The sequence below is a fragment of the Mycolicibacterium neoaurum ATCC 25795 genome (assembly GCF_000691525.1).
Taxonomy (GTDB): domain Bacteria; phylum Actinomycetota; class Actinomycetes; order Mycobacteriales; family Mycobacteriaceae; genus Mycobacterium; species Mycobacterium neoaurum.
This window is the reverse complement of the sequence record NZ_JMDW01000010.1, coordinates 110,589-167,632: the sequence shown is the minus strand read 5'-3', so window position 1 is coordinate 167,632 and position 57,044 is coordinate 110,589. Positions and strand designations below refer to the sequence as shown.

At 65.9% G+C, this 57,044-nt stretch carries 54 protein-coding genes and 1 pseudogene; 26 read left to right on the top strand and 29 right to left on the bottom strand.

Features of this window, described 5'->3' with window-relative positions; translation table 11 throughout:
- Positions 1-38: 38 nt before the first annotated feature.
- On the bottom strand, positions 39-374 hold the full coding sequence (locus IC40_RS0114695; protein WP_030135466.1) for an RNA polymerase-binding protein RbpA: 336 nt from the start codon (positions 372-374) through the stop codon (positions 39-41).
- Positions 375-518: 144 nt separating this feature from the next.
- Between IC40_RS0114695 and IC40_RS0114685 the strand changes: the two genes are divergently transcribed.
- Positions 519-878, top strand: a complete 360-nt coding sequence (locus IC40_RS0114685; protein WP_042509716.1) for a hypothetical protein — start codon at positions 519-521, stop codon at positions 876-878.
- A 4-nt stretch (positions 879-882) separates the two neighbouring features.
- Here IC40_RS0114685 and IC40_RS0114680 read toward each other — a convergent pair whose 3' ends face one another.
- Positions 883-1,599 carry a hypothetical protein gene (locus IC40_RS0114680; protein ID WP_030135464.1) on the bottom strand — a complete coding sequence of 239 codons (717 nt, stop codon included), beginning with the start codon at positions 1,597-1,599 and terminating at the stop codon, positions 883-885.
- Between the two features lie 77 nt (positions 1,600-1,676).
- Here IC40_RS0114680 and IC40_RS0114675 point away from each other — a divergent pair, with 77 nt between their 5' ends.
- The 4 genes from IC40_RS0114675 (at position 1,677) to IC40_RS0114660 (ending at position 7,598) form a co-directional block, all read left to right on the top strand.
- A complete protein-coding gene (locus IC40_RS0114675; protein ID WP_030135463.1) occupies positions 1,677-3,188 on the top strand; it encodes a carboxylesterase/lipase family protein in 1,512 nt (503 codons plus the stop codon).
- A gap of 52 nt (positions 3,189-3,240) precedes the next feature.
- On the top strand, positions 3,241-5,154 hold the full coding sequence (locus IC40_RS0114670; RefSeq protein ID WP_030135462.1) for a primary-amine oxidase: 1,914 nt from the start codon (positions 3,241-3,243) through the stop codon (positions 5,152-5,154).
- Between the two features lie 42 nt (positions 5,155-5,196).
- On the top strand, positions 5,197-7,188 hold the full coding sequence (locus IC40_RS0114665; RefSeq protein ID WP_030135461.1) for a DUF7064 domain-containing protein: 1,992 nt from the start codon (positions 5,197-5,199) through the stop codon (positions 7,186-7,188).
- Between the two features lie 98 nt (positions 7,189-7,286).
- Complete coding sequence (locus tag IC40_RS0114660) at positions 7,287-7,598, top strand: YnfA family protein (RefSeq protein ID WP_030135460.1); 312 nt, start codon at positions 7,287-7,289, stop codon at positions 7,596-7,598.
- A gap of 10 nt (positions 7,599-7,608) precedes the next feature.
- On the opposite strand, the gene IC40_RS0114655 is transcribed toward IC40_RS0114660, so the two are convergent.
- Positions 7,609-8,481: an SCO6745 family protein gene (locus tag IC40_RS0114655; RefSeq protein ID WP_030135459.1), complete on the bottom strand. Its 873-nt coding sequence runs from the start codon at positions 8,479-8,481 to the stop codon at positions 7,609-7,611.
- Positions 8,482-8,490: 9 nt separating this feature from the next.
- A complete protein-coding gene (locus IC40_RS0114650; protein ID WP_030135458.1) occupies positions 8,491-9,204 on the bottom strand; it encodes a FadR/GntR family transcriptional regulator in 714 nt (237 codons plus the stop codon).
- A 124-nt stretch (positions 9,205-9,328) separates the two neighbouring features.
- Between IC40_RS0114650 and IC40_RS0114645 the strand changes: the two genes are divergently transcribed.
- Positions 9,329-9,829: a gluconokinase gene (locus tag IC40_RS0114645; RefSeq protein WP_030135457.1), complete on the top strand. Its 501-nt coding sequence runs from the start codon at positions 9,329-9,331 to the stop codon at positions 9,827-9,829.
- On the top strand, positions 9,829-11,217 hold the full coding sequence (locus IC40_RS0114640) for a GntP family permease (RefSeq protein WP_030135456.1): 1,389 nt from the start codon (positions 9,829-9,831) through the stop codon (positions 11,215-11,217). Before IC40_RS0114645 ends, IC40_RS0114640 begins: the two co-directional genes overlap by 1 nt.
- Positions 11,218-11,271: 54 nt before the next feature.
- Here the strand turns inward: IC40_RS0114640 and IC40_RS0114635 are convergent, their stop codons facing one another.
- On the bottom strand, positions 11,272-11,742 hold the full coding sequence (locus IC40_RS0114635; RefSeq protein ID WP_030135455.1) for an RDD family protein: 471 nt from the start codon (positions 11,740-11,742) through the stop codon (positions 11,272-11,274).
- Positions 11,743-11,857: 115 nt separating this feature from the next.
- Between IC40_RS0114635 and IC40_RS0114630 the strand changes: the two genes are divergently transcribed.
- Entirely contained in the window at positions 11,858-12,517 is a 660-nt protein-coding gene (locus IC40_RS0114630) for a nitroreductase family protein (RefSeq protein ID WP_030135454.1), read from the top strand.
- Between the two features lie 42 nt (positions 12,518-12,559).
- Complete coding sequence (locus IC40_RS0114625) at positions 12,560-13,372, top strand: acyl-CoA thioesterase domain-containing protein (protein ID WP_030135453.1); 813 nt, start codon at positions 12,560-12,562, stop codon at positions 13,370-13,372.
- A gap of 29 nt (positions 13,373-13,401) precedes the next feature.
- Here the strand turns inward: IC40_RS0114625 and IC40_RS0114620 are convergent, their stop codons facing one another.
- The 4 genes from IC40_RS0114620 to IC40_RS0114605 are packed head-to-tail and all read right to left on the bottom strand — an operon-like array spanning position 13,402 to position 17,504.
- A complete protein-coding gene (locus IC40_RS0114620) occupies positions 13,402-14,253 on the bottom strand; it encodes an ABC transporter permease (protein ID WP_030135452.1) in 852 nt (283 codons plus the stop codon).
- Positions 14,250-15,125: an ABC transporter permease gene (locus IC40_RS0114615; protein WP_030135451.1), complete on the bottom strand. Its 876-nt coding sequence runs from the start codon at positions 15,123-15,125 to the stop codon at positions 14,250-14,252. The genes IC40_RS0114620 and IC40_RS0114615 overlap by 4 nt, the downstream gene beginning before the upstream one ends.
- A 34-nt stretch (positions 15,126-15,159) precedes the next feature.
- The gene (locus IC40_RS0114610; protein ID WP_030135450.1) at positions 15,160-16,344 is read right to left on the bottom strand and encodes a polyamine ABC transporter substrate-binding protein; all 1,185 of its coding nucleotides are present in this window, start codon (positions 16,342-16,344) and stop codon (positions 15,160-15,162) included.
- A gap of 44 nt (positions 16,345-16,388) precedes the next feature.
- Complete coding sequence (locus IC40_RS0114605) at positions 16,389-17,504, bottom strand: ABC transporter ATP-binding protein (protein ID WP_030135449.1); 1,116 nt, start codon at positions 17,502-17,504, stop codon at positions 16,389-16,391.
- 308 nt (positions 17,505-17,812) lie between these two features.
- Between IC40_RS0114605 and IC40_RS0114600 the strand changes: the two genes are divergently transcribed.
- Positions 17,813-19,222 carry a purine-cytosine permease family protein gene (locus IC40_RS0114600; RefSeq protein ID WP_042509718.1) on the top strand — a complete coding sequence of 470 codons (1,410 nt, stop codon included), beginning with the start codon at positions 17,813-17,815 and terminating at the stop codon, positions 19,220-19,222.
- On the opposite strand, the gene IC40_RS0114595 is transcribed toward IC40_RS0114600, so the two are convergent.
- The gene (locus IC40_RS0114595) at positions 19,203-20,330 is read right to left on the bottom strand and encodes an epoxide hydrolase family protein (protein ID WP_036460893.1); all 1,128 of its coding nucleotides are present in this window, start codon (positions 20,328-20,330) and stop codon (positions 19,203-19,205) included. The two genes, IC40_RS0114600 and IC40_RS0114595, sit on opposite strands and share 20 nt — an antisense overlap.
- Positions 20,331-20,370: 40 nt before the next feature.
- Positions 20,371-20,976 (bottom strand): hypothetical protein, encoded by a 606-nt coding sequence (locus IC40_RS0114590; protein WP_234411586.1) that lies wholly within the window; start codon positions 20,974-20,976, stop codon positions 20,371-20,373.
- 77 nt (positions 20,977-21,053) lie between these two features.
- Here IC40_RS0114590 and IC40_RS0114585 point away from each other — a divergent pair, with 77 nt between their 5' ends.
- The gene (locus IC40_RS0114585; protein ID WP_030135445.1) at positions 21,054-22,505 is read left to right on the top strand and encodes an LLM class flavin-dependent oxidoreductase; all 1,452 of its coding nucleotides are present in this window, start codon (positions 21,054-21,056) and stop codon (positions 22,503-22,505) included.
- A gap of 33 nt (positions 22,506-22,538) precedes the next feature.
- Here the strand turns inward: IC40_RS0114585 and IC40_RS0114580 are convergent, their stop codons facing one another.
- Genes IC40_RS0114580 through IC40_RS0114570 form a run of 3 tightly spaced genes read right to left on the bottom strand, consistent with a single transcriptional unit; the run spans position 22,539 to position 24,836 of the window.
- Positions 22,539-23,090, bottom strand: coding sequence for a YaeQ family protein (locus IC40_RS0114580; RefSeq protein WP_030135444.1), 552 nt, complete (start codon positions 23,088-23,090; stop codon positions 22,539-22,541).
- A gap of 28 nt (positions 23,091-23,118) precedes the next feature.
- Positions 23,119-23,829: a methionine ABC transporter permease gene (locus IC40_RS0114575; RefSeq protein WP_030135443.1), complete on the bottom strand. Its 711-nt coding sequence runs from the start codon at positions 23,827-23,829 to the stop codon at positions 23,119-23,121.
- Positions 23,826-24,836: a methionine ABC transporter ATP-binding protein gene (locus IC40_RS0114570; protein WP_030135442.1), complete on the bottom strand. Its 1,011-nt coding sequence runs from the start codon at positions 24,834-24,836 to the stop codon at positions 23,826-23,828. The genes IC40_RS0114575 and IC40_RS0114570 overlap by 4 nt, the downstream gene beginning before the upstream one ends.
- A 138-nt stretch (positions 24,837-24,974) precedes the next feature.
- On the opposite strand from IC40_RS0114570, the gene IC40_RS0114565 reads away from it, so the two are divergent.
- The gene (locus IC40_RS0114565) at positions 24,975-25,889 is read left to right on the top strand and encodes a MetQ/NlpA family ABC transporter substrate-binding protein (protein WP_030135441.1); all 915 of its coding nucleotides are present in this window, start codon (positions 24,975-24,977) and stop codon (positions 25,887-25,889) included.
- Positions 25,886-27,247 (top strand): LLM class flavin-dependent oxidoreductase, encoded by a 1,362-nt coding sequence (locus IC40_RS0114560; protein WP_030135440.1) that lies wholly within the window; start codon positions 25,886-25,888, stop codon positions 27,245-27,247. The genes IC40_RS0114565 and IC40_RS0114560 overlap by 4 nt, the downstream gene beginning before the upstream one ends.
- Positions 27,248-27,266: 19 nt before the next feature.
- Here the strand turns inward: IC40_RS0114560 and IC40_RS0114555 are convergent, their stop codons facing one another.
- Positions 27,267-27,692 carry a tautomerase family protein gene (locus IC40_RS0114555; RefSeq protein WP_030135439.1) on the bottom strand — a complete coding sequence of 142 codons (426 nt, stop codon included), beginning with the start codon at positions 27,690-27,692 and terminating at the stop codon, positions 27,267-27,269.
- 42 nt (positions 27,693-27,734) lie between these two features.
- Entirely contained in the window at positions 27,735-28,436 is a 702-nt protein-coding gene (locus tag IC40_RS0114550) for an SDR family oxidoreductase (RefSeq protein ID WP_030135438.1), read from the bottom strand.
- A 95-nt stretch (positions 28,437-28,531) separates the two neighbouring features.
- Between IC40_RS0114550 and IC40_RS0114545 the strand changes: the two genes are divergently transcribed.
- Positions 28,532-29,008, top strand: a complete 477-nt coding sequence (locus IC40_RS0114545) for a winged helix-turn-helix transcriptional regulator (protein WP_036460894.1) — start codon at positions 28,532-28,534, stop codon at positions 29,006-29,008.
- A gap of 177 nt (positions 29,009-29,185) precedes the next feature.
- Positions 29,186-30,706 (top strand): hypothetical protein, encoded by a 1,521-nt coding sequence (locus tag IC40_RS0114540; protein WP_030135436.1) that lies wholly within the window; start codon positions 29,186-29,188, stop codon positions 30,704-30,706.
- Here the strand turns inward: IC40_RS0114540 and IC40_RS0114535 are convergent.
- The 9 genes from IC40_RS0114535 to IC40_RS0114495 form a co-directional block, all read right to left on the bottom strand.
- Entirely contained in the window at positions 30,691-31,602 is a 912-nt protein-coding gene (locus IC40_RS0114535) for a universal stress protein (protein WP_042509719.1), read from the bottom strand. The two genes, IC40_RS0114540 and IC40_RS0114535, sit on opposite strands and share 16 nt — an antisense overlap.
- Before the next feature lie 81 nt (positions 31,603-31,683).
- A complete protein-coding gene (locus IC40_RS0114530) occupies positions 31,684-33,432 on the bottom strand; it encodes a sensor histidine kinase (protein WP_030135434.1) in 1,749 nt (582 codons plus the stop codon).
- A gap of 32 nt (positions 33,433-33,464) precedes the next feature.
- Positions 33,465-33,857 (bottom strand): hypothetical protein, encoded by a 393-nt coding sequence (locus IC40_RS0114525; RefSeq protein ID WP_036470067.1) that lies wholly within the window; start codon positions 33,855-33,857, stop codon positions 33,465-33,467.
- An 8-nt stretch (positions 33,858-33,865) separates the two neighbouring features.
- Positions 33,866-34,912, bottom strand: a complete 1,047-nt coding sequence (locus tag IC40_RS0114520) for a nitronate monooxygenase (RefSeq protein WP_030135432.1) — start codon at positions 34,910-34,912, stop codon at positions 33,866-33,868.
- Between the two features lie 137 nt (positions 34,913-35,049).
- Positions 35,050-35,730: a cutinase family protein gene (locus IC40_RS0114515; RefSeq protein WP_030135431.1), complete on the bottom strand. Its 681-nt coding sequence runs from the start codon at positions 35,728-35,730 to the stop codon at positions 35,050-35,052.
- A gap of 174 nt (positions 35,731-35,904) precedes the next feature.
- Positions 35,905-37,545 carry an alkaline phosphatase D family protein gene (locus IC40_RS0114510; protein WP_030135430.1) on the bottom strand — a complete coding sequence of 547 codons (1,641 nt, stop codon included), beginning with the start codon at positions 37,543-37,545 and terminating at the stop codon, positions 35,905-35,907.
- A 62-nt stretch (positions 37,546-37,607) separates the two neighbouring features.
- Positions 37,608-38,705, bottom strand: coding sequence for a PrpF domain-containing protein (locus IC40_RS0114505; RefSeq protein ID WP_191293429.1), 1,098 nt, complete (start codon positions 38,703-38,705; stop codon positions 37,608-37,610).
- A gap of 225 nt (positions 38,706-38,930) precedes the next feature.
- Positions 38,931-40,295 (bottom strand): SLC13 family permease, encoded by a 1,365-nt coding sequence (locus IC40_RS0114500; RefSeq protein ID WP_030135428.1) that lies wholly within the window; start codon positions 40,293-40,295, stop codon positions 38,931-38,933.
- A gap of 198 nt (positions 40,296-40,493) precedes the next feature.
- A complete protein-coding gene (locus tag IC40_RS0114495) occupies positions 40,494-41,432 on the bottom strand; it encodes a LysR family transcriptional regulator (protein ID WP_030135427.1) in 939 nt (312 codons plus the stop codon).
- Between the two features lie 144 nt (positions 41,433-41,576).
- On the opposite strand from IC40_RS0114495, the gene IC40_RS0114490 reads away from it, so the two are divergent.
- From IC40_RS0114490 to IC40_RS0114460, 8 genes and pseudogenes are all read left to right on the top strand, one after another.
- A complete protein-coding gene (locus tag IC40_RS0114490; RefSeq protein WP_030135426.1) occupies positions 41,577-42,734 on the top strand; it encodes a PrpF domain-containing protein in 1,158 nt (385 codons plus the stop codon).
- A gap of 8 nt (positions 42,735-42,742) precedes the next feature.
- On the top strand, positions 42,743-43,858 hold the full coding sequence (locus IC40_RS0114485) for an ABC transporter ATP-binding protein (RefSeq protein WP_030135425.1): 1,116 nt from the start codon (positions 42,743-42,745) through the stop codon (positions 43,856-43,858).
- A complete protein-coding gene (locus IC40_RS0114480) occupies positions 43,855-45,621 on the top strand; it encodes an ABC transporter permease (RefSeq protein ID WP_036470065.1) in 1,767 nt (588 codons plus the stop codon). Before IC40_RS0114485 ends, IC40_RS0114480 begins: the two co-directional genes overlap by 4 nt.
- A complete protein-coding gene (locus IC40_RS26890) occupies positions 45,618-46,115 on the top strand; it encodes a type 2 periplasmic-binding domain-containing protein (protein ID WP_138158129.1) in 498 nt (165 codons plus the stop codon). The genes IC40_RS0114480 and IC40_RS26890 overlap by 4 nt, the downstream gene beginning before the upstream one ends.
- Positions 46,116-46,130: 15 nt before the next feature.
- Positions 46,131-46,727 (top strand): annotated as a pseudogene (locus tag IC40_RS26885) (ABC transporter substrate-binding protein); the annotation flags it as partial.
- A gap of 201 nt (positions 46,728-46,928) precedes the next feature.
- Positions 46,929-48,218 carry a sensor domain-containing phosphodiesterase gene (locus IC40_RS26540; RefSeq protein WP_042509720.1) on the top strand — a complete coding sequence of 430 codons (1,290 nt, stop codon included), beginning with the start codon at positions 46,929-46,931 and terminating at the stop codon, positions 48,216-48,218.
- On the top strand, positions 48,215-48,871 hold the full coding sequence (locus IC40_RS0114465) for a class II aldolase/adducin family protein (RefSeq protein ID WP_030135422.1): 657 nt from the start codon (positions 48,215-48,217) through the stop codon (positions 48,869-48,871). The genes IC40_RS26540 and IC40_RS0114465 overlap by 4 nt, the downstream gene beginning before the upstream one ends.
- Positions 48,868-49,854: a carbohydrate kinase family protein gene (locus tag IC40_RS0114460; RefSeq protein ID WP_042509721.1), complete on the top strand. Its 987-nt coding sequence runs from the start codon at positions 48,868-48,870 to the stop codon at positions 49,852-49,854. The genes IC40_RS0114465 and IC40_RS0114460 overlap by 4 nt, the downstream gene beginning before the upstream one ends.
- On the opposite strand, the gene allB is transcribed toward IC40_RS0114460, so the two are convergent.
- Positions 49,811-51,187 (bottom strand): allantoinase AllB, encoded by a 1,377-nt coding sequence (gene allB, locus IC40_RS0114455; protein ID WP_030135420.1) that lies wholly within the window; start codon positions 51,185-51,187, stop codon positions 49,811-49,813. The genes IC40_RS0114460 and allB overlap by 44 nt on opposite strands.
- A 239-nt stretch (positions 51,188-51,426) precedes the next feature.
- Between allB and IC40_RS0114450 the strand changes: the two genes are divergently transcribed.
- Positions 51,427-52,935, top strand: coding sequence for an NCS1 family nucleobase:cation symporter-1 (locus tag IC40_RS0114450; RefSeq protein WP_030135419.1), 1,509 nt, complete (start codon positions 51,427-51,429; stop codon positions 52,933-52,935).
- Positions 52,936-52,942: 7 nt separating this feature from the next.
- A complete protein-coding gene (locus IC40_RS0114445; protein WP_030135418.1) occupies positions 52,943-53,665 on the top strand; it encodes an aspartate/glutamate racemase family protein in 723 nt (240 codons plus the stop codon).
- Positions 53,666-53,719: 54 nt separating this feature from the next.
- On the opposite strand, the gene IC40_RS0114440 is transcribed toward IC40_RS0114445, so the two are convergent.
- Together IC40_RS0114440 and IC40_RS0114435 are read right to left on the bottom strand one after the other, a co-directional pair.
- Complete coding sequence (locus IC40_RS0114440; protein WP_030135417.1) at positions 53,720-54,535, bottom strand: bifunctional allantoicase/(S)-ureidoglycine aminohydrolase; 816 nt, start codon at positions 54,533-54,535, stop codon at positions 53,720-53,722.
- Positions 54,536-54,543: 8 nt separating this feature from the next.
- Positions 54,544-55,821 (bottom strand): DUF6986 family protein, encoded by a 1,278-nt coding sequence (locus IC40_RS0114435; protein ID WP_030135416.1) that lies wholly within the window; start codon positions 55,819-55,821, stop codon positions 54,544-54,546.
- 193 nt (positions 55,822-56,014) lie between these two features.
- Between IC40_RS0114435 and IC40_RS0114430 the strand changes: the two genes are divergently transcribed.
- The gene (locus tag IC40_RS0114430) at positions 56,015-56,776 is read left to right on the top strand and encodes an IclR family transcriptional regulator (RefSeq protein ID WP_030135415.1); all 762 of its coding nucleotides are present in this window, start codon (positions 56,015-56,017) and stop codon (positions 56,774-56,776) included.
- A 12-nt stretch (positions 56,777-56,788) separates the two neighbouring features.
- On the opposite strand, the gene IC40_RS0114425 is transcribed toward IC40_RS0114430, so the two are convergent.
- The gene (locus IC40_RS0114425) at positions 56,789-57,022 is read right to left on the bottom strand and encodes a hypothetical protein (RefSeq protein WP_030135414.1); all 234 of its coding nucleotides are present in this window, start codon (positions 57,020-57,022) and stop codon (positions 56,789-56,791) included.
- Between the last annotated feature and the right edge of the window lie 22 nt (positions 57,023-57,044).

The window sequence follows — 57,044 nt, the reverse complement described above, 5'->3', positions numbered from 1 at the left end:
GCGCAGTTCCAGGGGAACTGCGCCGGACCCGGTGGCTGTCAGCCGCGACGCTTGGTCTTGATGATGTCGAGGCGCTCCTTGAGCAGTTCCTCGAGTTCTTCGACCGACCGACGCTCGAGCAGCATGTCCCAGTGCGTACGGGGCGGCTTGACCTTCTTGGGCTCGGGAACGTCACCGTCGATCAGGGTGCCTTCCATGCCGTTCTTACACGGCCAGGTGCCCGGGATCTCCGCGTCATCGGCGAACGGAACCTCGAATTCCTCGCCGTTGTCGGTGCGGTAGCGCGCGACCTGACGCGGTGCCAGGTCGTGGTTGCGATCGGTTTCGTAGCTCACGGCACCGAGGCGGCTGCCCCGCAGGACTCGATCAGCCATCGTCAACTCTCCTTTGACACGCGCAATTGTTCCGGAGGATCAACGCAGCAGATACCCGATTGGTTCCCCGGCGTCCTCCGACTCGACTGATCAGGATACGGCAGATGCTGCGATCACCCGGCCGGGCCGTCTACAGTCGCCCCCGTGACTTCTGCTACGCCGGGCAGTTCGGCCACCCGCCGGCGGGCACGGCCGCAACCGTGCCGTTGGTGTGGCCGTGAGGTGCCCGACGCCGGGATGGGCCGACGCCGCCAGTACTGCAGGCAATCCTGTCGCCAGCGGGCCTATGAACAACGCGCGCAGGTCAAGGGCACCTCGGTGGCCCCGGACGCCGTGGTGCTGTCGGCAGAGGAAGCAGCTGACCTGTCCGATCGGCTTTATCAACTGCGCTGTGCCGCCGAGGATGTCACCACCGCGGTCGAGGAGGGCGCCACGGCCGCTGAGCTGTTGGTGCTGTGCCAGGACCTGCTCGGGGCGGCGAAGGCAGCCGACGGCTGGCGCTGACCGGTCAGCAGGACAATCGGATACCGATCCCCGGCTGCGGGCGGTCCCGGACAAGGCATCCGTATCCGGTGATGCCGTCGGCGCCCATCCGCACCGCCGAACGCTGCGCGTAGTTCACACATACCAGCGCCGCGGTGCCGGCACGACACCGCATATCGCCGAACGTCAACGATGCCCCGACGGGTAGGACGGCACCCGCGCCGTCCCGGAAGGGACCGGGGTCGCCGCGAACCGACCCGATCTCCACCGCCGAGCCGTCGAAGTCGACCCAATCGCCGCGCCACACCGTGATCGCGTCGGGTGGTCGTGGCGGCGGGTCGTCGAGGTCGACGAGGCACGCGAGGGTGCCTGCCCGATACCCGGAGGTGCTGACGCAGTTGGTGACCGCGGTGGTGAACGCCACCCCGCCGACGGCCGCGGTGACCCCGGCACGGGCCATCGTGGTGTATCGGTCGGCGGGTGCGGCGGTACCCGCTTCGACCCATGCGATGACCTCGGTGAGGTCGGCCCCGGCCGCTGGAACGCCCGGCTTCGTCGACGTGGTGGTCGTCGGCTTGGTCGTCGGCTTGGTCGTCGCCGATGTGGTGGTGCGCGGCGGGGATTGGGCGGATCCGGTGGTCTTCGGTGCGACTGTCAGCGGGGTTCGGCCGGTATCCGCACCATGACCCGCCGAACACCCCGCCACCAGCGCAGATGTCACCGCCAACAACACCCATCGCATGCGGTCAGGGTAGCTGGCGGCGTGGCGGGGGCCCGCAAGACGCGGCACGCACCAGGTTTTTCGATAACGTCGGCATCATGCACCAGCAGACGATCCGGGCCCGGATCAGCACGGGCACCGTCGAAGGGTTCACCAAAGACGGTGTGCACCGCTGGCGGTCCATCCCGTATGCCAAGGCCCCGGTGGGCCCGTTGCGATTCCGAGCACCCGTACCTGCCGACCCCTGGCCCGGGGTGCGGTACTGCCACGGGTTCACCTATTGCGCGCCGCAACAGAAGATGTACACCCTGCTCGGCGTCGGCAAGTACCAGCCGATGAGCGAGGATTGCCTGACGCTGAACGTGGTGGCACCCGAGCATCCGGACGGCGACGAACCGCTGCCGGTGATGTTCTTCATCCACGGCGGCGGCTACATCCTCGGCAGCTCGGCGACGCCGATCTACGACGGTGTCGCGCTGGCCAAACGGGGCTGCGTCTATGTCTCGGTGAACTACCGGCTCGGCCCGCTGGGGTGTCTGGATCTCTCGTCGCTGTCCACCCCGGAGCATCCCATCGACGACAATCTGTTCCTGCGCGATCTGGTGCTGGCCCTGCAATGGGTCCGGGACAACGCCGCGGTGTTCGGCGGCGATCCCGACAACGTGACGATCTTCGGTGAGAGTGCCGGCGCGCACGCCGTGGCAACGCTGATGGCCACACCGGCGGCCGCCGGACTGTTCCGGCAGGCCATCGCCGAGAGCCCCGCCAGCGGGATGGCCGGCAGCGCCGAGGTGGCTGCCAGGTTCGCCGACGATTACGCCGCCCTGCTCGGTGTCCGTCCCTCCGAGGGCGCGGCCGCGGTGATGGCGGCCAAGCCGGCGCGGCTGATCGAGGCCATGGATCGGCTGATGATCGACGGGATGAAGGCCATGCGGGGAGCGTTCCCGGTGGGTCCGACGTTCGGCACCGAGATGTTGCCGAAGGATCCGGTGGTGGCGATGCGCGACGGTGAGGCGCACCAGGTGCCGCTCATCGTGGGCACCAATGCCGACGAGGGCAAGCTGTTCACCCGCTTCCTGCAGTTGTTGCCGACCACCGAGCCGGCGATCGAGATGTTGCTCGCCGACAGTGATATCGAGGTGCGTGAGCGGATCACCAGCGCCTATCCCGGATACCCGAGCCCGTCGGCGTGTGTGCGGCTGGGCGGGGACTTCGCCTTCGGCACCGCGGCCTGGCAGATCGCCGAGGCGCACGGTGCACACAGCCCGACCTACGTCTACCGCTACGACTATGCACCGCGCACTTTTCGGTGGTCCGGTCTCGGCGCAACGCATGCGACCGAGCTGTTCGCCGTATTCGACATCTACCGAACGCGTTTCGGGTCGGTGTTGACCGCGGCCGGGGACCGTGCGTCGGCCGCCCGGGTGAGCCGAAACGTCCAGCGCCGGTGGGGCGAGTTCAGCCGCACCGGCACGCCGGGTGAGGGCTGGCCGCGGTACGACGAGGGTATGCGGGCGGTGCTGGTATTCGACCGACAGACCAGGCTCGAGTACGACCCGCACGCCGACCGCCGCCAGGCCTGGGAGGGTTTCACACTGGCCGCCAGGTAGCGATTGGCGGCAACTGCGTGCGCGGCGGGCCAGGGTGTGATTGCGTGTGCCGATGACACATCCGCTGGACCCGCTGGGCCACGACGAATTCAGTGCTGTCGCCGCGATCTTGGGACGCGTTCACGGTGTCGGGGAGGGTTGGCGATTCGCCTCGATCGAACTGCTCGAACCCGATAAGGCCGAGTTGCGGGATTTCGAGGCCGGGGGAGCACGACCCGCGCGTCGGGCGCAGGCGGTGTGCCTGAACCGGGCTGCCAACAGCACCCATCGGGCCATAGTGGCACTCGACGACGAGCGGGTGGAATCCTTCGAGCTCGTTCCCGGCGTGCAGCCGAACTTCACCGTCGACGAGTTCAACGAATGCGACGAGTTGCTGCGCACGAACCCCGAACTGCTCGCGGCGCTGGCCCGCCGGGGCATCCACGACATCGACCTGGTGTTCTTCGACACCTGGACCTACGGAGATGCCGTTGCCCCTTCGGAATTCGCGGACCGTAGGCTGGGCTGGTCGGACACCTGGCTCAAGGACGGGCCCGGCATGAATCCGTATGCCCACCTGATCAGCGGGCTGCACTGCGTGATCGACGTCAACGCGATGGAGGTGCTGCGCGTCGAGGACGGCGAGCACATCGAGATCCCGGTGGTGATGGGTGAGTACGCACCCAGGCACATCCCGGAACGTCTTCGCGCAGCACAGCATCGGGAACCGTTGACGCCCCTGCACATCACCCAACCCGACGGACCGTCCTTCAGCCTGGACGGGAACCTGTTGCGGTGGCAGAACTGGTCACTGCGCGTCGGGTTCAACTATCGCGAGGGCATGGTGCTGCATTCGGTGCGCTACCGCGACGGGGACCGTGATCGATCGGTGGCCCACCGGCTGTCCTTTGCCGAGATGGTGGTGCCCTACCGGGACCCCTCTGCCGATCACTACCGGCGCACGGCATTCGACATCGGTGAGTGGGGACTGGGTTTCATGACCACCTCGCTGACGCTGGGTTGTGACTGCCTCGGCGAGATCAGATACCTGGACGCGGTACTACACAACAGCAAGGGCGAGCCGTACACGATCGACAACGCGATCTGTATCCACGAGGAAGACAATGCGGTGCTGTGGAAGCATGTCGACCACCACGCCGGTGCCGAGGTACGCCGCATGCGCCGGCTGACGATCTCGTTCCACGTCACCGTCGCAAATTACGAGTACCTCGTGTATTGGCGGCTGTATCAGGACGGCAACATCGAATGTGAGGTGCGTGCCACCGGCATCATGGTGACCACACCGTTGCCCGCCGGCGCGGCGAGCCCCAACGGCACCCTCGTCGACGAGCGCACCTACGCGCCGTTCCACCAGCATTTCCTGGTGGCACGGCTCGACCTGGACGTCGACGGGCCGGACAACACGGTCTACATGTCCGAATCGTTCGCCGAACCCATCGGTCCGGCCAACCCGCACGGGTTGTCGCTGGTGACCCGAAATGTCGCGTTGCGCACCGAGGAGGAGGGCAAGCAGGACGTCGATTTCGGCACCCAGCGCGGCTGGAAGGTCGTGAACACCAATGTGCGCAATGGGCTGGGCACCCACCCCTCCTACAAGTTGGTGCCGACCGGGGCGATACCGGCGATGTTCGACCCGTCCGCCCCGGTGTTGCAGCGCGCCAACGTCATCGGGCACGCGTTGTGGGTGACACCCAATCGGGGCGAGGAACGCTGGCCGGCAGGTGAATTCGTCAACCAGTCGGCAACCGACACCGGGCTGGGTGAATGGACCAAGGCCAACCGGTCGATCGAGAACACCGACGTGGTGCTGTGGTACGTCTTCGGCATCCATCACATCACCCGGCCGGAGGACTGGCCGGTCATGCCGGTGGACGTGGTGTCGTTCTGGCTGAAGCCGTTCGGTTTCTTCGATCGCAATCCGGCCTTGGATGTGCCCCCGACGCCGACCGAATGCCATAAGAGTTGACACCTGTCATATGTGATCGGCGCCACTGCTAGGTTCAGCTGTGTGCAGAGTCAACTCATCGAGCGCCCGACAGATCTGACCGACGAATGGCTCACCGACGCCCTCGGTGTCGGCACCGTCACCGGGCATGAATTCGAGCGCATCGGCACCGGGCAGATGAGCGAGTGCTACCGCGTCACGTTGCACTATGCCGACGGTGTGCAGGGTCCGGACAGCGTGATACTCAAGGTCGCCGCGGCCGACCCGAACAGCAGGCAGACCGGGCTGGCGCTCGGCCTCTACGAGCGTGAGGTCCGGTTCTACGCGGAGATCGCGCCGGGTCTGACCGGGGATGGGACCGGCCCGTTCGCGCCGTGCCATCACCATGCCTACGACGCCGAAACCGGTGCCTTCGACCTGCTGTTGGGCGATGCGTCCCCGGCGACGGTGGGCGACGAGATCCGCGGCGCGACAGTGGAGCAGGCGATGCTCGCGCTCTCCGAGCTGGGCCGCGTGCACGGCCCGCTGCTCGGCGATGGCGGACTGGCCGGCGCCGAATGGCTCAACCGGGACGCGCCGGTGACGCAGGCGCTACTGGCCACGTTGTGGGCCGGATTCGCCGAACGGTTCGCCGACCGCATCGACCCGCAGCACCGGGTGGTGTGCGAACGCCTGGTCGCGGCGTTCGACGATTACCTCGCCGACGAGGCGTCGGTGCTGCAGGGCCTGGTGCACGGTGACTACCGGCTGGACAACATGCTCTTCGGCGGGCCGGGCTCCGAGCGTCCGCTGACGGTGGTGGACTGGCAGACCGTCACAAGAGGACCGGCGCAGACCGATGTGGCCTACTTCCTCGGCTGTGCGCTGCCCAATGACCAGCGCCGCGCACATTCCGACGAGCTGCTGAGCGCCTATCACGTGGCGTTGGGCGCCGACTCGGCGCTGTCGCTCGACGATGTCCGCGCGGGCGTTCGGCGGTCCAGCTTCTTCGGGGTGATGATGGCCATCGTCTCCTCGATGCTCGTCGAGCGCACCGAGCGCGGTGACGAGATGTTCATGACGATGCTCGATAGGCACTGCACCCATGTGCTGGACACCGGCGCGCTGGACCTGCTGCCCAGTGCGGAGCCGGCCGAACCGCTGCGCCCCGAGCCCGCCGACGAGGGGCCGCACCCTCCGGCGGAGGACGCGCTGTGGAGTGAGAGCTGGTACTTCGATTTCGTCGATGCCGCACAGGGATTGGGTGGCTGGGTGCGGTTGGGTCTGATACCGAATCAGCAGACCGCCTGGATCCAGGCGTTCCTCTGCGGACCGGGCCTGCCCACCATCGTGATCGACGACCAGGCCGCCGCGCTGCCCGCCGATCCCGGCTCGGTGCGCACCGATCAGGTGACGCTGGAGCTCACGGCGACCGAGCCGCTGCAGACCTATCGGCTCACCCTGCACGGACGGGCGCAGGCCTACGACGACCCGGCGGTGCTGTTGCAACCCGGGCACGGCCCCGGGCGTGCGGTGGACATCGCACTCGACCTGGAGTTCGAATCACTCAGCACGCCCTACCGGTACCGGATCACGCCGCGCTATGAGATCGCCTGCGCGGTATCGGGTTCGGTGTCCAGCGACGGCCGAACACATGACCTGACCGGTGTGCCCGGACAGCGGGATCACTCCTGGGGCGTACGGGACTGGTGGACGATGGACTGGGTATGGAGTGCGCTGCATCTCGACGACGGCACCCACATCCATGGGCTGGATCTGCGGGTACCCGGCATGGGACCGATCGGCATCGGGTACGTCCAGCGCGACGGGGAGCCGTTGATCGAACTCGGCGGTGTGGTCGCCACCGAGGAGTTCGGCGCGGACGATCTGCCGATCTCGACCGCGCTGGCGCTGTCGCCGACCGGCATCGACGCGGTGGCCACGATCGTGGGGCATGCACCGGTGCTGTTGACCGCCGCCGACGGTCGGGTCAGCAGGTTTCCGCGGGCCTGGGCGAGCGTGACAACCGCCGACGGCCGCACCGGTGTCGGCTGGTTGGAGTGGAACCGCAACTGAACCCGGCGAGCGTGCGTGTTTGCGGGGGACACGCCGCGTAGCTACCGCATTTCGCGCACGCTCGCGGCAGGGTGGTGGCCGTGCTTGTGCTCAAATCGATGGTGTTGTTCGTGCTCGCCGCGGTCCTGGAGATCGGTGGCGCGTGGTTGGTGTGGCAGGGAGTGCGCGAACATCGCGGCTGGCTGTTCGTCGGCGCGGGGGTGATCGCGCTGGGCGCCTACGGTTTTGTCGCGGCGTTCCAGCCCGACGCCAACTTCGGGCGGGTGCTGGCGGCCTACGGCGGGGTGTTCGTCGCGGGATCGTTGGTGTGGGGCATGGTCGCCGACGGTTTCCGGCCGGATCGCTGGGATATCTCGGGCGCGCTGGTGTGCCTGCTCGGGGTCGGCCTGATCATATACGCGCCGCGTTGACCGATCCCGCTCAGTAGGCGTCGTTGTCCAGGTCGGCACGGTCGAGTCCCATGGGCGTCGCCGTCGGAAGGTCGCCACCGGCGATCACGAGTCTGGTCAACGGGGTCAGGGTATGAAACAGCGTGTCGAGGTCGGTGTCGCTGAGGACGTCGAAGGCCGACAGCGCCAACCGGTCGGTGACGTCTTCGATTTCTGCCTTGAGATCACGCCCGGCGACCGTGAGTGCGCCCGTGGCGTCCAGCAGGCCGCGCTCGGCGAGGCGGTCGACCTGCTCCTGCCAGAGTGCATCGTCGTAATCGCGGCTGCGTTTGATCATGTCGGCCGGCACCCGGCCCGCCGCTGCGTGCAGCACGTTGGACTCGCGACCGCTGATGCCGAGCACCTGGAGCGCCGCCACGTGTCCGTCGCCGCGGTGTTCCCGCAGCAGGGTCGCGGCGTGCCACAACTGGGCCAGCGGTTCCTCCGGCCAGGGCAGCGCCAGGTTCGCCGCGAACAACGGTCGACCATCCGGAGCGGCGCTACGCGCCGCGGCACCCAGCAGCTCTGCGGCGGTGTCGATCCCGTCGGCGAGGCCATACCTGCGCAGCGCCGCGACCGCTGCCTCCTCCCGTGCGGCCAGGACGGCGTGCGGTGCGGCGATGTCCCAGGCCGCTGGCAGCGCCTTGGCCACCCGGTGCGCGGCGAAGTTGTAGAAGACCGCGGTGACGACCTCGGGCGGCACCGGTCCCAGCGGGGCCGAGCGCGCGGCGAAGTAACCGCTCCAGAATCCGTGGAAGCCCAGGGCGTCGAGCGCGGTGCGGGCCTCCGGCGCGAAGTAGGTGACCGCGTGCACGGGCTCGAGGCGGTCGAACAGCCTGCGGGCGAGGGTCGTTGATCTGCTCATCCCTAGGAGTCAATCACCGGCAGGTTCTTCGGCGACGGCCGCACTGGCTTCATCGATGATGGCGCGCATGGCGCGTTCGGCGCCGTCGGCGTCTCGCAATCGGATGGCGCGGGCGACCTCATCGTGCAGTGCGATGGCTTCGGGCTCGGGCGCTGCGGGCATCATGCCGTGGTGGGTGCGCCCGGTGAGGACCTCGGCCACCACCGCGTTCAGTGCCCGGAACATCTCGTTTCCACTGGCTTCCAGAAGTGTCCGGTGAAACACCTTGTCCGCCTGCAGGTATGACTCCAGGTCACCCGAACGGCCGTGCATCACCATGTCGGACACGGCGGCGGCCATGATGCGGCAGTGGTGCGGATCCGCGCGCTGGGCAGCCAGCGCGGCGGCGGCGGGTTCGAATCCGCGCCGCAGCTCCGACAACGACAACAGCTGTGCAGCTCGGTCGCCGGAATCCAATCGCCAGCGAATCAGCCTGGGGTCGAAGACATTCCAGTGTTCGGGAGCCTGGATGGTGATGCCCACACGGCGCCGGGAGGCGACCATTCCCATGGACTCGAGCACGCGGACGGCTTCACGCGCCACGCTGCGAGATACGGCATGTTCCGCGCTGACCCGTTCGAGGTTTATCACCTGCCCGGCGGGGTATGCGCCCGACACGACGGCGGTGCCGAGTGCGGTCAGCACGTTCTCGTGCAACGCGCTGACATTCGACCGGGTGACCACCGATACATCCTGTCATAGGCGTCTCGCAGGTCGTAAGAACAGATTCTTTCCGTGATCTGCTTGCAATAATCAGACTATTGATGCACGCTATGTGAGGCCAGACACAGCGAGATCGGTAGGGGACATGACGGCACCAATCGTGGTGATGGGGGTTTCAGGATCGGGCAAATCGACCGTCGGTGCCGCCCTTGCGCAGCGCCTGCGGGTCCCGTTCGCTGACGCAGACGACTTCCATCCGCCGGCCAACATCGCCAAGATGACCGCCGGTGAGCCCCTAGACGACACCGACCGGCACCCGTGGCTGGAGGCGATCGGGGACTGGCTGGAAGAGCGGTGCGGCACCGGTGGCGTGATGAGTTGCTCGGCGCTCAAACACCGTTACCGCGACCAGTTGCGCACCCACTGCCCGAGCGTGCGGTTCCTGCACCTCAGTGGCACCCCGGAGGTCATCGGGGCCCGGCAGGCCAGCCGACCAGGACACTTCATGCCGGCATCGCTGCTGGCGTCCCAGTTCGACACCCTGGAACCACTTGCCGCCGATGAGAACGGCGAGACCATCGACGTCGGTCAGAGCATCGATTCCATCGTCGACCAATACGTTTCCCGGACCGGACTGGAGGCCTGATGAACACCGTGCTCGCGGATGCGCCGAAACTCGTCGAACCCGTTGCCTCGACCCCGCACCTGATGCTGGCCTTCCTGGCCGGTATCGCGGTCATCGTCGTGCTGATCACGGTGGTGAAGCTGAACCCGTTCCTGGGATTGATCTTCGGTGCGGTGACGGTCGGGGTGGTGGCCGGCGAGGAATTCGCCACCGTGCTGACCTCGTTCTCCAACGGCTTCGGTAAGACCGCGGCCAGTGTCGGCATCCTCATCGCGCTCGGCGCCATGTTCGCCAAACTACTCGCCGACTCCGGTGGCGCCGATCAGATCGTCGACACCATCATCGGTCGATCGTCACCGCGGATGTTGCCCTGGGCCATGGCGTTGGTCGGCGCGATCATCGGTCTGCCGATGTTCTTCGAGATCGGCCTGGTGCTGCTGATGCCGGTCATCTACCTGGTGGCCCGCCGGTCGGGGCTGTCGCTGATCACCGTCGGAATCCCGGCGCTGGCCGGGCTGTCGGCCATGCACGGTTTCGTCCCGCCGCACCCGGGCCCGCTGGCGGCCATCGGTTACCTCGGCGCCGACCTCGGGCTGACCCTGGCTCTCGGCGTCGCGGTGGCCATCCCGACGATCGTCGTCGCGGGTCCGCTGTTCGGCAAGCTGGCAGGCAAGTGGGTCGTGGTCGGTGCCCCGGACACGTTCGACGCCGACGAGTCCGCCGATCGCGACCAGAGCCGCCGGCCGTCCTTCGCCATCACGCTGTTCAGCGTGCTGCTGCCGGTCGTGCTGATGCTGGGCAAGGCGCTGGTGGACATCTTCATCGCCGACGAAGGTCAGTGGTTCCGGCAGATCTTCGACACGCTCGGCACCCCGCTGATCGCACTGCTGATCGCGGTCATCGTCGGCATGGTGACGCTGGGTCGCGGTGGTGGGATGAGCCGGGCCGAGATCACCAGATGCGTCGAATCCGGGCTGCCACCGGTCGCAGGCATCATCCTCATCGTGGCCGCCGGTGGCGGCTTCAAGGAAGTGTTGGTCGATACCGGAATCGGTACCGCCCTGAAGAATCTCGCCGAGGGCACCAACATCTCGGTGGTGCTGTTGGCCTGGGGTCTGGCTGTCGCGATCAGACTGGCCACCGGATCGGCCACGGTCGCCACGATCACCGCATCGTCGTTGATGATCGGATTGATCGAGGGTATGAGCTCGGGCGAGGTATCGCTGGTCGTGCTGGCCGTCGGCGCGGGCTCGCTGTTCTTCTCCCACGTCAACGACGCCGGCTTCTGGTTGGTGAAGGAGTACTTCAAACTCAGCGTGGGACAGACGATCAAGTCCTGGTCGATCATGGAGACGGTGCTGTCGGTCTCCGGCCTTGTGGTGGTGTTGATCCTCGACCTTTTCATCTGACCCGGTACGACGAAAGCGCCCGAATCCACTCGGATTCGGGCGCTTTCATCGGTATCAGTTCTTGACGACCTGCGTGCCACCGGCGAGCTCGTCGTGCTTGCCCTGTTTGGTGGCGCTGCTGTTGATGGTCACCGCGATCACCAGGATGGCGATCACGCCGAGCAGTCCGCCGATCAGCGGGATGATCGGTAGCAATGTGAACGCGTTGCGGATGGCCGATTGCTGCAGGGTGGGCTTTCCGCCGGCACCTGCACCGTGCACGCTCAGGCCGAGCACCTTCTTGCCAGGCGTCCAGCCCTGGGTCACCTCGAAGGCGACGTAGTAGACGAAGGTCAGCAGCCCGGTGAACAGACCGGTCACCCAGATGCTCTCCAGCGAGTCGGTGGCGAAGGCCAACAGGAACGAGACGATGGCGATCAGGATGCCGTCGATGACGCGCGCGAGCCAGCGAGCGAGCAGACCGCCGGGCACGCGACCGGACGCGGCGTAATTGGTTGATTGCGGGTCGAATCCACCTGTGGTCATGTCGGTGAACCTACTCGGTTCCGCCGTTGCATGGGCCGTGCGGGCAGATCCGCCACGCCTGTGCGACCGACCAGACCCCGCCACCCGGTCGGCGGGCGCAGGCTAGGGTGCGCAGATGGCCACAGCGAGTAGTGACATCTGGGAGGTGCTGTCGACCGCGCGGACGATCCGCAGATTCACCGACGAACCGGTCGACGACACCACGCTGACCCGGTGCCTGGAGGCCGCCAGCTGGGCGCCGTCGGGGGCCAATGCCCAGGCCTGGCGGTTCATCGTGTTGCGCTCGCCCGAGCAGCGGGCGGTGGTGGCCGAGGCCGCGCGCCACGTTCTCGCGATCATCGAGCCGGTCTACGGGATGACCCGTCCCAGCGATCAGGAGACCGATCTGGTTGCCCGCAACAACAGGGCGACCTACGAGTTGCACGACCGCGCTGCGGAGTTCACATCGGTCTTATTCGCGCAGAAGCGTTTTCCGACCGCATCGGAATTGCTGCTCGGCGGATCGATCTTTCCGGCCATCCAGAACTTCCTGCTCGCGGCGCGGGCGCAGGGCCTGGGTGCCTGTCTGACCAGCTGGGCGTCCTACGGTGGCGAGAAGATCCTGCGGGATGCCGTCGGCGTTCCCGACGACTGGATGTTGGGTGGGCACATCGTGGTGGGTTGGCCGAAAGGCCGCCACGGCAGGTTGCGGCGACGTCCGCTGACGCACGCTGTCAACCTGGACCGTTGGGACGAACCGGCCGACGACATGCTGGCCGCGCGACCGCCCACCTGATCCGCTGGGTGGCCGTCGCGGTCCTCGTGCGACGATGCGAAAGTGACCGAACGACCGTTTCATTTCAGCAGGCGTGACCACGACGCCTTCGTGCCTACCAGGTATGCGCAGAGCCACTGGGGTGATGACCACCTGAACGGTCCTGCGCTGGTCGGGCTGGCGGCCGGCTGCTTGGAAACGCACTTCGGTGACCCGGATTTTCTGCCTGCCCGGCTGACGGTGGACTTGTTCAAGGCGGCCCGTGGGGTTCCGACGGTCGTCAAGGTGGCCATGGTGCGCGACGGCCGACGGGTGCGCAATTCCGAGTGCGAGCTGATCCAGGAGGGGGTCACGGTGGTGCACGCGATACTGGTCCAGTACCGCCGGTCCGAGCCGCCGCGCGGCGAGGAGTGGGTCGGCACGACCGATTTCGAGATGCCGGTCGTGCGCGACGAAGAACGGGGGATAGGGATCGGTAGCGATGCGTTGGGGTGGACCGGTGCGATCGCCGACCACCAGAACACCGCACGCAAGCGGATGCTGAACAGGCCGATCGACGTCGTCGAGGGCGTGCGCAATTCGCCGTTCGTGCGGGCCGCGATGGTCGCCGAAGGAACGAGCCTGGTCACCAACCTCGGCACCGCGGGTGTCGGCTATATCAACGGTGATCTCACCGTGGCGTTGGCACGGTTACCGCGCGATGAGTGGATCGGTGTGCAGGCCGATTCGCATTGGGCGGCCGACGGACTCGCGGTCGGTACCTCGACACTTTTCGACAGTCATGGCCCGATCGGCTCAGGTATGGTCACCGCCGTCAGCAATTCCGCGGCCCAGATCGACTTTCGCAACGACCGGTTCCCCGAGCGCACCCGCTGACCGTTGTCAGCGAACGGGCTCGTTGGTTCCTACACCTTGACCTTGCGCCGGTACAGCGTGCCGACGGCCAACAGGATCAGGCTGATCACCAGGATCGCGGTGGCCAGCACGTTGATCTGCGGTGGCACGGCGGCCTTCACAGCGGCATTGACGTACAGCGGGTAGGTGACCGTCGACCCGCTGACGAAGTAGGTGACGATGAAGTCGTCGAGCGACAGGGCGAACGACAACATGCCCGCCGCCACGATGCCGGGCACGATCAGCGGCAGGGTGACCTTGAAGAAGGTCCGCAAAGGACTGGCACCGAGGTCCAGTGACGCGTCTTCGAGCGTCCAGTCGAAGCCGCGGACCCGCGCGCGGACCGTCATCGCGATGAAACTCACCTCGAAAGCGACATGCGCGATCAGGATCGTCGTATAACCGGCCGCCCAGCCGAGGTCCAGGAAAAGAGTCAACAGCGATGCGCCCATCACCACCTCGGGGGCGGTCAGCGGCAATATCACGAAGGTGTCCACCGCCCGGTACCCGCGAAAACGTTGCCGCACCAGAGCGATCGCCAGCAGCGAACCCAGCACGAGGGCGATCAGGGTGGAGATGAGCGCGATCTCGAGGCTGAGCTTGAGCGCATCGGTGAGGGCGGGGTACTTGAACGGGTCGAGCCAGTTGTCCAGGGTGAAACCCTGCCAGGTGTAGTTGAACTTTCCTGCCGGCTTGTTGAACGAAAAGGCCACGATGACCGCGATCGGCAGGAAGAGATACAGCAGCACCAGTCCCGCAACGATCCGCAGTGAGTAGTCGCCCCACTTCGGGCGTGGCCGAACGGTTTTCGGCGAATGCCGATGACCGGTCTCGGGCGTCGAGGGCCGCTGCACGGCGGTCATACCAGATCCTCCGTTCCCAGTGCCCGCGTGTAGAGGATGACCCCGACCAGGATCAGGCCCATCAGGCCCAAGCTCAGCGCGGCCGCCGCCGGATAGTCCTTGACGACCAGGAACTGTTTCTGGATCACGTTGCCGATCATCGTGGTCTGGGTGCTGCCCAGATAATCGGCGTTGATGAAGTCACCGACCGCCGGAATGAACACCAGCATGCTGCCTGCCAGTACCCCCGGCAGTGACAGCGGCAGGATCACCTTCCGGAAGCTGCGTATGCCACCGGAATACAGGTCCCGGGAAGCCTCGAGCAGTCGCGGATCGATCTTCTCCAGACTCACGTACAACGGCAGGATCATGAAGATGATCCAGTTGTAGGTCAGGCCACCGATCACTGCCCAGCTCGTCGAGAGCAACCGCCCCTCATCCGGCAGCAGACCGATCGAACCCAGTGCGCTGACCACCCAACCCTCGTCGGCCAGGATCGTCTTCCAGGCGATGGTGCGGATCAGGAAGGTCACGAAGAACGGCAGGATGACCAAACCCAAGATCAGATTCTTGAACCGGCCCGCCTTGAACGCGATGACATAGGCCAGCGGAAAAGCGAGCAGCAGGCACAGCACCGTTGCCGTTGCCGCATAACCGAAAGACCGCAGGATCGGGTCCTTGTAGATCGTGAACGCATCGGCGAAGTTGCCGAAATTCCAGTCGAAGGTCAGCGTCGGCAGGTACACCGATCCACCGGACGATGACAACGAGGTGCGGGCCAGCGTCACGAACGGCACCACGAAAAAGATGGCCAGATAGGCCAGCGCGGGCAAGATCATCAAATAGGGGGCGATCTTGCTGCGCTGCCTACTGCTCGCGGCGACTCCTGCCATCTATGCTCCTCGCATCCGTCGTGCCGCCGGGTGATCAGCCACCGGTGACCGCGGCGTAGAGGGTGTTGAATTCCTGGGTCTGCTCGTCGGTCAGCGCGGCCCACGATTTCAGATTGGCCTGCACCTCCGATGACGGGTTGATCAACGGATTCTTCGCAGCCGCCGGATCGATCTTCGCCAGTTCGTCGGTCATGTCCGACAGTGCGGGCACGAACTGGGTGAAAGCCACCAGCTTCGCGTAGTTGGCCCGGTCGTAGACGTAGTCGATCCAGGCCTCGGCACCCTTCTGGTTCTGGGTGGTGTACGGAATGACCATGGTGTCGATGAACCAGTCGCCGCCAGACTCCGGGACGATGAACTGCAGGTCCGGATTGTCGGCCTGCAACTGCACGACGTCACCGGAATATGCTTGTGCCACGGCGATATTGCCGGCCGCGAGGTCATCGGCGTAGTCGTTGCCGGTGAAGCGGCGGATCTGTCCACGGTCCTTCTGCTCCCGGACCAGGTCGACGGCTTTGGTGATCGACTCGGTGCTGGGATTCTCCGGCGAGTTGCCTTGCGAGAGCATGATCATCCCGAGCCCGTCCTGCACATCGGAGAACAGGCTGACCCGACCCTTGAAGGCGGGGTCCCACAGGTCGTCGATCGAGCGGATGTCGCGGCCGGTTGCGGCCCGGTTGTAGGCCAGACCGACCATGCCGGTCATGTAGGGGGCGGTGAACTTTCGGCCCGGGTCGACCTTGGAGTCCAGCAGATCCTGACGCAGGTTCTTGCGGTTGGGTACGCCGGCGTCGCTGATCTCGTTGAGCCAGTTCAGCCCCTTGACCCGGGCGGCCATGAACTCGGTCGGCACCACCAGGTCCGCGCCGATGTCCTGTTTGCGCGACAACGGCTCCTTGACCTTGGCGAACCACTGCTCGTTGTCGTTGAAATCCTCTTTGTAGTCGACGGTCAGGCCGGAGGCGGTCTGGAAGGCCGCGATGAACCCGTCGGCCATGTACAAGGGCCAGTTCGAGATCCGCAGCGTATCGCTGGATGTCTCACCGGTATCCGATGATCCCGAGGACGAGCTGCCGCTGTCGGATCCGCACGCCGCCAGGAACGACGAGCCGAGGATCGCCGCCGCCGCGGTGGCAGCACTGCCACCGATGAACCGCCGCCGGCTGGTGCGGTTGGCCGCCAGTCGGGACAGCAGTCGGGGATCGATCTCGTTGGACATGCTTGGCCTTTCGTCGGGGAGGGGAGGACGGTGAACCCGCAGGTTCAGGATTCGTCGAGCATCTCTTCGAGATCCTCGGTGGTGGGGATGTCGGCGGCGGGCAGAACCAGGGACGCTTCCGGGGACCAGCTGACATACACCGGGTCTCCGGGGCGCAGCATCGGCAGATCCTGTTCGGGACCGACGTGCGCAACGATGGTCGAGTCATCGGGCGCCGCTACGGCCAACCGCACCACCGGACCCTGGAACGTCAGATCGCGCACGGTGCCCCGGATGACGGCGAGGTCACCGGTTGGTTCGTCGGCCGATACCCGTACCCGTTCCGGACGGATCATCAGCGTGGCGTGACCGCCGGATTCGATGGCCGTCTCGCCCGGCCGCGATTTCAGTCGGGTGCCGAGCACCTCGATCTCCACGTGGTCGCGGTTGACCCGACCTGTCTGACGGCCTGCCCACAGGTTGGCCTGGCCGATGAAACCTGCGACGAATACCGTGGCCGGGCGGTCGTAGATGTCGGCGGGTGTCCCGATCTGCTCGACGTTTCCCGCGTTCATGACCGCGATGCGGTCACTCATCGTCAGGGCCTCCTCCTGGTCATGGGTGACGTAGATGAAGGTGATCCCGATTTCACGCTGGATGCGTTTGAGCTCGAATTGCATGGCGTGGCGCAGTTTGAGGTCCAGCGCGCCGAGTGGCTCGTCGAGCAACAGAGCGCTCGGATAGTTGACCAGCGCGCGGGCCAGCGCGACGCGCTGTTGCTGACCGCCGGAGAGTTGGGCCGGTTTGCGTTTGGCGAAATCGGTGAGCCGGACGATCTCGATGATCTCGTCGACGCGCCGGGAGATCTCCCCTTTGCCCTTGGTCTTGTCCAGCTTCATGCTGCGCGGACCGTAGGCGATGTTGTCCCAGACCGTCATGTGCGGGAACAGGGCGTAGTGCTGGAAGACGGTGTTGACGTTGCGCTTGTGCGGCGGAACCTTCGAGACGTCGACACCCTCGAGCCTGATCGCGCCCTCGGTGGGGGTCTCGAAGCCGGCGATCATGCGCAGTGTCGTGGTCTTGCCGCAGCCAGATGGGCCCAGCATCGAGAAGAACTCGCCAGAGGCGATCGTGAAGTCCGCGTCGGCGACGGCGACGTAGTCGTCGAAGCGCTTGACCACGTGGTCGATCTCGATGACGGGCTCGCCCTTGCGCAGCGTTGCTCCGCCCTCGCCAGTGTCAGGGTCCGCGGCGGTGGTGTCTGTACCGGACAGGACTGGGCCTCCTCAGCATTGCGGTCGGTAGGTCAACAATCGCCCATCACACTGACCTTCGCAAGCGATTCCGCAACGAATTTACATTCCGACAATGGATTCCATAGGTTGCACGGCGCAGGAGGTCAGATTCCGCTGCGCTGATGGGTTGACGGCCATCGGTGTCGGAATCGGGCCGTCGCCTGGTGGCGGACGCGGCGTGGTCGAATACTGCCATGACCGGCAACAGTGCGGGGGCCACTCCGACCACGAATCGATCGCTGACCTCACCCTCGTTCAGCGGTCGGTCACCCAGCGGTGTCGGGGATCTGTCGGTGGAGACGCACGGCATCGCCCCAGTGGCGCCGGACAAGCGATATGGTTCGCCGGCCCGCCTCTTCACGGTGTGGTTCGCCCCGCAGGTGAACATGACCGGCGTCTTCACCGGAACCTTGGCGATTCTGCTCGGCCTCGGGTTCTGGTTGGGTCTGCTGGCGATGGTCATCGGCACCGTACTGGGCGGTCTCGTGGTGGCGCATCTGTCGACCTGGGGCCCGCGCACCGGAACCGCCCAGCTGCCCGGCGCGCGGTTGGCATTCGGATCCGGGGTGGCCGTGCCCGCCGCGCTGCAGTGGCTGTCCTCGATCGCCTGGGACGCCCTGGTCGGATTGTTCGGCGGCCAGGCGCTGGCGCTGCTGCTGGACATCCCGTTCTGGATCGCGGTGTTGATCGTGCTGGCCGTGCAAGGTGCCGTCGGATTCATCGGCTATGAGCTCATCCACCGGCTGCAGGCGGTGCTGACGGTGGTGCTGTTCGCCATGTTCGTGGTCTTCGCGATCAACCTGGTGCACGGACACCAGATCATCACTCCGACGACGCTCTCTGGTGCCGACCTCGTGGGCGCGTTCGTCATGGAGGTGACCATCGCGCTCAGCCTGACGATCTCGTGGGCCAGCTACGCGGCGGACTTCAGCCGGTATCTGCCGGTCGAGTCGTCGAAAAAGCGGGTGTTCGGCTACACCTTCGCGGGCATGGTGCTCGCCTACGTCTTCGTGCAGGGCATCGGTATCGCCGCGGCCGGCGTACTCGGCGATCACACCGCCGAGGGCGTGCGCGATGTCATGGGTGGTGGCGCGTTGGGCGCGGTCGCCCTGCTCGTCATCGCCTTGGCGTCGGTGGGTTCCGGGGTCATGAACGACTACTCCGGATCGCTCGCGCTGCAGACCCTCGGGGTACGGGTACGGCGTCCCATCTCTGCGGTCCTGGTCACCGTATGCGCCTTCTTCCTGATCCTGTGGTTGCAGGCGGCGGACACGGCCACGCGATTTCTCGATGTGTTGCTGCTGATCGGCTACTGGATCCCGGCCTTCGTTGCCGTGATCGGCATCGACTGGGTCCTGCGCACACGGTCAGCGGGCGCCTTCGTCGACGTGGCAGCCGCCCGGACCACGCGAAGCGACGCGATCGCCGCGGTGGCCGTGTTCGTCATCTCCTACGCCGCGGCCATCCCCTTCATGAACACGACCCTCATCGCCGGTCCGGTCGCGACCGCCTGGCACGGCGCCGATATCGCCTACTTCGTGAACTTCGCGGTCGCGGCGGTGCTGTACGGCAGCTACCGGTATCTCAGCCGCGCACGGTCCTGAAGAAGGCGCGGACGTCCTCGACGAGCAGTTCGGGCTGTTCGAAGGCGGCGAAGTGGCCGCCGCGCGGCATCGTTGTCCACCGGGTGATGTTGTAGTGCGCCTCGCACCACGCCCGCGGCGAACGCAGAATCTCCTTGGGGAATTCGGCGACGCCGGTGGGCACCCTGACCGGCTCGCGCGGCCCGAACGCGGCGAAGCTCTCCCAGTACAGTCGCGCTGCGGAGGCGCCGGTGCCACCTATCCAGTACAGCATCACGTTGTCGAGCAGTTCGTCGCGACTGAAGACGTTCTCGGGGTGCCCGTCGCAATCGCTCCAGGACCAGAACTTCTCGACGATCCAGGCCAGCAACGCCACCGGTGAGTCGACGAGGCCATAGCCAATGGTCTGCGGTCTTGTCGACTGCTGCTTGGAGTACCCGGATTCCCACTTCCGGTAGTGCTTCATCGCGGCGAATGCCCGCTGGTCGTCCTCGGACGGGTTGGCCAGGCTGGCCTCGGTTGGCTTGCCGATGGCCATATTGGTATGAATCGCAGTGCAGCCCAGCCCGTTTCGTCCGATCTGAGTGGTGACCGCCGCGCCCCAGTCACCACCCTGGGCTCCATAGGTCGGGTAGCCGAGGCGCTGCATCAGGGCATCCCAGGCCAGCGCGATGCGCTCGACTCCCCAGCCGGTGGTGGTGGGCTTACCAGAGAATCCGTAACCCGGCAGCGACGGACACACCACGTGGAAGGCGTCCTCGGCGCGGCCGCCGTGGGCGGTGGGATCTGTCAGCGGTTCGATGATCTTGGCGAATTCGACGATCGATCCGGGCCACCCGTGGGTGATGATCAACGGCAGCGCGTCGGCGTGCGGCGAGCGCTGGTGGATGAAATGGATGTCCAAGCCGTCGATGACACTGCGGAACTGCGCGAAGCGGTTCAGTGCCCGTTCGCGCGCCCGCCAGTCGTAGCCGTCGGCCCAGTAGGCGGCCAGTTCGCGGGTATAGGCCAGCGGGATGCCCTGGCTCCAGTCGTCCACGCATTCGGGATCGGGCCACCGTGTCTCGGTCAGCCGTCGGTGCAGGTCCTGCAGTGCCTGGTCGCTGACGTCGATCCGGAACGGGTGCACATCGGTCATGCCGGTCATCGTGACACGGCGGGCTCAGGACTCAGTGGGCGACATCGGTGTACACCGGCAGGTAGCCGTCGGCGGAGAAGGTGAATCCCCGTGCGCTGGTCTCGCTGCCGCACGAGATACCGGTGGCCTCCTGCACGTTGCAGCGGAATCCCGCGACCATCAGCACCTGTCCGAACGACAGCGTCGCCGCCGGGCCCGGGGTGACGGTGTAGGAGTCCGGATCTGCCATCACGAACTGGGCATCGCCGTGTCGGTCGATCAGCACGGTGTTGGGCGATGTCGGCTCACCGTCCGGCCCGGGAACTTCCTCGGGCGCGCCGGTGATCGACAGCGCGGATCCACCGGTCGGCTGGCATCCTGCCGATGTGTGCGGGACGATCGCGCACTGCCATCGTCCGCTCGGGGTGGTGAAGTGATAGGCCTTCTGTCCCGGCCCGGAAACATAGAACTCGGCAGCATCGGCGAGTTGGTGATTTGTGCGATGCGCAGGCAATTCCGGTGTCGGCGAGGCCGTTTGCGCCGGCGTCCAGGGTTCGCCGGTATCGATCACGGTCGGGGAGCCGCATCCGGCAGCTGCCAGCGCCACACCGCAGGTGATCGCAAGAGACCACGCCGCATGATTGATCTCACGTGCCACCGGCCCAGGGTACGGCCTTGAGAATCGCGCTGAACACAACCGCTGACAGGGCGGGACCCCGCCGACAGGCTGACCAGGTGACACGTGTGATCCGCTTCAACGCCTTCGACATGAACTGCGTCGCCCACCAGTCCCCGGGACTCTGGAAGCACCCCGAGGACCAGTCCTGGCGATACAAGGACCTCCGCTACTGGACGGAGCTGGCAACGTTGCTCGAGCGAGGTCGCTTCGACGGCCTGTTCCTTGCCGATGTGCTGGGCACCTACGACGTCTACGGAGCCGGCGACGAATCGGCCGTGCGCCAGGCCGCCCAGGTGCCGGTCAACGATCCACTGCTGCTGGTGTCCGCCATGGCGCTGGTCACCGAGAACCTGGGCTTCGGGGTGACCACGGGCACCGGATTCGAGCACCCGTATCCGTTCGCGCGGCGCATCAGCACCCTGGACCACCTCACCGGGGGCCGGGTCGGCTGGAACGTCGTCACCGGTTACCTTCCGGCAGCGGCACGCAACATGGGCCAGACCGATCAGCCCGCACACGACGCCCGCTACGACCATGCCGACGAGTACCTGGAGGTGCTCTACAAGCTCTGGGAAGGTTCCTGGGAGGACGACGCCGTCGTCCGCGACACGGTCAACGGGGTTTTCACCGATCCGGCCAAGGTGCACCACATCGGCCATGACGGAACACATTTCAGCGTTCCGGGAATCCACCTTTCCGAACCGTCACCGCAGCGCACCCCGGTCATCTTCCAGGCCGGCGCGTCACCGCGTGGTGTGCGCTTCGCCGCCGAGAACGCCGAGGCCATCTTCACCGCGGCGCCCACCAAGGCGATCCTGCGTGAGAACGTGACCACCATCCGACGCGAGTTGGAACTCGCGGGCCGGGATCCCTACGGGGTGAAGATCTTCAACCTCTCGACCGTCATCACCGCGGCCACCGACGAGGAGGCGCACGCCAAGCACGCCGAGTACCTGTCGTATGCGGATGCCGAGGGGGCGCTTACCTTCATGTCGGGCTGGATGGGTGTGGACCTCGCCCGCTACGGCCTCGACGAACCCGTCGGCAACGTCGACTCCAACGCCATCCTGTCCGCGGTGGCCGCATTCCAGTCCGCCGATCCTGATGGCCGCGAGTGGGCGATTCGTGACATCGCGGAGTGGGGGAAGATCGGCGGGATCGGTCCACGTTTCGTGGGATCCGGCGAGCGGGTGGCCGATGAGTTGCAGGAGTGGGTACAGGAGACCGATGTCGACGGTTTCAATCTCGCCTACGCCGTGACACCGGGTTCGTTCGCCGATTTCATCGACCACGTGGTGCCGGTGCTGACCGCCCGAGGCGCCTACCAAGAGGCGTATGCTCCGGGCACACTGCGCCACAAGTTGCTCGGCCGGGGTGATCGGCTGCCCGAGGAGCACCGGGGCGCCAGTTACCGCGTGGGCGGGAGGAATTCGACGGTCATCGACCGACCCTCGACGGTCCCGTCCTCGTCGGGATCGGTGTCGGCGCAGCCGACCAGGGGCCGGTAATCCTGCCGACGACAATCGTGGTCGGTGCGGGCGTCACTGCAGCGGCACCGGGGTGAAGGTGGCATCGACGCCACCAACGGTCATCGTGACCTCACCCTCCATCACCATCACCTGCGCGGCGACCCGCCGCTCGACGGTCTGGGCGAGCTGCTGCACGGGTGCGTGCGGAATCTGCACCACCGATAGGTTCGCCAGCCCCGCCACCTTGGTGCCCAAGGTGCGCCACCAGGTGGCCACGCCGGCGGCGAACGGGAACAGCAGCACCTCGTCGGCCTGGCCGGCAGCCTTGCCCAGTACTCGTTCGTCGGGCTGGCCGACGTTGATCCACTCCCGGATCCGACCCGTGTAGTCCGCGAGTCTCAAATCCGGCACGCCGGGGGTGGACAGACCAGGGCCGAAGACCAGTTCACCATCGATATCGGCGAGTCGGTGTGCGCGCAGCCCGTACGCCAGCAGACGCACCACCATCCGTTCATCGTTCTCACTGGGATGGCGCGCCACGGTCAGCGTGTGATCGGCGTAATAACCATGATCGACGTCGGAGACACCGAGTTCGACCTTGAACACCGTTGCGGAAAGAGCCACACCGTAGTGTCCATCACGGTGTGGCCGATCAGTACACCGAGGCCCGCGCGCGCTGGTGCGGGGTGGTGTACCGCACCAGCGCATCGCCGCCGAGTTGCACCACGGCAACGGTGATCACCAGGATGACGATGGTGGCCAGCATGACTCCCTGATCGAAACGCTGATAGCCGTAGGTGACGGCGACGTAGCCGATACCGCCGGCGCCGATCGTCCCGGCGATCGCCGAGTACTCGATCATCGCGATGATGTTGATGGTCAGCCCGCCGATGATGGACGGCACCGCCTCAGCGAGTTGCGCTGAACGGATGACCTGCAACCGTGATCCGCCCGAGGCCCGCGCCACCTGTACCAGCGCCGGCGGAACCGAGCGCAGCGAGTTCTCCACGATGCGGGTGAAGAAGGCGATACCGGCCAACGACATCGGGACCACCGCGGCGGGGATGCCGATATTGGTGCCGGTGATGAATCGGGTGACCGGCATGATCGCCGCCATCAGGATCAGGAACGGCAGTGACCTACCGATGCTGATGACCCAGCTCAGCGTCGTGTGCAGGGATGGATTCTCGAACAGCCCGCCGGGAGCCAGATTATGGATGAGTGCGCCCAGTGGGATACCGACGGCCACCACGATCGACATGACGATGCCGACCATGATCAGGGTGTCCAGCAACGCCGGAAACAGCAGTGCGGGAAGCTCATTGACCGGCACCTTGGAACTGGCCAGCAGTGACTCGCTCATGCCACGCCTTCCAGGGTCCGTTCGGCACCGCTGTCGGTGGTGGCCGCCAGGCCGTGCCGGCTCAACACGCTGACCACCTCGCCGCTCACCTCGCCGGGGATGCCCAGGGTCGCGGTGCCGATGGTCACCCCGCCCACCACCTGGACGGATGCGCTGAGCACGGCCAGCGGGACGCCCAGATCGGCGGTGGCCCGGCTGATCCAGTCCGCGGGCACATCAGGCCGGTCGTAGACGACGCGCCATACATGCTGATCCGCGCCGGGGGAGGCGGCCAACCCACTCGGCCGCAGCTCCGCGCCGAGCCGGGACTCCGGATCGGTCAAGAGTTCGACGAGGGAGCCGGTTTCGGTGATCCGACCCTGCTCGAGCCGTGCTGCCGAGTCCGCGACCTTGAGCACCGTATCCATTTCATGGGTGATGAAGACGATCGACAGGTTGAGGTCGTCGCGCAGCTCGCGAAGCAGATCCACCACCGATTGCGTGGTGGTTGGGTCCAGACCTGCGGTGGCCTCATCCGACAACAGCACCGTCGGGCGCAGCGCCAGCGCACGGGCGATGCCGACACGTTGACGTTGTCCGCCCGAGAGCTGGAACGGATAGTGCTGGGCCCGTTCGGAAAGACCGACCCGGTCGAGCAGCTCAGCGACCCGCTGTTTGGATTCAGCAGGGGTGACGCCCAGGTAGTCCAGCGGTAGTGCGACGTTCTCGGCCGCGGTGCGCCGTTCCAGCAGTCCGGACGACTGGAAGATCGTACCGATCCGACGTCGCGCCACCCGCAGCTTGCCCGCCGACAGGGTGGTCAGATCCTCACCGTTGACGACCACGGACCCCGAGCTGGGTGGCGTGAGCAGATTGATGCATTGTGCGAGTGTGCTTTTCCCGGCGCCGCTGGGTCCCACGACGGCGAGGATCTCTCCTGCGCCGACACGGAAGTTGATCCGATCCAGAACCACCGTGTGCTGCTCTCCGTGTCCGTACACCTTGGTCACGTCGGTGAGTTCGATCATAGGTGTCCACCGTGCCAGCTCTCTGCGTGATCGGATACCTTTGCGCTCATCGTGAGCCTGTGCGGCGAATGTCCTTTGTCGCCAGCGTGATCGCAAACATTGCTTCTGGTCCGGTGCGGTCGGACACTGGTGCACACTATGAGCATCGACCAGTCCGAAAGTGCTGCAGCGGATTCGCACGGCTTCACCCTGCAATCCCGTCGCAAGTGGCCCTACATCGCGGGGGCCGTCGTCGCGATCATCGCGGTGGCGGTGTATTTCATCGCGTTCCGAGGTGGCGATGCGAAGTCGGCGAACGAGACGGCGGGCGCCACATTGGAGGTCGTATACCTGGATTCCAACCCGGCCGAGAAGCGCATCATCGACTACATCGGTGAACAGATCACCCCCGATTACGGGGTGAAGGTCGCCGCCGTCGGGTTGGGGGACAGCACACAGATCAACCGTGCCATCAACGACGGCCGCTACGCGGGCACCATCTTCCAGCACCGGCACTGGTTGCAGCAGGTACTCGATGCCAACCCCGCCTTCAAGGAGGAAGCCGGTACGGGGCCCTTCTTCCACTGGGTCTTCGGCATCTGGTCGGACAAGTACAAGTCCGTCGACGACATCCCGGACGGAGCCTCGGTGTCGCTGCTGGCCGACCCGGCGAACAACTCCCAGGGCATTTGGTATCTGGCCCAGGCTGGGCTGATCACCATCCGGCCCGATGCCGACATCACGGCTCTGACCCAGAAGGACATCATCGCGAACCCGAAGAATCTGACGTTCACCCTGCTCGACTTCGGTGCCCAACCGCGGGCGTTGGCCGATCTGGATGCCATTGTGGGATACGCGGAAACCTTTCTGGCCGCCGGCGTTTCGGAGGACAAGCTCATCTTCGCCCCGAAATCCCCGGATGAGTTCGCCTCAGTTCTCACCGTGGGCAGTAAGTATATCGACACCGAGAACATCCAGAACCTGATCAAAGCTTTCAAGGATCCGCGGGTGCAGACCTTCATCGCCGATGATCCCGAGGTGAAGAAGCTGGCGTTGCCCGGCGCACCGGGATGACCGCACGCGAACTGCACTTCGGGGTGAACGTCCTTTCCGACGGGATGCATCCGGCGGCATGGCGGCATCCCTCCGCGGACCCGAACTGGTTCACCGATCCCGCGTACTGGATCGAACTCGCCCGGATCTCCGAACGTGGCACGCTGGATGCGCTGTTCCTGGCCGATACTCCGTCGGTGTCGGTTTCGGGCGATGCGCCGCTCGGTGCGCCCCCGCTGGCACTCGACCCCATCGTGTTGTTGTCGACCCTGGCATCGGTGACCACGCACCTGGGGCTGATCGGTACGGTATCGACGTCGTTCGAAGAGCCGTTCAACGTCGCGCGTCGATTCGCGACGCTGGATCACCTCAGCCGGGGTCGGGTGGCGTGGAACGTCGTCACCACCAGCGATCCCCGGACGTGGCGCAATTTCGGTCGGGTCGGGCAATTGAACACACAGCCGGATCGTGGTGAACGGTACCGGCGCGCAGCCGAATTCGTCGATGTGGTGCGCACCCTGTGGGACTCCTGGGACGACGATGCCGTGCTGGGGGACAAGCGCACCGGAGCCTTCAGCAGGCCGGGATCGATCAACACGATCGGGCACCGAGGCGACTACTTCGATGTCGACGGGCCGCTGACACTGCCCAGGTCACCGCAGGGGCACCCCGTGCTGTTCCAGGCCGGCGGCTCGGCGGGTGGGCTGGACCTCGCGGCCCGCTACGCCGATGGCGTATTCGCCGCGCAGGCCTCGTTACCGGACGCGCTGCGCAACGCCGAGGAATTGCGATCCCGTACCGCTGCATACGGCCGGCCACGTGACGCCGTCCGGATCATGCCCGGGCTGTCCTTCGTGCTCGGCAGCACCGAGGCTGAAGCCCACCGGCGCAACGACGAACTCAACGAGCTCGCGGGCGAGCGCCGGTTGGCCCATCTGGCCTGGCAATTGGGTGTGGACGCCGCCGAACTGGACTGGGACAAACCGTTGCCGCGCTGGTTGATCGACGGGGCCGAGGCAACCGGCAGCTCGCAGGGCGCCCGCGATATCGTGGTGAATCTGGCCCGCCGGGAGCAGCTGACGGTCCGCCAACTACTCGACCGGGTGATCACCTGGCACCGATTGGTGGTCGGTTCGCCCGAGCAGATCGCCGACGCCATCGAGGAGTGGTTCGTCGCGGGTGCGGTCGACGGGTTCAATCTGATGCCCGATGTGTTCCCGTCAGGCCTCGAGCTGTTCGTCGATCACGTGATCCCCATTCTGCGCGACCGCGGACTGTTCCGCCGCGAATACCGACACGCGACCCTGCGCGGGCATCTGGGGCTGGAACGAGTGCCAGATGCCAGCAGCCATCGCGGCCGCGGTTATGTGCCGGCATGATCACACCTCGAGGGGCATATCAGTACACCGAGGCGGTGTTGGTGCGTGCCCATTCGCGTTCGGCGTCCGATCCCGCCGATGGTGGAATCAGTCCGTTGATCATCCACAGCTCCTCGCTGGTTTCGTCCACATGGAATTCCCAGTGCACACCGTCGTGTTTGTCCACGAACGGTTGTAGGATCTCCTTGATCTTGGCGGTGATACGCCGCCGGCCCGCGGTGTCGGCGCTGTGGCGGGCGATGTGTTCGATGACCACGCGGACACCTGCGGTCGATGGTTCACCGCCGACGTAGAAGTCCTCGGGGCGGGTTTCGTCGAACACCACGACCACATAGAACCGGGGTAATCCGATGGATTCGTAGAGTTCGGTGATGCGGCCGGCGAGCGCACTCTTGGCCTCGGCGGTGAAGATTCCGGGTGAGTGGTGAATGGTCCACAGTGGCATGACGATTCCTTTGTGTATCGGGACTGTGTATCGGGACGGCGATCAGTGCGCGAGGTCGAAGGCGAGGTCCTCCACCGGACCCGAGAGCTTCGACTTGACGGCGGCGGTGACGTCGTCGACGAGCACCTCATGCGCGCCCGCCTCCAGTGCGTCGAGCACACGGGTCGCCACATCGGCCGGCGATGTCTTGGGCAGCGCGATATCGGCAACCATCTCGGTGTCGATGAAACCGACATGCACTCCCAACACCTGGGTCTGCTGCCCGCGAAGTTCGACACGCAGCGAGTTCGTCAGCGACCAGATCGCGGCCTTGGAGGCGCCATAGGCCCCGCTGCCTGCCAGCCACGACAGGACGGAATGAACATTGACCACCGCACCGCCCCCGTTGCGGGCCAAGGCGGGCGCCAGCGTCCGGACCACGCGCAGCGGACCTAAGGCGTTGATGTCGAATGTTGTTGCGATATCGTCGAAGTCACCGGTCAGCAGCGATCCGGGCAGCAGGATCCCCGCGTTGTTGATCACGATGTCGACGTCGGCGGCCACCGTTTCCAGCGCGGCGACCGAGGCGTCGTCGCGCACCTCGAGCGCAACGCCGATGACACCGGCGCGCGGGTCTGTGTACTGCTCACGCGCGGTCGAGTACACCTTCGCGGCTCCGCGCGTGAGCAGTTCGTCCACCAGCGCCGAACCGAGACCGCGTCGGCCTCCGGTCACCAGAGCCACCTTGCCGTCGATCGCCACCATGGCACACCTTCCTTTCTGGATAACGAATACGTTACTCAGACTGTAGGCGCACTAGCTGAGTAATGCAAGTGTTAGTTAAAATGGCGTCCATGGTGATGACCTTCGAGGACCGACTCCGCGACCGCAGCCGCTGGACCATCGGTGACAACTGCTCGGTGGTGAAGGTGCTCGACCTGCTCAACACCAAGACGGCATTTCTGGCGATCCGCGAATGTTTCTACGGCACCACGCGATTCGAGGACTTCGTCGAACGGATCGGAGCGTCGGCCCCTGCCGTCTCCCGGGCGCTGCGGCAGCTTGAGAGTGCCGGCGTGGTGAGTAAGGTGCCATATCGAGAGCCCGGACAGCGTGCCCGCGACGAGTACCGCCTCACCGAGGCGGGGGAGGACCTGCTGCCGGTACTGCTCTCGATCGTCCAGTGGGGCGATACCCACCTGCAGGAGAACGGGCCGCCGTTCACCTTCCGCGACGAGGCGGGACGCCCGCTCGCGGTGCGCGTGACCCCGGCCGACGGCGAGCCGCCGATCAGTGCCGATGACATCGAGATCCATTACAACGGCGGCCGCGGTTAGGCTGCTCGGGTGCAGGTCGCCGCGCGGAGCCCGTTCCCGTCGCTTCGCTCGCGGGGCCCGTTCCCGTCGCTTCGCTCGCGGGGCCCATTCCCGTCGCTTCGCTCGCGGGGCCCATTCCCGTCGCTTCGCTCGCCAAGGGGCCCGTTCTCGGTATTCGCGACGCTCTACACCATCGCGATGGTCCTGGAGTTCTCCGAGCGCTGGCCGACACCTTGGTTCACCGGCGCATTCCTGACGGCGGCGACGATCGCCATCGCCACTGGGATGACACGGATCGCCTTCCTGGGTTTGTTGGTCGCGGCCACCGGTTACGTCGCCTTCTTCCAGTTCCCCGAGGTGGCCAACCACGTCAACCTGATGCTGTGTTTGAACATCGCGATGATCGGCGTGTTGTCGGTGTCGCTGATTCGCAAGCAGCGCAGCGCCGATGAGGACTACGCCGCGATCGCACCGATTCTGCGCATCAGCCTGATGCTGATCTATGCGCTGGCCGGCTTCCACAAACTCAACAGCGACTACTTCGACACCGCCGCATCCTGTGCGGCCGGAATCCTCACGTCGGTCATCCACGCGTTGCAGACCGATCTACTCGGCATCCCGGTTGTCCTCCCCGTCGCCTTCGGCGCCATGCTCCTGGGGTACCGGCTGGCGCGCCGCGGCAGGTTCGGCGCCGCCGGGAACCGGCTTTTCACCGCAGTTGCCACTGCCGTGGGACTTGCCGGGCTCGCGGTGGTCGCCGTCGTCGTGTTCTACGTCCGACTCGGTCCGCTGCTCACCGCCATCGGACTCACCGCGGCCCTCGCGGTCCTCGGTTGGGAGCTGGTCGGCGGACTGCTGCTGGCAGTGCCGCGGTTACAAGCGGCGATTGTTGCGTTCGCCCTGACCATGCACGCCGCCCTTGCGCTCATCGGCTTCGTCGATTTCGGGTCCATGGCGGCGGCGTTACTGTTCGCCTTCCTGCCCGCCGCCTACCGGCAGGTGCTGATCGACGGGGCCATCCGGTTGCGCGGACGCCCGGTGTCACGGATCGGCGTCTACGTCGGCATTGCGATCGCGATAGCACTGGTCTCGGGAGTCAACGCCCACCTCGACCGAGTTCCCCATTGGACACTGATCTCGGGCATGGCTTTCGACACGGCGGTCCTCATCGTCATCTGGCCGATCCTGGCCGCCGCGTTCTCACCTTCGCCGCGTCCCGAGTGGGGCGGCGTGCGTATTACCGACGCCCGCACGCCGGTGGTGCTCTATCTCGTTCCCGCCGTGCTCATCGGCATGGGCCTGACGCCCTACCTCGGGTTACGGACCGCGGGCAACTTCTCCATGTTCAGCAACCTTCGCACCGAGGGGGAGCGCTCCAATCATCTTCTGCTGGGCAGCAATCCGCTCAAGATATGGGGATATCAGGAAGACCTGGTCTGGATCATCGATATCGACGATCGCTACGGTGACGTCATCCATCACTACGATGCCGGGGCGCGTGGCTATGCCCTGCCGGTCGTGGAATTCCGCAAGTGGATCCACGACTGGGACCGAGCGGGATACCGCGTTCCGCTCACCTATGGTTACCGCGGCATTCGATACACCACCGACGATATCGTGACCGATCCGGTGTGGCACACACCGAATAGAACGCTGCCGATGGTGCTGTTGGACTTTCGGGTCATTCAGCCGGGAGAGCCGAACTACTGCCGCTGGTGATCGGCCCCGCGCACCACGATGACAGGCGCCGTCGACAGTTGTGCGACGGTCGAGGCGACCGAACCCAGCACCAGTCCGGCGAAACCTCCCCGCCCGCGGCTGCCGACGACGACCAGCTGGGCACTGCGTGATTCCTCGGTGAGCCAGTGTGCGGGTCGGTCCTGCACCAACCGGACCTGCACACGGACATCCGGGAAACGCCGCTGCCAGTCGGCGAGCCGATCGGTCAACGCAGACCGCGCCTGATCCTCGTAGATCTGCCAATCGGTGCCGTACAGCGGCAGCAACCCGACATCGCTCCATGCGTGCACCGCGACCAGCTCCACGCCGCGCAATGCGGCCTCCTCAAAGGCGAGCTCCGTGGCCGCATCCGAGGATGTCGATCCGTCGACACCGAGGACGACGGGAGCGCTGCTGTCAGCCGAGTGGTCAGGGTGCACGATGACCACCGGGCAGCGTGCGTGGTGCAGCAATCCGGCCGCCACCGAACCGAGCGGCAACCGGGAGTGTCTACCCGTACCCCTGTTGCCGACCACGAGCAACAAGGCCTGCCGGGACACCTCGGCCAGAGTGCCGACCACCGGGGAGGGGCGGCTCTCGGTGCGCACGCCCGGGGCATGGACGCCACCTACCGCGGCGGCGAATGTCTTCTCGGCGCGCTCGAGTATGGCGTGGGACGAATCCTCCTGGACCTTGGCAATTGTCGATGCGTCACTCGGTGCCGACCAGGTGGCGATGACCGGAGCCGAGACACTCATCAAGGTCACCGGCACGGCGCGTCGCACGGCCTCGGCCGCAGCCCAGGTCACCGCGGCGTCCGAACCGGGCGATCCATCGACGGCGACCACGATGCCGAGATCGTTGTCTTGCGGGCTGGAATCTTCCGAGCTGGGCATGGTGTCGTTCCTCCTTGATCGACCACCATCCACCGTAGTCGTTGACGGGGGCGTCAGGCAGGGGCTTAAGTCCTCGGGGACCTACGGCAGCGGGGCGGACCACCGCAGCACCGTGCCGCCTCGCGAGCCGGCCCCGACGCTGAACGCGCCGGCCATCTCATCGGCCCGGTGCCGCAAATTGCCCAGCCCACTCTCGGTCATCGCGTCTGCGGCCATACCGCGTCCATCGTCGGTTACGGTGATGCTCAGGTCGTCATCGACGCGTATGACAACAGTCAATTCGGTTGCACCGGAATGCCGTACCGCATTGCTGACCGCCTCCCGAACCACGGCCTCGGCGTGCTCGGCCAACTCTGCGTCGACCACCGAAAGCGGCCCGACGAACTGCACCCTGATACGCATGGCGTCCGATCCGAACTGATCCACCGCATCCTGCAACCGCTGCCGTAACCGGGTCGAGCCGGCGTGTTCACCGTGCAGATCGAAGATGGCGGTGCGGATTTCCTGGATGACCTCTTGAAGATCATCGATCGATGACGAGAGGCGTTGTCGCACTTCGTCGGACTGGCTGCGGGCCACCGTACCCTGCAGGGACAGACCGACCGCGAAGAGACGTTGGATGACATGGTCGTGCAGATCTCGCGCTATCCGGTCGCGGTCGGCCAGCACGTCGAGCTCGCGCATCCGCCGCTGGGTCATCGCCAACTGCCATGCCAGTGCAGCCTGCCCGGCGAACGAGGCGGCCATATCGAGTTGATCGACCGTGAACGGCCGTGCCTCGGCGGTGCGGACGGCAATCAGAACGCCGGCCACCGCTCCGGTCGCCCCGAGCGGGACGACCAGCGCGGGCCCGGGTTCCCGGAGTATCGACGATGCGAGCTCGAGGCTGTCGCAACGATGGGGGACCCGCTCGAGCAGCGTCCGTCCGACGATGTCGTCCACCATCGGAATTGCCCGCAGTGCATCGATATCGACCGCGATCGGGCCGGCAACCTCGGTGATCACCAGTTCGGTCGTCTCGTCCGGGTCCCCGGTCGGGACGGCGATGAAGGCAGCGTCGGCACCCGTGAGCGAACGGGCCAGTTCGGCGATACGTCGAAATGCGTGTGCCGGATCGGACCCGGACAGCAATTCGGTCGCGATATCGCGGGTTGCCTCGATCCAGGACTGCCTGGCTCGGGCCTGCTCGTAGAGCCGCGCATTGTCGATGGCGATACCGGCCGCTGCCGCGAGCGCCTGGGCCAGCACCTCGTCGTCCTCGCTGAACGGGCCACCGGAGTTCTTCTCGGTGAGGTAGAGGTTGCCGAACACTTCGTCGCGAATCCGCACGGGCACGCCGAGAAAGCTGCGCATCGGCGGATGATTCGCCGGGAATCCCACCGACGCCGGATGGTCGGTGATGTTGTCCAGCCTGATCGGGGTTGGCTCGTCGATCAACAGACCGAGTACGCCACGCCCCTGCGGCAGCCTGCCGATCATGGCACGGGTGTCCTCGTCGATACCCTCGTAGACGAACTCGACCAGATCGTGCCCGTCGGCGTCCCTTCCGCGGACGCCGAGCGCACCGTAACGGGCATCCATCAGTTCGATCGCCGTGTGCACGATGGTGCGCAGCGTGACATCGAGGTCCAGTCCGGAGGTGACCGCGAGCATGGCTTCGACCAAGCCGTCCACCCGATTGCCGCTCTCGACGATCTGCTCGACACGGTCCTGGACCTCACCGAGCAGTTCGCGCAATCGCAGCTGGGACAGTGTCTCGCGCAACGGGACCTCGCCCCGTCGGTCAGCTCGCCTCCCGCGGACGCCGTCGGCCGCATCCCCGTCGGTCACCGGCCCATTGTGCCATCGCGAGAACAGTGCGCCTACGCTCCCACGTACTTGCTGAGCGCCGCTGCCTGGCGGCGCAATTGTTCTGCCGCCTCGGGACGGTTGAGCGCGCCGTAGCGATCCGCTTCGGCGATGTACTCGGCCATCAGATCACCGAGCACTACCTGTACGTCGGCGCTCGTGAGAGCACGCCGGGGCACCTCGCTCGATGCCAGACCTGTTGTGGCGCCGGCGATCATCGAGTTCTGTTCGGCGGGGATGTGCGCTCCGCGCTGGTCTGGCACGTCCACCGCTTCGGCATTGTCGATGGCGGCCAGAGCCGCGCGCAGCGCCGCCACCGTTTCGGCAGAGCGGGCCTTCATCGCGGTCATCAGGTCCGCACGCATCGCGTCCCGCAGCATTGTGGCCGGGTGAGTGTCATCGACCATGCTCGACCTCAGCCGTTGCGTGCCAACCCCGCCAGGATCGTTGCGGTCGATTCATCACGGACGCGACGGTACCCGGTCCCTGCCCACAGGTGAACGAGGTCGTCGACCCCGGCCGCGGCGGCAGCCTTCCGCAAAGGACTGGTCAGATGGTGAATCGCGGGATACCCCAACGGCGCGCCGGCCTCGAACCGATCGATGAACGCGTTGCGCAGGCCGCGGGCGGGCCGCCCGGTGAACGCACGTGTCAGCACGGTTTCGTTTCGCGCCGGATCGATCAGGGCGGCCTTGTGAGTGGGCGATGCGGCGCTCTCGTCGGCGCGCAGCAGCACGGTACCCACCGCTGCCGCGACCGCCCCAAAGCCCAAAACCTCCGATACCGCCTCGGCGCTCGCGAGCCCGCCGGCCGCGATCACCGGGATGTTCACCGTCGCGCTCACCTCGGCCACCAGATCGTTGACCGCGACGCCGGCGAGCGGCCGGTCGGGGGTGAAAGTGCCCGAGTGTCCGCCTGCGGCGCCGGCCTGCGCCACCACGAGGTCCGCACCGGCTTCGGCGGCGGCGGTCGCCTCGACCGTATTGGTCACCGTCTGGACGACGATGGTGCCTGCCTTTTTCAGCCTGGCGATGACATCGCCCCCGGGGAGACCGAAGGTGAAACTGACCACCGGGACCGGATCGGTCAGCAGCAGGTCGATCTTGGCGCCGAACGCGTCGTCATCCTCGATCGGGTCCGAAGGCAACTCGAGCTCGAACCGGTAGGCCACCTCCTGCACCAGGTGTGCGTACTGCCGGTACGACGCGGCATCGATGGGAACCGGGTTCGGTGCGAAAATGTTGACGCCGAACGGGATCGACGCCTTTCGGACCGTGGCGATCTCGGTGAGCAGCACCTGCGGGGTTTTGTAGCCGGCGGCCAGGAACCCCATGCCACCGGCGTCGGCGGCGGCGATCACCATCTGCGCGGTGGTGGCGCCGCCGGCCATCGGCGCGGCGATCAGAGGGATGTCGAGCCCGAGCAGGTCGCGGGCAGCCTTGGTGCGTGCGGTCATCGTCATTCCTCGGGTGCGGAGTTCTTCGTCTGCAGTCGATTCTGCGCGCCCGGCCCGCACAGGTATAGGACACGCCGGCTCTCAGCCGCGAGACACAGCCTCACACGCTGGCCACGGCACCTGCCCGGCCCGGCCCGCAAACCTCAGGCCGGGACCGCCAACTTGCTCACGGTGAAGGCCGCGGCCTGGTCGGCCATCCCGTTGACGGCGTACTGCTGATGCGGCGCACTGGATCCGGACGGCGGTGAACCCGCGCACACGGTATCGCCGGGAGCGCAGAGCTCGAGCGCTTTCGCGGCATAGGCGGACCCGACGTCGATCACCGGTGCTCCGTACTTCACCGCCGACCAGCCTGCGGGCATCCCGAACAACACCACCGCGGCCACGTTGTCGATCACGTCGTTGGGCAGCGGCGGCGGACCGGTCACCCCCGCGGGCACCACGCCGGAGGTCGACAGTGCCGTCACGACCGCACCCTGCGAGTAGCCACCGAGCACCATCCGGGTGTTCGGGCACACCGAGGTGACACCGCGGACGTGGTCGGTCTCATCCCGGACACCATCGACGACATTCTGCGTGAACAGAGTGCCGCCGCTGAAGTTGTTGCTGGCCGGATAGTTGACCGCATGTACCCCGACCGTCCGCGGAAAGGCCTGGGCACGAAGCGAATCGACGAAACGCTGCCCCACACCGCCGACGCCCGGTGGCTCGGCTGTCCCCCTGGCGAAGACCACACCGATATCGGGACAGGGTTGCGGCTGGGACGCCGCCGTGGGAATCAGGACCGGTAGCGCTGCCAGCGCCAGTCCCGTCGCCCCCACCATCCGGGCCAGAACTCGTAGACCCCGTAGACCCTGTGAACCTGCAGCCAATTCCTACCCCCAGAGACGCTCGTATCCAGACTGTGACAGACCCCCGGCTCGTGTGCCGTCATTTCCGCCGACACCCACCACCGCCGTACTCATCGAGCACCTCCGTCGCTGCGTTACAGCACCTGCTCAGTCGGTCAGGCCGACGCTGCTCACCGAACTCAGTGCACCATCATCATCGGGTTGCTCGAACACCACCCGGGCTCGTCGTTCCGTTATCTCAAGGGTCGCGATGGTGTTCCCGAACAGCGGTCCGCTCAGGTTGTGCCAGGACATCGGCAGATTCGGTGCGCCGTGCCTGCGCGCCCAGCGGCGGGCGCGTCGAGCAACCCAGGACGACCAGCCCAACCGGAACACCGGCTTGACGTAGAACGGCACATAGTTGTGCACGGGGGAGCAGACCAGTTGATGAACCCGCGCTTCAGGCTCATCGGGGTTGTCGGGACTGCCGCCGAACCGCGCGCGGGCGGCGTAGGAATGGTGCACATCGCCGGACAGCACGCTGACCGTCGCCGGACCTCGCGGTGCGTGGCCCGCCGCCGCCTCGATCAGCTCACTGAGCCGTAGGAAGGATGTCGAGAACGCCGGCCAATGCTCGAAATCTGCCGCCTGCCGGATCTTCTCGGCGATCACGCCACGAATCCCCGACCGGTCGGCGGCGATCTCGTTCACGGTCTGCATATCGCCGATCGCCGGCGGCAGCAACCACGGCAGCGAGGTCGCCAGGATGAGGTGGTCCAACGACTCCAGATCGTCGTCCACGTGGCGTTGCACCCAGCCGAACTCGCGGTCACCCAGCATCTTGCGGCTGCCGTCGTCCAAGATGCGCGCGTTGCGAGAATCGACCATCAACAGCCGGCTGCGGCCCAGATCCCAGCGGAAGCTGAAGCGCAGGCCTTTCTCGCCGTCGACTTCGCGGTCGGCCCGGTCGGCGAGATCGGCAAGCAGCGGCCACCGGTCACCGCCGGCCGACAGGACCTGCTGGTAATCGGCGTCCTCGTCCAGCTGTTGCGGACTGAGATTGCCGATGTGCTGGTAGACCCAGTACGACGCCAGTCCGGCACGGATCCGATCTCGCCACCACGGCTTCTTGTTGACCGCCACTCGCCAGGCAGCCGAGGTGTTCCAGTCATCACGGATATCGTGGTCATCGAAGATCATGGCGGTGGGCAATGTCGACATGACCCAGCGGATCTCCGGATCGCCCCAGGTGTGGCAGTAGAGACCCACGTATTCGTCGAAGCTGACCACCTCGTCGGGTGGCCGCTTCTTGTTGGTCCGGCGTCCGGTGAGCCGTTGGCGCGCATCAGGTGTCAGCTCGTCGGCATACACCTGGTCACCGAGCAGGATCAGCACATCGGGCCAGCGCTCGGGGGGCTGGGTGGTCATCCGCTCGGCATAGCAGTCCAGCGCGTCGCGGCCGAGCTTGGCGTCGATCCGATCGTCACCGGTCTTGGGATAACGGCAGGAGCCGAAGATCACCCGCAGTCGCTGCGCGGTGGCCGGCCCGCGCGTCCGGATCACACTGGGCGGGAACCTCGAATCCGGCTCCGGCCAGACCTGCTCCCCGTCGACGTGCACCTGGTACTCGGTGGTGCTGTCGGGGGCGAGTCCCTCCACCGCAACGAGCGCGTAGTGGTGGCCTTGTACCTCGAACGTGCGGGCTGAGGACCCCAGTACGGTGACCTCGGCGGGTTCATCGGTCTGCACCCACACCATTGCAGTGGTTTCTCCCACGTGGCGCAGGACGGGGCCGAGCACGAGAGTCACCGAGACAGCCTATGGGCTGACGCCGCGGGTTCGCCTCGATTCGGCGCTGCCGGGGACTCGGGTCAGGCTCCGATCGGCTGGTGGGCCGCCTCGGAGACGAAGAGTTCGGCCGAGGCGATCCGCCGCGCCGCGCGGTGCAGCGTCACCGTCGCCAGCCTGCCGTCGGGTGAGTACCCGAGGTCGACCGGTAGCACGCCGGCCGCCGTCCCGATCCGCAGCGGTGCTCCCTGGTGCAGTGTCAGTCCGGAGAGCACACCATCGCGCACCGTGGCGGCGGCAGCGAGTGCGACGGCCGATGTCAGACCGATCGCGGGGTGCGGGGCGAGCATGGACAGCATCCGCACCGAGACATCATAGTCGTCGGCGCCGATCAAGGCACCGGCAGTCGTGCGGTAATCCCTTGCTGCGCCTACGATCCCGACCTTGGGGATGGAGTTGCTCACGGGATCGCCGAACCGGCGCAGCCCCATCTGCAATGACGCGTTCTTGCGCAGTTCCATCAACAGGGGTGTCTGGTGGGCGAATTCGGCGTTGCTCTCGGTGCCGTCCAGTCCCAGATCTGAGGCGTCGAACAACGCCGCGGGGGCGCCGGTAGCGACCAGGGTCGCGCGGTATGTGCGATCACAGGCATCGACGAAGTCCACGGGACGGCCGGTCGGCAGAACGGGTGCCGCATCGAGACCGGTGAAGGAGAGTCCGACCGGCACGCCCAGCGCGGTGGTGCCCGGTACCGCGGCCGTGCCTTCGGTCGGCACCTTTCCACCCGGAGTGGAGATGGTCGCCGTCAGGACGGCGCCCGAGACCTGATGCCGCAACCGCACGGCGGTCACCTCGTCGTCGACCGGGACCAGCCCCGACTGCAGTGCGTAGAGCCCGATCGCGGTGGCGCAGTTCCCGCAGTTGCTGGCCCATTCGACCCTACGGTCGGCGATGGCGATCTGGGCGAATTGGTAGTCGATGTCGATGTCGGGGTGGCTCGATCGGCGCACGATCGCCGCTTTGGATGTCGTCGAGCTACCGCCCCCGACGCCGTCGAGCTGGCGGGGGTCACCCGAGCCGAACGCGGACGTCAGCAGCGCGTCGAGCCCGCCGGCGTGATCGACGATCGGGTCGACATCGACGGCGTTGAACAACCAGCACTTGCTGGTTCCGCCCCGCATCCATGTACCTCGTAGCACGAGCATGAGTGTCGGTACCTTTCCACGCTGGACGCTCATCGGCGGGTCTGGTCGACGGTGACCGACGCTGGATGAGCAACCCTTCACCGTCGATTCTCGGCGGTGAAAGGGTGAAGGACAATCTCGGATAGTTGGATAGGGGTCGACTTTTGCTAAAGCTGTCTGGGTCTTGTCGTCAGGCCGCCGACCGAGCCGCTGCCCGCAGCGTCAGGCGAAGCCGGGCACCAGGACCAACAGCACCCAGCACAGGGCCGGGGCGACCGCGACCACGATGCCGGCGTTGAGCAGGAGCTGTCGGTAGAAGCGGGGCCGGTCGATGCCCTGGGCGTTGGCAAGGACCAGAGCGCCGTTGGTCGAGAACGGAGACACGTCGACGACGGTGGCAGCGATCGCCAACGCGGCCACGACCCCGACCACCGGAAGGGTGCCCATCTGCAGCAGCGGGAGCGCCAGCGGGATGATCGCGGCCAACAATGCCGTCGACGAGGCGAACGCCGATGTCACGCCGATGACGTAGCAGAGCACCAGTGCCACCAGCAGCGGCGCACCCACCGTGATGGCCATCTGGGCCAGGTGATCGATGGTGCCGACCTCTTCGACGATCGATATATAGGTCACCATCCCGGCGACCAGCAGGACGGTCGGCCAGCTGATGCCGGCGATGGCCTCACTCTGCTTGGACAGGTCGGTGAATGCCAGGACCGCCCCTGCCGCGATCGCCACGAAGCTGATCGGCATGTGCAGTACGAGGACGAGCACCAGCACCGTGGCGATCAGAAACAGGGTCAGTTTCTGCACCCCGGTAACGGAGGGCTGGACCGCCGTGGCGGCCTCGGTGCGTGCCGGACGGGTCAGAACTCCCACGCCGCCGGCAGGCGTACGCGAAGGTCCCGCCGCAGACCCGGCACCGCCGAGATCGTCCGGCGCCGTCGGCTGCGAACCGAGCGCGGTGTAGCCGAGGTCGCGGACGCGGGACAGGGCCGCATACCCGACGATGGTGAGCACCGAGAGGAGCAGGTTGATGGCGTAGCTCGCGAAGAAGAGCAGCCAGGGGTTGACCGTCAGGCCGCTCTTCTCGACCAGGTCGACCACGAGCACGCCGGACACCGAGATCGGCGAAAAGGCCCCGGCATGCGCACCGTTGATGGTCATGATGCCCATCACCAGCGGGCTCATCCTCGTGCGCGCGGCAAACGTCATGGCGGCCGGCACGATCAGCGCGACGGCGGCCGGACTGAAGGTGCCCAGCGCGGTCAGCACCGACGCGCAGAAGAAGAACACCCAGGGCACCACGGTCACACGTCCGCGCACTCCGCGGATACATGCGTTGACCAGCAGGTCGATGGTTCCGTTCTGCTTGGCCATCCCGAAGAAGTAGGTGACGCCGATGATCGTCAAGACGATCGAGCTGGGGAACTCGGCGAGGATCTCTTTGTCGTCATAGCCGAGGAGGAAGGCTCCGACGGCGAATGCGCCGATGAAGCCCAGGATGCCGATGTTGATCGGGCAGATCGTGGCAATGACGAACATCGCGACCAGCGCGATCAGCGGCAGAATCTCTACATAACTCATGGGCGTTCTCTCAATTCCAGGCGCGGCGTCGTCGCCGTGGCGGCGCCGAACGTCTGCGGCGGCAGCTCGGCCGACGGGGACCGCGCTGCGTCACATACGACGATTCTTCATTACCCAGATCACACTAGGATCGGAGTTCGTTCACCACAATCGATGATTCCTGGACCCACTAGAAGAAAAACTTAAGGCGAAGAATCTTCAGTTCGGCCGGATGCGACGGACCGCGGGGGTCGTCTTGCCGTCGTGTTTATAGGCGACCTCTTCGAATGTGTCGACCAGGGTGGCCTCGGCCGGGGTCAAACGGTGTTCGGACAGATGGGCCAGCAGGATCCGGCGTGATGGAGCGCCCCGTAATGGGATGACCTTGACGTCCTCGCGGAGGTTGGACAGCGCCAATCGGGGCGCCATCGACACCCCGAGGTCGACGGCGACCATCGCTTGGGCCTCCTGGTAATCGTTGGCCGCGAAGGCGACAGTGGGGGTGAAACCTGCGTTTTGGCAGGCCTTTTCGAGCGCGGCACCGACCGGGTGATGATCTTCCCTGGTGATCCACTGCTCGTCGGCGAGCTCGGCCATATCCAGATACTCGCGATGGGCGAGACGGTGGTTGACCGAGACCACCAGCGTCGGCGGATCCACCAACAGCTCTCGTACGACCAGTTCGCGATCGGTCACCGGTGCCCACTCGTAGTCCCACAGCAATGACAGTTCGACCTCGCCGTTGTCGAGCATGCCGCGCAGTGCTGCGAATCGGGAACTGCGCACCGTGAGCTTAACGGCGGGATGTCTGGCCTTGTACAGCTTGACAACCTGGGGCAGCAGACTCGATCCGACAGTGGGGAAGGTTCCGAGCCGGACGGTCCCGGATCGCAGGCCGGCGATCTCGTCGAGCTCGCTGCGGGCCGCCTGCAGTTGGGTTTCGATCCGCTCGGCACGTCTCGCCAACGCCGCACCCGCCTCGGTCAGCCGCACACCCCGGGCATGGCGTTCCAGCAGCGGCTGACCGGCCTCCGCCTCCAGCTTCGCAATCTGCTGCGAAATCGCCGAGGTGGTGTAGCTCAGGCGGTTGGCGGCGGCCGTCAATGAGCCGGCCCGCACCACGTCGACCAGCAGTAACAACCGGCGAGGATCGAGCATCGCAGCTCCATTCAGTTCATCTAAAGGGTAATCGATATTTTCGTAATTGTACTCGACCCTGATGTGAGCCACGCTGAACTCCTAGCCACGACGTGAGCGGCATCACCCTCCGTTCTGGCGCGTCGGCAGCGAGGAGAAAACGCCATGACCAGTCTGTGGGGCACGTGGATGCGCGGCGGGACCAGCAAGTGCTGGCTCTTCAACGCCGTGGATGTGGATCCGTTGCTGCGCAACATCGATCTCGACGCCGTCCTGATCGCGGCATTCGGTTCCGAGGATCCCCGCCAACTCGACGGCGTCGGCGGGGGGACATCGACGACCTCCAAGGCAGCGATCGTCCGGCGCTCCCGCCTCGACTACGTCGATGTCGACTACCTGTTCGCACAGGTGGCCATCGGCCGCCGTGCCGTCGAATGGGGGAGCAACTGCGGGAACTGTGCCACGGCGATCGGCCTGTACGCCCTGCAGACCGGGATGGTTGCCGCCGCCCCGGAGATGACCGTCGTGCGGATGCGCAACCAGAACACCGGTGCCCGGCTGAGCGCCCGGATCGCCACACCGGGCGGGATCATCCCGGCCGACGGTGATGCCGCGGTGCCGGGCACCAATGCCCGCGGAGTCCCGGTATCGCTCACGTTCACCGATGTCGCGGCCAACCCGGACAACGTGCTGCCCACCGGCTCGGTGACCGATGTCATCGACGTCGGGGGCCACCGGTACCGCGGCACGTTCGTCAATGCCGGCGCACCCGCCGCCCTCTTTCGTGCCGCGGACTTCGACCTGACCGGGGTCGAGGGCAATGATCAGCTGGCCGAACGGCTGCCGGTACTCATCGAACTACGCCGGAAGGCCGCGCTGGCAATGGGTTTGGCCAAGCCGGGCGATCCCGTGCAGCACGCCGTGCCGAAGGTCGGCATCATCGGCGCGGCGCGTGACTACGTCGCCACCGACGGCATGTTCATTCCCGCCGAGGCCTACGACGTGGCCGTCCGCATGGTGTCCATGCTCGCGCCGCACCCGGCGATCGGTCTGACCTCGGCCGTCGCCGTGTCCACCGCGGCCGCGGTCCGCGGCAGTGTGGTGGCCGAGCAGCTCAGCGGCCATCTCAGCGGCCATGCCGGGACAACCCTGCGACTGGGAACTGCGGCGGGGATCATCCCGGCCACGGTGACCACGACCGACATCGGTCTGCCCCGCGACGTATCCCTGCATCGGGCGGCCCGCCGTATCGCCAGAGCCGAATTGTTCCTCGCGGAGTCGACACCCGACTACGCCATGTCCGCACACCGCCCCAACCACTGAAGGAAATGATGAAAGTCACCATCGAGAACCTGACGTTGGCCTACCACGGCAACACCGTGGTCAAAGATCTGGACCTGGAGATCGCCGATGGCGAATCCCTGGTGCTGCTGGGGCAATCCGGTTGTGGCAAAACCAGCACCATGCGGTGTGTAGCCGGACTGGAGACGCCGAGTATCGGCCGCATCAGCATCGGTGACCGCGTCGTCCACGACAGCACGACGGGGCGATCCGTTCCGCCGCACAAGCGCAATGTCGGGATGGTCTTCCAGTCCTACGCGGTGTGGCCGCATCGCACAGTGGCGCAGAACGTCGGATTCGCACTGAAGATGCAAAAGGTCGCGAAAAGCGAATTGGTGCAACGGGTCGACGAGGCGTTGCAGCTGGTCGGCCTGGGTCATTTGGCCGACCGCGGCGCCAGCCAGCTCTCCGGTGGCCAGATGCAGCGTGTCGCACTGGCCCGCAGCCTGGTCATGCGTCCCAGTGTGCTGATGCTCGACGAACCGCTGTCCAACCTCGACGCGCGGTTGCGGGAGCGGTTGCGGATGGAACTTCGCGAGCTGCAGTTGCGGCTGGGGCTGACCACGGTGTACGTCACACATGACCAGGTCGAGGCCTTCGCCCTCGCCGACCGCATCGCGTTGATGCAGCAGGGGCGGATAGTCCAGATCGGTTCCCCGGAACAGATCTACAAGAACCCATCGTGTGCCTCCATCGCCGAATTCCTCGGTATCGGCAACATTTTCAGCGTCACGGCCGCACCCGGTGAGCTGGACTGCACACTGACCGAACATCCCGCCATCTCGGTGGTCGTCGACTCGGCACGCCAGTTCGACGGCCCCGCGATCGTCTGCCTGCGCCCGGAAGATCTGCTGGTCACCGGCCCCGCCGAATCGGCACCCACCGGCCAGCACTGGCTCGGTCGCATCGAGGTCGCCAGCTACCAGGGTGCGTCGATTCGCTACCGGGTAACCCTGGACAACGGACCCGAGATCGAGGCCGTCGCCACGGGTAACGGCAGCCCGGTCCTGGGTATCGGCGAACCGGCCGTGGTGACCGCGCGACCCGGTGCGGCCCAGCTACTGGTCGACGACCGTAGCGAGACACCCACGGCGGTGCCGGCATGAGCGCGCCGACCACGGACCGAACGCCCGCCACGACAGCCCCGGTTGGGCCCCGCGGCGCCGAGCCCCGCCGCCGGAAGCGGTCGGCGCGCCGGTCGCTTCCGGTGCTGGTGCAGCTCGCCGTCCTCACGGTCATCGTCCTGTGCCCGATGTTCTTCATCCTTGCCGGAGCGTTCAGCGCGAACACAGAGCGGGACAACCTCTTCGATTTCGGCCGCTTCACCCTCGACAATTTCGCGGTGCTGGGCTCGGGAACCGCGCGGACGGCCCTGCTGAACTCGGCGGCCGTCGGGGTCGGGTCCTCGGTGGTCGCCCTGGTGATCGGCTGCCTGCTCGCCTTCCTGGCGGCCCGCACCGATATCCCGGGCCGCAAACTCATATACGGCATCGCGATCATGCCGCTGTTCCTGCCGGCCCTGGTCGGTGCCCTCGCGTGGGCGCTGCTGGCCGGTCCGGCGACCGGCTACCTCAACCTTGCCTTCGGCGCCGTCGGTCTTCCACACCTGATGGACATCTACAGCTTCACCGGAATGATCTTCGTCCTGGGCCTCTACTACGCGCCGTATCCGTTTCTGATGGTCCACTCGGCGCTGTCGCTGATGAACCCCGATTTGGAGGACGCGGCCAGCCTCCACGGTGCGCCGGTACGGAAGATGCTGCGGGAGATCACGTTTCCCCTGGTGATGCCTGCCGTGCTCGGCTCGGCCATCCTGGTCTTCGCGCTCACCGTCGAGAACTTCCCGGTTGCCCAGGTGATCGGCGTGCCGGGGGGAGTGGACACCTTGCCCACCCTGATCTACCGGCTCATGAACGCTTCCCCGGCGCGATCCAACGATGCGGCTGCGGTGGCCGTCGTGCTGACCGTGCTGCTGGTCGTCGTGGTGGCGATGCAACAGCGTGCCATGGGCGGCAAGGAGTTCACGACGGTCAGCGGTAAAGGCGTGCGGGCGCGGCAGGTGTCTCTTCGACGCTGGCGACTGCCCGCGGCGGTATTCGCGTGGAGCTATTTCGTCCTGGCCGTACTGCTGCCCGTCGGCGCCTTGATCATCGCTGCCATGCAGACCAGTCCGTATGTCGCCGATCTCGGTCAGCTCGCCCGCCCGGGTGCGTTGTCGCTGTGGAACATGGGCCAGACCCTGCAGAGCACCGAGTTCCACCAGGTCGTGGTCAACAGCGTGGTGGTCGGGGTGGCCACCGCGGCGATCGGTACCGCGCTGTGCTTCGCACTGGCGTACACGCGCTATCGGACCCAGGCGCCGGGCCGCAAACTGCTGGAGTACGTGGCGATGCTGCCACTGGCGGTCCCGGCGATCGTGCTGGGCCTCGGTCTGTTGTGGACGTGGCTGGCACTACCGGTGCCCGTGTACGGCACGCTGGCGGTGCTCGTCATCGCGTTCGTGGCGGTGTTCCTGCCACAGGGCTATCGGGGGGTTTCCGCCTCGATCATCCAGTTGGACAAGGACCTCGAGGACAGCGCCGTGATGCTCGGCGCACGTCGGCACCGCGCCATCACCTTCGTCACCGCCCCGCTGCTGAGGGTGGGTCTTTCCTCGACCTTCCTCCTGCTGATGATGCTGGCCATGCGCGAGCTGACCGCGGCGCTGTTCCTGTTCACCTCCGATACCCGGTTGTTGTCCATCGCGATCTTCGACGCCTACGACAACGGCTCCTTTCAGTCTGCGGCGGAGCTCAGCCTGCTCTATTGCGCCGTCATCGGTGTGCTCGCCGTCCTGGCGCGCCGCTTCGGATCCAAGGAGATCTCATGAGATCTATCACCCGTCTCGTCATCGGACTCGTCTCCGCGACAACGGTATTGGCAGCCTGTACACCGCCGCCGCCCGCGCCGGACCTGACCAGGCCTGCCGCGTCGGTCTCACGCGATTCGGCGTTGGTGATCGACGGCGAGCAGATTGCCGATCCGGATCTCTGGGCCGCTGCTCAACGGGATGGTCAGATCACGCTGTACAGCGGGTGGACGGCCGACAGTGAGGCCGCTTTGCTCGATCAGTTCGAGGCGGATACCGGCCTTGAGGTGAAATTGATCCGGCTCACCCCGAATCGCCTGTACGAGCGGATCGTTGCCGAATACGGTGCGGGCAAGTTCAATGCCGATGTGGTGCGCATCTCCGATGCGGGCTTTGTCTCCGGACTCAGCCGACGCGGTGTGTTCCAGCCGTACACGCCACCCACCGCGACCAACCTGCGCCGTGACGTCGTCTTCGACGATGGCAGCTACTACCGCACGTTCAACCCGATATAGACCTTCGGCTACAACACGGCGCTGGTGGATCCGGCTGAAGCGCCGACGAGTTGGAAGGATCTTCTCGGCGAGCGATGGACCGGCAAGCTCGGCATCGCCCAAGCAGGTGCCGGTGGCAGTGCTCTGGCACTGACCCGGTTTCAGCGTGATGTCCTCGGCGATGAGTATCTGCGCGAGTATGCCGGGGAAACAAGGGTGTTCGACTCCCTCGGCGCCGAGCTGGACAGCCTCGCCCGCGGGGAGATCGATGCGGGCACCGTCGTGGTCAGCAGCGTCAACATCGCGGCCAACGAGAACGCCCCGGTCACATTCGTCGTACCCGATGAGGGGGTGACCGCCTACGACTACTACACCGGGGTGGCCTCGACCGCGACGCACCTGGCCGCCGCGAAGGTCTTCCTGAATTGGAATCTCTCCCAGCGCGGCCAGAACGTGTTGCGCGACATCGGCGAATACTCCGTCCGCGAGGACGTGGCGGCGCCCAACGTACGCGGTGTCCAGCTGCCGGACTTCGATGATCCCCGCGTGCACCGCATCACCCCGGCAGAGGCGACCGCATGGTCTGAGCAGGACCAGCGGGCTTGGAATGCCATCTTCGGATACAACGAATAGAACGGCGGCGAGTCGCCGCGGTTTTGCTCCTGAGCAGGTCCCCAACCCGTAGTGTGAAAACCCGGGTCCGCCGCGTGGGCGGACCCGGGCAGAGTCAGATCGCGACGCCACCTGTTCCGGGGTGAGGGGTTTCACGATGTACGTCCCACGCCCGTTCGAGGCGAGCAGGTGGCAGTCACCTGTCGGGCACAGAATCGCGCCATGCGCAACCTGATCGCAGCCATCAATGCATCGATCGATCCGGCGGCGCTGACCCGCCGGATCACCGAGCAGATGTGCTTGTTCACCCCCAAGGCCGACGGCGCGGCCGTCAGCATCCTGGCGCCCACCGACGAGTTCGTCGTGGTATCGGCCTACGGTGTCGTGGAATCTCTGCTCGGCCTGCGCCTGCCGGTCGCCGGGACATTCCAGGGGATGGCGGTGGCCACCGGTCGACCACAGCTCAGTGACGACGCACCCAACGATCCCGCCGTAACCGCCGAGGTGCGCGCCATCGGAGCGCGTCTGGGATTGCGCACCTTGGCCGTCTTTCCGTTGCGTCATCGCGATACTGCCATCGGCGCGTTGTCGATGACATCCAAACAGCCGGGCCGATTCGACGAACGCGATATCGCGGCAATGGCCGCGGCGAGCACGTTCATCTCTGGACTGATCAGCGCACATACCGAGCTCTCGGCGTTACTGGACGCGTTTCTGGTGGACCCAAACCTGCCGGACGACTCCACCACGCAGTTCCTGGCCTCGGTGTTGCTTCCCGATATGGCGCGCGAGGATCGGTTGCATCAGCGTCTGGACGCCGTCCTGGCCGATCCGGCCAACCTGAACATCGTGTTCCAGCCGATCGTCGATCTGAACACCGGGGATGTCACGGGCTTCGAGGGATTGTGCCGTTTCCCGACCGACGGCGAGTTGACCCCGAAACAGTGGTTCGACGTTGCGCGCCGTCTCGGCCGCAGCCTCAATCTGGAACTGGCGGCACTGCGACGCCTGCTGGTCAACGCCGAGGATCTTCCGCCGGCGTCCTTCGTGGCCGCCAATCTCAGTCCGGTGACGGCGATGAACCCTACGGTGCAAGAACTCCTGATCTCCGTGCAGCGACCGCTCGTCGTCGAGATCACCGAGCACGAGCCGTTCCCGGACGATCTCGCCGAAGCGCTGACCCCATTGCGGGAAGCTGGGATCCGCCTTGCCATCGACGACGCCGGCGCAGGTTTCGCGAGCTTCAACCAGTTGTTGCGCCTCCGTCCGGACATCATCAAGATCGACGGGGATCTCACCTCGGGCATCGACACCGACCCGGTCCGGCGCGCCCTGGCATCGTCGATCGTGCGACTGGGCAACGAATTGAATGCCGTGACGGTCTCCGAAGCGGTCGAGGATCCTCGGCAGTTGGGCACCCTTCGCGATCTCGGGGTGGATCTGGGTCAGGGATATCTCTTTGGGCGTCCGACCGCCTACCGGGCCGGTGGACCCGTGACAATGTCCGGATGAACCGTGCAACGCTGCGACGCGATGTCGCGTCCACCGCTCGACGACTGGCTGCGGAGGGATTGCTCATCGGCAGCGCGGGAAATGTCTCGGCGCGCTGTGGTGACGTCATCGCCGTCACTGCCACGGGGGTGACACTGGCGGAATGCGATGTCGATGACGTCACCGAGGTCGATCGTTTCGGGGAGGTGATGGCCGGAACGCGGGCGCCCACTTCGGAATTGGGTCTGCACCTCGGGGTATACGAGACATTCGACACCGCAGCGGTGGTGCATACCCACGCTCCGTTCAGCACGGCGGTCGCGTGTCTGGATGGCCTCGCTGTGTTACCGGTGCTGCATTACCAACAACTCGTGCTCGGTGGTGATATACCGATCGTGCCGTATGCCCCGTTCGGGTCCGACGAGCTGGCGGCGGGCGTTGTCGAGGCTCTGCGCGGACGTCAGGCAACGCTGATGGCCAATCACGGCTCGGTTGCCGTCGGTACCGACCTGGAGGCTGCGTTGCAGAACGTGATGCTGCTGGAGTGGTTGGCCGAGCTGTACCAGCGCACCCGGTCGATGGGACGACCGCGGGCCCTGACGCCGGACCAACAGTCCGCCACCATCATTCAGGCGGTCGCACTGCAGTACGGAACCCGGAAGGACGTCCCATGACCGCACTCACCGTTGCCGCCGTGGGCGTCCATGTACTCGACGTCCACGTTCGCGGCGCCACCGCAATCCCGGAGGGCTCGGCAGGGTCTCTGGTGGACAGCATCGGCATGTCACCGGCGGGCACTGCGGCCGGCACCGCCGTGGTCTTCAGCAGGCTGGGTGCAAGCGTGCGGACATTCGGCGCCGTCGGCGCCGACGCGCTGGGGCTCACCCTGCTCTCACTGTTGAACACCGAAGGAGTCGACACCGCCGGGGTGGTGCGAGAGCCCACCGCTCAGACGTCGGCGTCGGTCATCCCGATCCGGTCCAACGGCGACCGGCCCGCGTGGCATTGTGTCGGCGCCAACGGTCACCACAAGCTCGACCGGATCGACCAGATGGCGGCCCCCGACGTGACCCATCTGCACCTCGGCGGGCCGGAATTCTATGGTGGACAGGCGGCGGCGACGCTACTCGGCGCGGCGAAGGCCAGGGGGATCACCACGTCGGTGGACATCCTCGCCGGCGGCGATCCAGGCCTACTCGCGTGGATCGCCGACGCGCTGCCTCATGTCGACTACCTACTGCCCAACGACGAGCAGATACGCGGTTTCACCGGTGTCGTCGATCTGACCGCCGCGGCCCGTCAGTTCCTCGATCACGGAGTTGGATGCGTCGCGCTGACCTGCGGTGGTGACGGCGCGTTGGTGGTCACCGACCGGGACACCGTCGAGGTGCCGGCCTTCGCCATCGAGGTCGTCGACACCACCGGATGCGGCGATGCGTTCTCCGCGGGTTTCCTCACCGGCCGCGCCGAGGGGCTCGGACTCGGTGAATCTGCAACGCTCGGGTGCGCCGTCGCCGCGCATGTGGCGCAGGGAATCGGCACCACCGCAGGCGATTACGACCTGGCACGGATCCGGGAGTATGCCGGCATCACCGCTACCGGCGCGGAGATCGCTACAACCCGCCGCGACGCAGCATCCGGCCGTGTGGGTTGGTGAAGTCGATCTTCTTGCCGCGCAGCCAGGTACTCGTCACAACCCCGGCCAGTGCCCGCCCGTCATAGGGGCTGACCGGATTCTTGTGGTGCAGCTTGTGCACATCGACGACCTGAGCGGAGTCCGGCTCGAAGATGGCGAAATCGGCGTCGTAACCGAGCGCGATCTTGCCCTTGGTGTTCAGTCCCGCCAGTGCCGCGGGCTTGGCGGCCATCCACTCCAGCACCTGGGTCAGCTCGATACCGCGGCGCTTGGCTTCGGTCCAGATGAGCGAAAGGCCGAGTTGTAGTGAAGCGACCCCGCCCCACGCGATCCCGAAATCACCGTTCTCGACATCCTTGAGGTCGATCGTCGACGGCGAGTGATCGGAGACGATGCAGTCGATCGTGCCGTCGAGCAGGCCTTGCCACAGCAATTCCCGATTCGACGCCTCGCGGATGGGCGGACAGCACTTGAACGCGGTGGCGCCGTTCGGGATCTCCTCGGCGAGCAGAGTCAAGTAGTGCGGGCAGGTCTCGACGGTGATCTTGACGCCGTCCCGCTTGGCGGTCGCGAGCATCGGCAGCGCGTCCGAGGAGGACAGATGCAAGATGTGCGCGCGGACCCCGGTCCAGCGGGCGCGCTCGATCACCTCGGCGATCGCGACGTTCTCGGCACCACGGGGACGGGAGGCGAGGAAACGTTCGTACTTGTTGCCCTCGGCAGACGGTGCCCTGTCGATCGCTCGGGAGTCTTCGGCATGCACGATCATCATGGAGTCGAAACCGGCCAGCACGGCCATGTCCTTCTCCATCTCGTCGGCGTCGAGGTGCGGGAACTCGTCGACACCCGAGTGCAGCAGGAAGCACTTGAAACCGAACACACCGTCATCGTGCAGACCGCGCAGGTCGTCGGTGTTACCCGGGATTGCTCCACCCCAGAAGCCGACGTCGATATGGGTCTTTCCCGATGCTGCTGCCCGCTTGGCGTTGAGCGCCTCGACGTTGACCGTCGGCGGAATGGAGTTCAACGGCATGTCGATCAGCGTCGTGACGCCACCGGCAGCAGCGGCGCGGGTGGCCGAATCGAAGCCCTCCCACTCGGTACGACCCGGCTCGTTGACGTGGACGTGGGTATCGACCAAGCCGGGGATCATCACCTGGTCGGTGTTCAATTCGACGATCTCGGTGGCAGTGAGGCCACTGCCCAGCGGTTCGATCGCAACGATGCGGCCATCGCGGATGCCGATCTCGCGCGCCACGATGCCCGCAGTCGTCAGGGTACGTTCACCGCGGACCACCAGGTCGTACTCGGGCCGATCCGAGGGTGTGGACGTGTCGTCAACGTTGGAAGTCATCGGCAGCTCTCCGTAGCGAGGTACACGTGTCCTCGATCGAATTCCTCATTGTGGAAGTAAGCCTCCATGGTAGTGCGAGGTTAGATGTGAGCGCCGACACAGTCAATTGCGACCGAAGGCTTGACACACGGTGTCCACATACGCGTTACTTATGAAATCTGTGGAACTTTTCTTCCGCACAGTGGAATTCTGGCGGCGGCGCCCCTGGTGTCGGCGCTCCTACCGTGACAGGCGTACCCATGAGCACAGAGTCCACCGGTCTCCTCGGCGACTCCGACCGTAATGACGCGGCAGCACTGGCCGATGTGAGTCCGCACCTCTACAACGCCGACCTCGCGCCGACCAGGCGGGCCGGCCGACGCTGGGGTGCATACAACATCTTCACCTTGTGGGCCAACGACGTTCACAGTCTGGGCAATTACTCGTTCGCCATCGGCCTTTTCGCCCTCGGCCTCGGCGGGTGGCAGATCCTGTTGGCGCTCGGGCTCGGCGGGATGTTCCTTTTCCTGCTCCTCAACCTGTCCGGGTTCATGGGGGAGAAGACCGGCGTCCCGTTCCCGGTGATGAGCCGCATCGCCTTCGGCATCCGGGGCGCGCAGATCCCCGCCCTGATCCGCGGCGCGGTGGCGATCGCCTGGTTCGGCATCCAGACCTACCTTGCCTCGGTCGTGCTGCGCATCATGATCATCGCGCTGGCACCGTCGGCGGCAACCTTGGACTCGAACAGCGTCCTGGGCTTGTCGACGCTGGGCTGGATCGCGTTCGTCTCGCTGTGGGTGATCCAGGTGATCATCGTCAGCTATGGCATGGAGATGATCCGCAAGTACGAGGCGTTCGCCGGTCCGGTCATCCTGTTCACCATGATCGCCTTGGCGATCTGGATGCTGAGCAACGCGGACTGGAGCATTGCGTGGTCGACTCCCGACTCGCTGACCGGCGTCGACATGTGGTTGAAGATCATCGGCGGTGCGAGCCTGTGGGTTGCCATCTACGGCACCTTCGTACTCAACTTCTGCGATTTCACCCGCAATGCGACATCCAAGGGCGCGATCGTGCGCGGCAACTTCTGGGGCATCCCGCTGAACATGCTGGTCTTCGGCGGCATCGTGATCACGCTTGCCGGTGCGCAATTCCGCATCGACGGGCGCATCATCGAGGCGCCGGCCGATATCGTCCAGGAGGTACCCAACACGCTGTTGCTGGTGCTGGCTGCGCTCGCGTTGCTGATCCTGACCATCGCGGTGAACCTGATGGCAAACTTCGTCGCCCCGATCTACGCGCTGAACAACCTTTTCCCCAAGCACCTCAACTTCCGCCGCGCCGCCTTCATCTCGGCGGTCATCGGCCTGGTGATCCTGCCGTGGAACCTGTACAACTCGCCTGCGGTCATCAACTACTTCCTCGGCGGCCTCGGCGCGATCCTCGGCCCGTTGTTCGGCATCATCATGGTCGACTATTGGCTGGTGCGCCGATCGAAGATCAACGTGCTGGCGCTGTTCACCGTCGACGCGGCCGGGGAGTATCACTATGCGAAGGGCGTGAACATGCGTGCCGTTGCCGCCCTTGCCATCACGGCGGTCGCCGCCCTGCTGATGGCCTTCGTCCCGGCATTCAAGGTCGTCTCGGAGTTCTCCTGGTTCATCGGTGCCGGACTGGGCGCGATCGTCTACTGGATGTTCGCGGACCGTCGGGGCCCGTTCAACGATGTATCCGGGGAGCCCATCGCCGTGACCAGCACGCACCACTAGGGGCCGCATGAGAATTCTGGTAGCCAACGTCAACACGACGGCCTCGATGACCGAGGCGATCGCCGAGTCCGCGCGCGGTGTTTCCGCGCCCGGCACCGAGATCATCGGCATCACGCCACGTTTCGGTGCCGACTCGTGTGAGGGGAACTTCGAGAGCTACCTCGCCGCCATCGCGGTCATGGATGCGATCACCTCCTACTCCGAGCCGTTCGACGCGGTGATCCAGGCCGGCTATGGCGAACACGGCCGTGAGGGCCTGCAGGAGCTCCTCGACGTGCCGGTCGTCGACATCACCGAAGCGGCGGCGTCGACGGCGATGTATCTGGGCCACAAGTACTCGGTTGTCACCACACTCGACCGCACTGTGCCGCTGATCGAGGACCGCCTGAAGCTGGCCGGGCTCGACGCACGATGCGCGTCGGTGCGGGCATCGGGTCTCGGTGTGCTCGAACTCGAGTCCGATCCCGAGCGTGCCGTGCAGGCGATCGTCGCGCAGGCGCGCGAGGCCGTGGAGAAGGATCACGCGGAGGTGATCTGTCTCGGCTGCGGCGGCATGGCCGAACTGGAGGCGAAGGTGTCGGCAGCCACCGGTGTGCCGATCGTCGATGGCGTCCGCTCGGCGGTGACCATCGCCGAAGGGCTGGTCCGGATGGGGCTGTCCACCTCGAAGGTGCGCACCTATGCCACTCCGCGGCAGAAGAAGGTCACCGGCTGGCCATTCCAGTTGTAGGCCAAGAACTGTCCGACGACACCGGGCACCCGTCGGGTGCCCGGTGTCGTTTCGTCAGAGCATGATCTGGCGGTTGACGTCCTTGTACAACAGATAGCGGAAATTCGACGGACCTCCGGCGTAGCACGCCTGTGGGCAGAAGGCGCGCAGCGACAGGAAGTCACCCTCCTGGACTTCCACCCAATCTCCGTTGAGGTGGTAGACGGCCTTGCCTTCGAGCATCAGCAGCCCGTGCTCCATCACATGGGTCTCGGCAAATGGAATGCTCGCGCCCGGCTCGAACGTCACGATGTTGACGTGCATGTCGTAGGCCAGATCCTGCGGATCGAGCATGCGGGTCGTACGCCATTTACCATCGGTTCCCGGCATCGCCGAGGGTTCGATATCCCGTTCGTTGCCGAACTTCACCGATGGTGTGTGACCCTCGATCACCTCGTAGCGCTTGCGAATCCACACGAACGTCGCATCGGTATCACCGGCATTGTGCGCCGACCACTCGGTGCCGGCCGGCAGGTAGGCGAAGCCGCCCTCCGACAGTGTCTGCGACTGCCCCGCTGCGTCGACCGACAGTGACCCCGAGGTGACGAACAGGAAGCTCTGGACCTCCGGTTGCGGCTCTGGTCGCTGTGCGCCACCGCCAGGCTTCACTTCGACTATCGCCTGAAAGTACGTCGTTGCGCCACCGGCCACTGGCCGATTGATGATCCACGCGCGGGTGTCCGTCCACTCCGGGAACACCGAGGTCACGATGTCGGAGAGAACCCCGCGCGGGATGACGGTGTACGCCTCGGTGACGATGGCCCGATCGGTCAACAGGTCGGTCTGCGGCGGCAGTCCGCCACGAGGCGTGTAGTAGGACGCTGCGGTCACTGGTGGGGTCACGGGGTGCTCCTGATTGTGCGGCCGAGTGCGATATCACGCACGGTGGCCGTGGAAAGGTCGGTGGCGGTTTCGATCTCGTCGCCGGTGAGCGCGCCGCACACGCTGCCGCGGTGGATCACACTCGCCAGTGCCCGAGCGGTGGCCGGCTCGTCCATCACCGTGGAGTCGAGTCGGTGCACGTAATTGCGCAGGCGCGTCGCTGCGGGGCCGAAGGCGCGGCGGTAGAACGCGTAGGTCGAGAGGTATCGGGTGACGAGTTGGGCGGGGTGCATGTCCCAGCCCTGATAGATCCCCCGTTCGAGATGTCGGCGGACCAGGCGTGCGTGCAGGGTCCACGCCATCGCGATGTTGTCTGGGTCGCCGACGGGCAGGATGTTGGTGGAGCCGTCGGACATGTGGACACCGGTTCCGGCGACGGCGAGTTGCATGACGTTCTTGGCATGGTCGGCAGCCGGATGCTCCATGGACTGATAGGCGGCGGCGATACCCAGGGACGCGGAATAGTCGTACGTGCCGTAGTGCAACGAGCTCACGCGCCCCTGACCGGCGTGGATGAACTGGGCCACCGGCGCGCGACCGTCGGCGCCGAGGATCGCCTGCGGGGTTTCGACCTGTACTTCGAAGCGGATGCGGCCCGCGGGGAGTCCGTTCGTCGCCTCGAGGGCACTCGCCACCGCGACCATCGCCTCGACCTGATCGACCGAGGTGACCTTGGGCAAGGTGAGGGTCAAACCGTCGGGCAGGCCGCCGGATTCGACGAGCCCGCTGACGAACATGTCGAGCGTCCGCAATCCGCGGGCGCGGGTGCCGGCTTCGAGGCACTTGAAGCGGATCCCGACGAACGGCGTCGAGCTGCCTTCATCGATAGCGCTGCGCAGTGCCGCCAGTGCACATTCGACATCGGCATCCTCGGTGGTGTCGTCGAACGTGCCGTAACCGTCTTCGAAGTCGATGCGGAGGTCCTCGATCGGTTCGGTGCGCAGCTTGTGGTCCACCAGCGCGGCCAACGTGTCGGGCGCACAGTCGGTTCCTTCGTCGGCTCCGACCAGTGCCGCCACCGCGTCGAGTCCGCCGGCCGAGCCGGCCGCGGCCAGGGCAGCAGAGCCCCAATCGGTGGGCGTCGTAACCGCGTACCGATTGGCCGGGACATAGACGGTGTGCACCGGCTGCCGGCGCCCGTCGTCACCGGGATAGCAGGCGGCCAGATGCGCGTCGGCGGCCGCCAACCGGTGGTCGACGTCGGCCAGCACCGCATCGTCGAGGCGTCGTGTCACAGGTGTTCCTTCCGGGCCGCCGCTGAAATGCGTGGAAATGCCGATCAGACTGAAATTCCACAATGTGGAGTTTAGCGTGGAACGGCTCAAAGCACGAAGAAGTCCGAGATAAGCCACGGACAGGATTCCGTATTGCGGAATGATTTCATCGGATGTTGGATGAAACGCACATCATCTACCGAAAGTGGGTCGCATGACGGAACGGTCAAGCGGGGTGCAATCGGTGGAACGCGCCTTCGAATTGATGGAGTTGATCGGTCGCGCGGGAGGGGAGTGCTCGCTCACCGAGCTGTCGTCGGAGTCACCATTGCCGCCGCCCACGATTCACCGCCTGCTGCGCACACTGGTCAATCTGGGCTATGTACGGCAGCTGCCCAACCGTCGCTATGCCTTGGGTCCGAGGCTGATTCGACTCGGTGAGGTCGCCAATCGGCAGTTGGGTGCGGTGGCTATGCCGGTACTGCAAGCGCTGGTCGACGAATTGTCGGAAACTGCGAGCCTGGCCGTACTCGATGGCGACATGGTGATCTACACCGGTCAGGTGCTGCCGTCGACGCTGATGCGCAACGGCACCGAGGTGGGCAAGCGCGTCGGCCTGCACACCTCGGGCGTCGGCAAAGCCGTCCTCGGCGAGCTGGAGGACGCTCGCATCCTCAAACTCGTCACCCAGTCCGGGCTTCCGGCGCCGACTGAGAACAGCGCCTCGACCCTTTCGGCGGTATTCGCCAAGGTCGAGCGTGTTCGCGCCGATGGTTACGCAATCGACGACGAGGAATGCGAAGTGGGGATCCGGTCGGTGGCCATGGCGGTTCCCGGCGCACCCACACCCATGGCGATCGGCATCTCGGGCCCGGCGGTACGCATGCACAAAGAAGCGATCACGCGCGCTGTACCTGCTCTGAAGAAGGCGACCGGGGTGATCTCCGAGGCGCTGATCGGGTCGCGCGAGCTCTAGCTCCGCCCAGGACTAGAGCACACCCAGCGGACGGCACACGTTTGACAGGGCGTTCCAGTACTGACCTGGCGCGCAATTCTCGGCCGGCCGCGGCGTCTGGCAGGTGTTGGTGATGGGATCCCAGAACTGCCCGTTGATGCAGTTCAGCGGTTCTGCCGAGGCAGATCCGGCGATGTACAGCGATGCCGCGGCAATCGGCGCTGCGGCGAGGACGGCGATGGTCGAACGGCCGAATATCTTTCGCATGGATTGATCTTGCCCCACGCCA

Excerpts from the sequence above, each read along its gene's own strand:
- IC40_RS0114695 (WP_030135466.1), bottom strand. The coding sequence starts at position 374 with ATGGCTGATCGAGTCCTGCGGGGCAGCCGCCTCGGTGCCGTGAGCTAC.
- IC40_RS0114680 (WP_030135464.1), bottom strand. The coding sequence starts at position 1,599 with ATGCGATGGGTGTTGTTGGCGGTGACATCTGCGCTGGTGGCGGGGTGT.
- IC40_RS0114675 (WP_030135463.1), top strand. The coding sequence starts at position 1,677 with ATGCACCAGCAGACGATCCGGGCCCGGATCAGCACGGGCACCGTCGAA.
- IC40_RS0114670 (WP_030135462.1), top strand. The coding sequence starts at position 3,241 with ATGACACATCCGCTGGACCCGCTGGGCCACGACGAATTCAGTGCTGTC.
- IC40_RS0114660 (WP_030135460.1), top strand. The coding sequence starts at position 7,287 with ATGGTGTTGTTCGTGCTCGCCGCGGTCCTGGAGATCGGTGGCGCGTGG.
- IC40_RS0114655 (WP_030135459.1), bottom strand. The coding sequence starts at position 8,481 with ATGAGCAGATCAACGACCCTCGCCCGCAGGCTGTTCGACCGCCTCGAG.
- IC40_RS0114645 (WP_030135457.1), top strand. The coding sequence starts at position 9,329 with ATGACGGCACCAATCGTGGTGATGGGGGTTTCAGGATCGGGCAAATCG.
- IC40_RS0114640 (WP_030135456.1), top strand. The coding sequence starts at position 9,829 with ATGAACACCGTGCTCGCGGATGCGCCGAAACTCGTCGAACCCGTTGCC.
- IC40_RS0114635 (WP_030135455.1), bottom strand. The coding sequence starts at position 11,742 with ATGACCACAGGTGGATTCGACCCGCAATCAACCAATTACGCCGCGTCC.
- IC40_RS0114630 (WP_030135454.1), top strand. The coding sequence starts at position 11,858 with ATGGCCACAGCGAGTAGTGACATCTGGGAGGTGCTGTCGACCGCGCGG.
- IC40_RS0114620 (WP_030135452.1), bottom strand. The coding sequence starts at position 14,253 with ATGACCGCCGTGCAGCGGCCCTCGACGCCCGAGACCGGTCATCGGCAT.
- IC40_RS0114615 (WP_030135451.1), bottom strand. The coding sequence starts at position 15,125 with ATGGCAGGAGTCGCCGCGAGCAGTAGGCAGCGCAGCAAGATCGCCCCC.
- IC40_RS0114610 (WP_030135450.1), bottom strand. The coding sequence starts at position 16,344 with ATGTCCAACGAGATCGATCCCCGACTGCTGTCCCGACTGGCGGCCAAC.
- IC40_RS0114600 (WP_042509718.1), top strand. The coding sequence starts at position 17,813 with ATGACCGGCAACAGTGCGGGGGCCACTCCGACCACGAATCGATCGCTG.
- IC40_RS0114575 (WP_030135443.1), bottom strand. The coding sequence starts at position 23,829 with ATGAGCGAGTCACTGCTGGCCAGTTCCAAGGTGCCGGTCAATGAGCTT.
- IC40_RS0114570 (WP_030135442.1), bottom strand. The coding sequence starts at position 24,836 with ATGATCGAACTCACCGACGTGACCAAGGTGTACGGACACGGAGAGCAG.
- IC40_RS0114565 (WP_030135441.1), top strand. The coding sequence starts at position 24,975 with ATGAGCATCGACCAGTCCGAAAGTGCTGCAGCGGATTCGCACGGCTTC.
- IC40_RS0114560 (WP_030135440.1), top strand. The coding sequence starts at position 25,886 with ATGACCGCACGCGAACTGCACTTCGGGGTGAACGTCCTTTCCGACGGG.
- IC40_RS0114555 (WP_030135439.1), bottom strand. The coding sequence starts at position 27,692 with ATGCCACTGTGGACCATTCACCACTCACCCGGAATCTTCACCGCCGAG.
- IC40_RS0114550 (WP_030135438.1), bottom strand. The coding sequence starts at position 28,436 with ATGGTGGCGATCGACGGCAAGGTGGCTCTGGTGACCGGAGGCCGACGC.
- IC40_RS0114545 (WP_036460894.1), top strand. The coding sequence starts at position 28,532 with ATGACCTTCGAGGACCGACTCCGCGACCGCAGCCGCTGGACCATCGGT.
- IC40_RS0114540 (WP_030135436.1), top strand. The coding sequence starts at position 29,186 with ATGGTCCTGGAGTTCTCCGAGCGCTGGCCGACACCTTGGTTCACCGGC.
- IC40_RS0114535 (WP_042509719.1), bottom strand. The coding sequence starts at position 31,602 with ATGCCCAGCTCGGAAGATTCCAGCCCGCAAGACAACGATCTCGGCATC.
- IC40_RS0114525 (WP_036470067.1), bottom strand. The coding sequence starts at position 33,857 with ATGGTCGATGACACTCACCCGGCCACAATGCTGCGGGACGCGATGCGT.
- IC40_RS0114520 (WP_030135432.1), bottom strand. The coding sequence starts at position 34,912 with ATGACGATGACCGCACGCACCAAGGCTGCCCGCGACCTGCTCGGGCTC.
- IC40_RS0114515 (WP_030135431.1), bottom strand. The coding sequence starts at position 35,730 with ATGGTGGGGGCGACGGGACTGGCGCTGGCAGCGCTACCGGTCCTGATT.
- IC40_RS0114505 (WP_191293429.1), bottom strand. The coding sequence starts at position 38,705 with ATGCGGGGCGGAACCAGCAAGTGCTGGTTGTTCAACGCCGTCGATGTC.
- IC40_RS0114500 (WP_030135428.1), bottom strand. The coding sequence starts at position 40,295 with ATGAGTTATGTAGAGATTCTGCCGCTGATCGCGCTGGTCGCGATGTTC.
- IC40_RS0114495 (WP_030135427.1), bottom strand. The coding sequence starts at position 41,432 with ATGCTCGATCCTCGCCGGTTGTTACTGCTGGTCGACGTGGTGCGGGCC.
- IC40_RS0114490 (WP_030135426.1), top strand. The coding sequence starts at position 41,577 with ATGACCAGTCTGTGGGGCACGTGGATGCGCGGCGGGACCAGCAAGTGC.
- IC40_RS0114485 (WP_030135425.1), top strand. The coding sequence starts at position 42,743 with ATGAAAGTCACCATCGAGAACCTGACGTTGGCCTACCACGGCAACACC.
- IC40_RS0114480 (WP_036470065.1), top strand. The coding sequence starts at position 43,855 with ATGAGCGCGCCGACCACGGACCGAACGCCCGCCACGACAGCCCCGGTT.
- IC40_RS26890 (WP_138158129.1), top strand. The coding sequence starts at position 45,618 with ATGAGATCTATCACCCGTCTCGTCATCGGACTCGTCTCCGCGACAACG.
- IC40_RS26540 (WP_042509720.1), top strand. The coding sequence starts at position 46,929 with ATGCGCAACCTGATCGCAGCCATCAATGCATCGATCGATCCGGCGGCG.
- IC40_RS0114465 (WP_030135422.1), top strand. The coding sequence starts at position 48,215 with ATGAACCGTGCAACGCTGCGACGCGATGTCGCGTCCACCGCTCGACGA.
- IC40_RS0114460 (WP_042509721.1), top strand. The coding sequence starts at position 48,868 with ATGACCGCACTCACCGTTGCCGCCGTGGGCGTCCATGTACTCGACGTC.
- allB (WP_030135420.1), bottom strand. The coding sequence starts at position 51,187 with ATGACTTCCAACGTTGACGACACGTCCACACCCTCGGATCGGCCCGAG.
- IC40_RS0114450 (WP_030135419.1), top strand. The coding sequence starts at position 51,427 with ATGAGCACAGAGTCCACCGGTCTCCTCGGCGACTCCGACCGTAATGAC.
- IC40_RS0114445 (WP_030135418.1), top strand. The coding sequence starts at position 52,943 with ATGAGAATTCTGGTAGCCAACGTCAACACGACGGCCTCGATGACCGAG.
- IC40_RS0114430 (WP_030135415.1), top strand. The coding sequence starts at position 56,015 with ATGACGGAACGGTCAAGCGGGGTGCAATCGGTGGAACGCGCCTTCGAA.
- IC40_RS0114425 (WP_030135414.1), bottom strand. The coding sequence starts at position 57,022 with ATGCGAAAGATATTCGGCCGTTCGACCATCGCCGTCCTCGCCGCAGCG.